The organism is Nonomuraea sp. NPDC049758 (assembly GCF_040674635.1).
Taxonomy (GTDB): domain Bacteria; phylum Actinomycetota; class Actinomycetes; order Streptosporangiales; family Streptosporangiaceae; genus Nonomuraea.
In genome coordinates this window covers 3,248-59,350 of the sequence record NZ_JBFAMZ010000022.1, presented here as the reverse complement: position 1 = coordinate 59,350, position 56,103 = coordinate 3,248, and the positions used below count along the sequence as shown (strand labels likewise).

Here is a 56,103-nt window from a genome sequence, read left to right as displayed (position 1 = left end):
CCGCCAGGCCGCACGGCTGGTCGTTCGCCGGGTCGAGGGCGGTGATCGCCACCACGCCGGTCGCGAACCTGCCGAGGACCTGACGGAACCGGCGGCCGTCGATGTGGCCGTTCCCGTTGTGCTGTGAAGGGCCGGGCGGCATGGCGGCTCCGTTACGAGTCCTGCTGCGCTGGTAGGGCGTCGGAAGGCCGCGACAGCCGTCCGGCGCGATGAGCCGGGCAGCGTGTGTGCTCATGGGTCCGCCTCCTCGTCACCGACTGCGCCCATCATACATACCAAGCGCTTGCTTGGACACTAGGCTCGTTCCGGAGACCCTGTCAACCCGCCCGGAGTCCGCCGCGGCTGCCGCTCGCCGTCCGGTGGCCGGGTCGCCGGTTGACATGGCGAAAAGGGACGGCATAGCGTGATCTCTGTGCCCAAGCGCTTGCTTGATTTCCGGGATGTGACCGCCATAGCGGGGATCGGCTACACCCCCTTCACCAAGAACTCGGGCGTCAGCACCCTCACCCTGGCCTGCCGTGCCGTCCTTGCCGCCCTCGACGACGCCGGCCTGCCCCCGGACGCCGTGGACGGCCTGGCCACCCACCGCGTCGGCGACTCGGCCCCGCCGTCCCTGGTGGCCCCCGCCCTCGGCCTGCCCGACCTCGCCTGGCACCTCGACCAGTTCGGTGGCGGCAGCGTCTCGCACGCCGTCGTCGGCCAGGCCGCCCTGGCCGTGGCCACCGGGATGGCCGAGACCGTCGTCTGCTACCGCGCGATCAACGCCCGTTCCGAGTTCCGCATGGGCGGCACCGGGCGCGGCGTGCCGGTCAGCCCCGAGGTCCAGTACCAGGCCCCCTACGGCTACTTCGCCCCGCCGCAGCAGTACGCCATGTACGCCCGCGCCCACATGCTCCGGTACGGCACCAGGCCCGAGCACTTCGGCCGCGTCGCCGTCACCCAGCGCGCCAACGCGGTCAAGAACCCGCGGGCCCTCATGCGCACCCCGATCACGCTGGAGGACTACCTGGCCAGCAGGTGGATCGCCGAGCCGTTCCGCCTCCTGGACTGCTGCCTGGAGACCGACGGCGCCTGCGCCCTCGTCCTCACCACCGCGGAACGCGCCCGCGACCTGCGCCGCCGCCCCGTCCTGATCTCGGCGGCGGCCTGGGGCGGCGGCACGTCCCACCTGTCGGGCACGGGCCCGGCCGATCCCACGGTGACCGCGGCCGCGGCCCTGGCCCCGCGCCTGTACGCGCAGGCCGGCCTCGGCCCCGGCGACGTGGACGTGGCCGAGATCTACGACTGCTTCACGTACTCGGTGATCGTGCAGCTGGAGGACTACGGCTTCTGCGCCAAGGGCGAGGGCGGCCCGTACGTGGAGTCGGGCGCCACGGCCCCGGACGGCGAGCTGCCCGTGAACACCCACGGCGGTTTCCTGTCGGAGGGGTACGTGCACGGCGTCAACCACGTCGCCGAGGCGGTCGCCCAGCTCCGGGGCGAGGCCGGCGACCGCCAGGTGCCCGGCGCCGAGGTGGCGCTCTCGACGGCCCAGCCCGGCTACCTCCTGCCTGCCACCTCCGCGCTGATCCTCAGGAGGTCGTGACCCATGACCCACGGTCCCCGTCCCGAGCCCGACCGCGACTCCGCCGAGTGGTGGGAGCGCCTGGCGCGGGAGGGGTTCGCGGTGCAGCGCTGCGACGGCTGCGGCACCGCGCGCTTCCCGGCGCGGGCCTTCTGCCCGTCCTGCCGGGGCGAGGCGTGGCGGTGGCTCCCGGTGCCGGCCGAGGGCGTGGTCGAGAGCTGGATCGTCAACCGCCGGGCCTTCCTGCCGGGCTCGGGGGAGCCGTACGTCGTGGTGATGGTCCGGCTGGACGCCGTCCCCGGCTGCCTGGTGCACGGGAACTGGCGTGGCGCCGCGCCCGAGCCGCTGCCCGGCCAGCGCGTACGAGGGGTGCGCACGCGCGTCGACGACCGGCTGACCCTGCTCGACTGGGAGCCCCTGGACGGGGACGCGGATGCCCATTCGCCCGAGCGCACATCCTCCCGCTGATCGGTCCAGATCCGGACATTCGATTCGTACCGGATATTCCCACCAGTCCCACCATTGCGAAGGTGCCTGCAGGTTGGCCCGTGAGGGTTGATGATGAAGCTGAGGCGTCAACCATGGAGGCGACCCGGACGTGGCGGCGTACGTGTGCGGAAGCGACTCGGCGACAGACGTGACACCGAGGTCACGACCGCTGACTCCTGCCGCCGGCCCGGGCCTGGCTCGGACGGCGCGCAGCCCTCCGGGCACGGGGGCGGTACGGCGGCGCGAAGAGGGTCCCTCGGAGGAAGGCGCGTCCTGGCGGGCGTGGGGGACCCGCCAGGACGCGCTTCCTGCCCCGTGCGCGGCGACGCCAGGACTCCGGCGAGGGATGGAGTCCTAGGCCGCGAGTTCGCGCACGGAGTCGGTGGGGGTGTGCGAAGGCACGTGCCGCCGGTGACGAACGGTGCTGCGTCGAGCCGCACCGACAGGGTCATCGATGGGGTGCGTGACGGGGGCGCCACCCTCCTCGTTCCAGACAAAGGATCCGTCTATGCACCACACGGTCAGTTCGGTCGACACCGAGAGCACGGACATCGCCTTTTCCTTGCTCTGGTGCTTGTGGGAGAACCCGTCGCGCCGCAACGCGTAACGCAGTAAACGAGTTGCTTCGCGGGGGTCCTGCCAGGGCAGGAACGGCGTGTCCGAGTGAACCGGCAACACTTGGCCTCCACCCCCTCACCGGCCTTTAGATGGATTTGTACCAACGAATGGATGATGGGCCGGTCGAGGGGCTTCGGTCAAGGGGTTGTGGCCTGCTAGAACCAGATCGTCTAAATTGTTGGAACAAAAGGGGTGAAAGTGGCAAGGTCGGTGCTGTATCAGCAGGTGGCGGCGGAATTGCGTCGAGCCATCTACTCGGGTGTCCTCGGCCCCGGGGCGCAGCTGCCGACCGAGGCACAGCTCATGGAAGACCACGGGGTGAGCAGGAACACCGTCAGGCTGGCTCTCGGGGAGCTCGTCAACGAGGGGCTGGTCACGCGCACGCCGAGGCGCGGCACGGTGGTCCGCGACCGCAGGCCGCTGCTCATCTACCCGCAGCGCGAGCTGGAGCCGCAGCCCACCGGAGAACTGAAGGAGGCCTTCGCCTACGCCGTTGCGCAGGAAGGCCGGGCCCCGAGCCAGTACATTGAAGTGCTGACGGTTTCTCCCGTCGAGGAGATCGCCAGCAGGCTGGAACTGGCCGACGGAGAGCTGGCGGTCGTGCGTCGCCGCCTGCGGTTCGTCGACGGCCAGCCGTACAACACCAACGACTCCTACTTCCCCCGTGATCTGGTCGCCGACTCCGAGATCGCCAGGCCCGGAGACATCGCGCGCGGGGCGAACAGGGTTCTGGAAGAACTCGGGCACGCGCAGATACGCGTCGTCGACGACATCTGGGCCCGTATGCCCAACCAGGAGGAGGCCGAGCGCCTCCAACTCGAACTCGGCACGCCAGTCATGGTCTACGTCCGAGTCGGATACGACGGGGCCGACATGCCAGTGCGTGTCGCTGTGTCGGTGCTGCCCGCCGACAAACATCTGATCAGATACGAGCTCGATCGTCGCCGCTGACGGGCTCGGTTGAAGGGGTGATCCCGCCGGCCGGGCGCAGCGAGAAAGCCGCCTCGCTGGCCTAGGGGAGTCGTGCATACTCCCCTAAATCGCCATTTATCCATATATATCGGGTTGAGGACCCATATCGCCCCTGCGCGACATTGCGTCATCACGCTCTGTGTCGGCATGGGCACCCAACGCATCGAAGGGCTGTATTATGCACACAAACACCCTCCTTCACCCGCTCGCACTCCGGCGCGCGGAGCCCGCGGACCTTCCCGGCGTGCTCAGGCTTCTCGCGGACACCGCCGAGTGGCTGCACACCCAGGGAGTGCGGCAGTGGCCGCGGCAGGGATTCGGCCCCGAGCGGATCGAGCCGCTCATCGAGGAGCGGGTCCTGTACCTGCTCGACGACGAGCTGCGCTATCTCGACCCCGACGTCCAGGCCCCGCCCGTGGCGACCATCGCCCTCGACGGCAACGCCGACCCGGAGTTCTGGACCCCGGCCGACGACCCGGGGGCCGCGCTCTACGTCCACAAGCTGGCCGTGGCCAGGCCGTGGTCCGGCAGCGGCCTCGGTGACGCGCTCCTCGACTGGGCCTGCTCCGCGGCACGTTCCGCCGGGCTGCCCTGGCTCCGGCTCGACTGCGCCAAGGCCAACCCGCGGCTGCAGGAGTACTACCGCATGCGCGGGTTCCGGCACATCCGTACCGTGGACCTGCCGCACCGCTCGTCCGGGGCCCTGTTCCAACGGCCGTCGCGCGACCTGTCCACGACGGCCTTCCGTGACCTGACGGTCGCGGAGCTGATCAGCGCCTAGCGAACCCCTCTGGCCGGACCCGGTCCGGAAGGGGGCCGGGTCCGGCCGGTGGTCGCGCGCCACCTCACCTCAGGCGGCAGGTCACCTCGTCGGCATGTACCGCAGCGGCCCCAATGGGCACGTGCGTTTCCGGCGCAAGTGGACAGAGCGCCATATAACCTCTTTGCCATGACCGGATCCCTCCTTGAGGTGATCGCGCTCAATGTGCGCGACGCCGTGGCCGCCGAGCAGGGCGGCGCCGACCGCCTGGAGGTCGTCGCCGACATGGCGGCCGACGGGCTCACCCCTGCACCGGAGACGGTCGCCGCGATCGCCGCGGAGTGCCCCCTTCCCCAGATGGTGATGCTGCGCTGCGAGGCCAACTTCACCGCCGACCCCGACGTCCTGGATCGGCTGCGCCGCGACGCCAAGGCGCTCGCGCAGGCCGGCGCGGCCGGGTTCGTGTTCGGCTTCCTCGACGACGCGGGCGTGGTCGACCTGGCGGCCACCGAGGCGCTCATCCACGCCGTCTCGCCGCTCCCGTGGACCTTCCACCGCGCGGTCGACCACGCCGCCGACGTGCAGGCGTCCTGGCGGGCCGTGCGGCTGCTGCCCAACCTGGCCACCGTGCTCACCTCCGGCTCGCCCCAGGGCGTCGGCGCGGGGCTGTCCACGCTCAGGTCCAGGGCCGAGGCCGGCGACGGGTCGATCATCCTGGCCGGCGGTGGGCTCAAGCCCGCTCACGTGCCCGACCTGCTGGACTACGGCATCCGCGCCTTCCACGTGGGCTCGGCCGTACGGGCGAGCTGGACGGACCCCGTCGAGTGGCGGCTGGTCCGGCAGTGGCGCTCCCTGGTCGAGCGCGACTGAGCCCCCAGGCCCCCGTGGCGCGGCTCAGGGGAAGAGGGCCGCGTCGGCGCGGCGGAGGGCGGCAGCCAGCGTCCTGACGGTGGCCGGCTCGTCCATGACGCCGCCCCCGGCCGCCCGCCGCTCCTCCCAGGCCCGTACGCGCTCCCGGTAGGAGTCGTAGTGGGCCAGGTGGAAGGCGTAGACGGTGGCGAACCTGCTGACGAGCTGCGCCGGATGCATGTCCCAGCCCTGGTGGAAGCCGTGGGCCAGGGAGTGGCCGACCAGCCGGGCGTGCCTGCCCCACAGGGCGTGGACGTCGTCCGCCCGGTCGGAGGCGGGCCCGGCGGCCAGCGAGCCGTCGGACAGCTCGACGCCCGTGCCCGCGAACGCCGTCTGCATCACGTGCCTGGCGTGGTCGCAGGCCGGATGGTCGAGCCGCTGCTCGTGCGGCGGCAGGCCGATGGCGGCGGTGTAGTCGAACACGCCGAAGTGCGCCGCGGCCAGCCGCCCGCCGAGCGTCCCGGGCAGCTCGGCCCGCAGGAAGGGCAGCGTCTGGGGAGCCTCCACCTGCATCTCGAAGCGCAGCCCGGACAGGCCGAGCCGCGCCTCCAGCCGTTCCAGCACGCCCGCGAACTGCCCGAGGTACGCCTCCATCAGCACCTTGGGGAACGTCACCGTGAACCCCGCCGGAAGCTCGCCCGCCCGCTCCAGCACCCCGGCCAGGAAGCCGCCGAGCGTGCGCACCGACCTCGCCGGGTCGCCGTCGGCGAACGACTTCACCCGCAGCCCCCACCGCCGCGGCAGGGTCCCGGCGGCGTGCAGGTGGGCCACGGCCCGCGCGGCCTGTTCGGCGTGCCCGTCCTCCTCCTCGTGCGGGCGCACGCCGTAGCCGTCCTCGAAGTCGATCCGCAGGTCCTCGACCGGCTCGCGGGCCAGCTTGCCGAGCACCCGGTCGCGCACGTCGGGCGCGAACGCCTCCAGATGCGCCTCGGCCAGCGACAGCGCCCGCCCTCCCCACTCGGCGACGGTCGAGGCGGAGAAGCGGTCGGCCGGCACGTAGACGGTGTGGACCGGCTGCCAGCCCGGCTCGGCCATGGGGTAGCGGGCCTGCTGCGCCGCGTGGACCTCGGCGAAGCCGGGCACGGGCTCGTCGTGCACGTACGGGCTCATTCCAGGTGGGCGCAGGCGCGGAGCATGGTGTCGACGCCGACCAGCTTGACGCGTTCGCCCCGGCCGAGCGAGCTGGCCAGCTCCCCCTCGGCCCGTTCGATGGCCAGCCAGTCGTCGTAGGTCACCGGCCGCACGCCCCGCTCGGCCAGCAGCGACTCGACCGTCGGCCGCGACACCGGCGCGCCGCCCTCCAGGTCGGCCAGCAGCGTGCGGACCGTCTCGGCGGCGTCGGACTTGTTGGTGCCGATGACGCCGGTCGGCCCGCGTTTGAGCCAGCCCGCCACGTACTCGCGCGGACGCACCCGGCCAGCCTCGTTGGGCACGGTCATGGTCCGCTCGGAGAACGGCACGCCGGGCAGCGGGACGCTCTGGTAGCCGACCGAGCGCAGCACCATGCCGACGGGCAGCGTCTCGTACTCGCCGGTGCCGACGACGCGGCCCTCCTCCGACAGGCGGGTGCGTTCGAGCCGGAGCCCCTCGACCCGGTCGGCGCCCAGGATCTCCACCGGCCGCAGCCAGAAGCGCACGTCGAGGCGGCGCGGCCGGCCCACGGGCTCGCGGCCGGCCCACGACTGCAGGACCTTGATGTTGCCCTGGACCTGGCGCGGGAAGTCGGCGCCGAGTACGGCCGCCTCGTCGGGGCGCACGCAGACGTCGGCGTTGGCCAGCTCGCCGAGCTCGCGCAGCTCCTTCAGGGTGAACTTGGCGTGCTCGGGCCCGCGCCTGCCGACCATGTGGATCGCCTTGACCTGGCTCTGGCTCAGCCGGTCGAGGACGTCGTGGGGCACGTCGGTGTGCCGCAGCTCCTCGGCGGTCTTGGCCAGCACGCGGACGACGTCGACGGCCACGTTGCCGACCCCGATCACCGCGACCTCGGAGCTGTCCAGCGTGAAGCGGCCGGGATCGACGTCGGGGTGGCCGCAGTACCAGTTGACGAAGTCGGTGGCCGCCACGCTGCCCGGCAGGTCCTCGCCGGGGATGCCGAGCCGCCGGTCGACCATCGCGCCCGTGCAGTAGACGACCGCGTCGTAGACGCGAAGCAGGTCCGCGACGGAGACGTGGCCGCCCAGCGTGACGCCGCCGAGGAAGCGCACCTGGGGCAGTTCGAGGACCCTGCGCAGGTAGTTCGCGATCGACTTGATCGAGGTGTGGTCGGGCGCCACGCCGTACCTGACCAGCCCGTACGGCGTGGGCAGCCGTTCCAGGACGTCGACCAGCACAGGCTCGGCCGACTGCTTGACCAGCGCCTCGGCCGTGTAGATCCCGGCCGGGCCCGACCCGATGACCGCCACGTGCAACGCCACGCTGCCTCCTCATGCCGGTGAAGGTGCGACGCGGAGGACGCGTCCCTAGAGGTGCAACCGGCCCGTGTGCTCGATGTATCCCCGGTCGCCCGCAGGTGAACCCGTCTCCCGTGAATACCCGTCCAACCGGATTCTCGCTCACGGGGCCCCTCATGGCAGCCCCTGAAACGCCGCTATCCGGGGACGGCCCGCGAGCGCAGGGCGAGCTTGTCGACCTTGCCGTTGACGTTGACGGGCAGCGCGTCCACCACCTCGACGCGCTTGGGCACCTTGTAGTTGGACATGTTGGCCTTCGCCCAGGCCAGCAGCGCGCCGGCGGTGACGCGGGCGTCCGGCCGGGGCACCACGTAGGCCACGCCGGCCTCGCCGGAGACCGGGTCGGGCACGCCGACCACGGCGGCCTGGGCCAGTGAGCCCTCGCGCAGCAGGAGCGACTCGACCTCGGCGGGGGAGACGTTGAACCCGTTGACGATGTAGAGCTCCTTCTTCCTGTCCACGATGGCGAGGTTGCCCGCCTCGTCCAGCACGCCGACGTCGCCGGTGTGCAGCCAGCCGTCGGCGTCGATCACCTCGGCCGTCCTGCCGGGCTCGTCCCAGTAGCCGCGCATGACGCCGTAGCCGCGTTGCAGGATCTCGCCGCGCCGGCCGGGCGCGACCTCCTTGCCGTCGTCGTCCACGATCTTGACCTCGATGCCCGGGACGGCCCTGCCGGTGGTGTTCGCGATCACGTCGATGGGGTCGCCGGCCCGGGTCATGGACACGACCGTGCCCTCCATCAGCCCGTACGCGTTGATCATCCGTTCCAGGCCGACCCGCTCGGCCAGCCGGGTGATCAGCGTGGCGGGCACGGAGGCGGCTCCGCAGATGGCCACCCGCAGGGAGGAGACGTCCCAGTCGGCGCGGTCCAGCTCGTCCAGGATCCGGGCGAACAGGGTGGGCGGCCCGGCCAGGATCGTCACCTTCTCGGAGGAGATCAGCGACATCAGGGCGTCCGGCGAGAACACCGGGATCGGCAACATCGTGGCCCGCCGCAGCACGCACGCGACGAGCCCGGCGTTCAGCCCGAACCCGTGGTTGAACGGCGCGATCACCGGATAGCGGTCGTGCTCGTCCAGCGTGACGATCTCCGCCCAGTCCCAGTAGCCGCGCAGGACCTGGGCGTGGTCGAGCATCACGCCCTTCGGCGTGCCCGTGGTGCCGGACGTGGACATGATCTCGCACAAGTCGCCGGGCCCGACCGCCAGCGCCCGTTCCTCGACCGCCCGTGCGCTCACCCCGCCCGCCTCCAGGTCGCCGGCCGCGCGCACGGCCACCCGGGCGTCCATGGGCGGCAGCAGGCCGGCGAGCGGCGGATCGCCGACGATGACGACCTTCACCCCGGTCCGGCCGATCAGCCCGGCCGCCTCGATGCCCTTGTACCGCGACGACAACGGCACGAGGACGGCCCCCGCGTCCCAGACGCCGAACGCGTGCCGCACCCACGACGCCGAGTTCGGGCCCCAGATCGCCACCCGGTTGCCGGGTTCCACGCCGAGGGCGATCAGCCCGCGGGCCACCTCGGCGGCTCCCGTCCTGAGCTCCGCCATCGTGACGCGCGCGCCGCCCTCGACGACCGCGACGGCGTCCGGATGGCGTGCGGCCTGGTCGCGCAGCATGCGGGGGAGCGTCCCCCAGTCGGGCATCGATGCCATCGGCTACTCCGTCGCGCTAGCTGACGAGGGCCCTGTCCCGGCCGAGATGGTGGCCGCGCCGGTCGTCCACCGTGCCGGGCACGGGGGTCTCCAGGACGTCCTGGGCGATGCGGACGTCGATCGAGATCGGGGTCAGGGCGCGCACGGCCTGCTCGATCCTCGACCGCCACATCGGGTTCCTGACCAGGCTCTCCCGGCCGAACGAGACGGTCAGGGCGGCGGCGTCCAGGGTGCCCTGGCGTTCGACCGACAGCTCCCAGCCGGTCACGCCGTCGATCTTCGACAGCGCCTTCTCGACCCGCGGCAACGCCAGCCACACGCCCCTGACCAGCACGTGGTCGCCGACGGTGTGCGCGGGCGCGGGCACCCCGGAGCCGCCGGTCCTGGCCACCAGGCCGGTCCTGAGCACGGCGTCGCCCAGCGTGGAGTGCCCGGACGGCGTGAGGACCAGCTCGGCGAGCGCGTCCTGCGGGCCGGCCAGGTCGTCCTTGGTCAGCGAGGCGAGGCCCAGCACGTCGTCCGCGAGCGGGGTGAGCGGCGCGTCCTCGGCGGCCCTGAACGCGAGCGCGGCCCCGCCGAACGGGCTGGTCAGCACTTCGGTGACCGCGCAGCCGAACTCGCCGGCCAGATGTCCCATCGTCCGCCTGGAGGCGATCTCGCCGGTCAGGACGATGTGCTCGAGCCCGAGGTCGAGCGGGTCGAGGAGGAACTCCAGGTGCAGGCGGGCCAGCAGGTCCATCGCGCCCGTCGGGGTGCTGACCAGCGTGGTCGCGCCGAGCGCGGTCAGCGCGTGGTGCAGGCGCAGGCGGCCGCGCGGCCCAGCGGCGGCGGCGGCCCGCGCGACCTGCGCGGCGGCGGCGGTCCACAGCGCGCCCGCGGGCTCGGCGAGCGCCACGACGACCCGGTCGCGTCCGCCGACGCCGGCCGCGCGCAGCGCCGCCGCGGTGAGCCCGGTCGCGGCGGCGGCGTCCTCGGGGCCGAGCGGGAACACGCTGGACAGGTCGGGCGCGACGAGCAGCAGCCCTTCGGCGGTGCGTGCGGCCGAGGCGAGGTCGTCGCGGGTCAGCCAGCGGGCGGCGGTCAACGGGCCACCTCGTTCATGAACAGCGTCATCGACTCGCACACCTTCTCGTGGGCCAGCCCGCCGACCTGCGCCTGGATGATCAGGTCCGTGGCCCCGGCCTCGGCGATCCTGGCCAGGGCCTTGCGCGAGCCCTCGACGTCGTCCACCACGACCATGAGGTGCTCGCGCAGGGTGGCCATCGCCTCCTCCGGCGGCATCCCGGCGGCGAGCTGGCCCAGCACGCGGTGGGTGGCGTGCCGGGCGTCGTAGTAGTCGGGCGGGGTGACCAGGTTGACCTGGCGGCGGATGTACCACAGGACGGCGTCGGCGGCGGTGGCGGTGGCCTCGTCCCGGGTGGGCGCGGCGAACCAGGGGATCATCAGCGCCACGCGCCGGGAGGCGGGGTCGAAACCGCTCTCGGCCAGGCACTCCCGATATCTCGCGATGTCGGCGGCGACGTCGTCGATGCCCTTGAGCATCGTCATGCCCAGCAGGTTGTAGCCGTGCCGGGCGGCGGCCAGGTAGCCCTCCAACGAGGTGGAGGCCACCCACACGGGCGGGTGCGGCTCCTGGACCGGACGGGGGTAGACGGCCACGTCGGGGATCTCGAAGAACTCGTTCGACCTGCTGATCGGCTCGCCGTCGGCGCGCCAGATGGCGAGGGTGGCCTCCAGCGAGTCCTCCCAGATCTGCCGCGACTTCTCGAACGGCCGCTGGAAGGCCTGGTACTCCAGGGGAGAGGCGCCGCGTCCGGTGCCGAACTCGACCCGGCCGCCGCTCAGCACGTCGAGGGTGGCGACCCGCTCGGCGGTGCGGATGGGCGACTGGAACGGCAGCAGCACCACGCCGAGCCCGAGGTGGATGCGCTCGGTGCGCTGGGAGATGGCCGCGAGGACCAGGTCGGGGGCGGAGGAGTGGGAGAAGCCCCTGGTGAAGTGGTGCTCGACGAACCAGGCCGTGTCGAACCCCAGCCGATCGCCGAGGACGACCTGCTCGATCACGTTCTGGAACGCCTGTCGTTCGACCCCGCGGGTGCGGCCGCGGACCTCCAGTTCGTACCCCAGGCTGATCCGTAGGGACGTCATCGCGCCTCCGGCGAAAGTAGTGAACCAAGCGCTCGCTTGGTAGAGCGTATCAGGGCCGAACACTTGCGGGAAGGGCGCGCCGCCGATCAGAGTGGTTGCTCGTGAGGCGAAAGCACGCGCTGCGGCGGTCGAAGGACGGCACGTTCCACGACCATGGCGACGACGATCCCTCGCTCCCCGACGCGCGCGGCTACGAGGCTTTCGGCCGGGTCATGGCCGCCCTCGCGACCGAGGCCGACGTCATCGAGTCGTGCCGCGACCTGACGTGGTGGCGCGGCGCCGACCGGAGCTGGCACATCGAGTGGCGCGACGGGCCGTACGCCTCGGAGGTGGCCGCGCTGCTCGCCGGCCAGGTCGGCGACGCCGGCGGCGCGCCGCTCACGGCCGCCGGCCCCGCGGGCGCGGGCTCGGCGGTGCTGGAGGTGCTGGGGGTGCGCTTCGAGCTGCGCGCGATCGACCCCATGGGCCGGGCGCGGGTGCGCGCGCGGCCGGGGTTGTGGCGTCTGGCCGAGGCGCTCGACACCACGCGCCGCACCAACACCCGCCATCCGTGGGAGGAGCTGCTCGGCGGCTGAGCCGCCTCACGCCTCGCCGAAGACGTGCGCGGCCAGGCGGGCGCGGTGCGTCCGCGGCGGGCCCAGGAGCTGGGCGTCGGACGTGGCCCGCTTGAGATACCGGTGCGCCGGATGCTCCCAGGTCACCCCGATCCCGCCGTGCACCTGGATGTTCTCGCCCGCCGCCGTCAGGTAGGCCTCCGCGCAGTACGACCCCGCGACGGCCGCGAAGACCTCCGTCTCTGTTCCCGACGCCGCCTCCGCCGCCGCCCGTGCCGCCGAGCGGGCGGACTCCACCAGCAGCAGGACGTCGGCCAGCTTGTGCTTGATCGCCTGGAAGGAGCCGATCGGCCGGCCGAACTGCCGCCGCGAGCGCGCGTACTCGGTGGCCATCTCCAGGCAGCGCGCCGCGCCGCCGGTCTGCTCGGCCGCCAGGGCCGCGATCCCGAGGTCGCGCACGCGGGCCCACGACGTGCCCGGGCCCAGCCTTCGTACGGGTGCGCGGTCGAAGGTCAGGGAGACCAGGGGGCGGGTCTCGTCCATGGTCGGGTACGCCGTCCGCCGCGTCGGCTCGGCCTCGACCAGGTGCCCGCCGGCGTAGACGAGCACGATCTCGCCGTCCAGCGCGTACGGCGCCGAGCCCGAGAGCCGGTCGTCCGCCAGTGCCAGGTCTCCGTCGTCCGGCAGCACGACGGTCGCCGTCGCCCCCGAGGCCAGCTCCGGCAGCAGCCGGGCCCGCGCGTCCTCGTCCCCGTCGGCCATGAGCGCCCCGACGGCCAGCACGGCCGACTGCAGGAACGGGTGGGGTGACAGTGCGCGTCCCAGCTCCTCGGCCACGGCCGCCGCCTCGGCCGGGCCGCAGCCCGCGCCGCCGTACCGCTCGGGCACGAGCAGCCCCGCCGCGCCCACGTCCCGCGCGAACGCCTGCCACGTCGCGTCCGGCCGGTCGGCGAGGTAGGCGCGGACGACGGCGCCGAGCTCATCGGAGAGGGTCACCCGAGCATGGTAAACCAAGCGATTGCTTGCCTTAGATACGGATGACCGAAATTTGCCTTTTTTGGATGGATACATAATCTGGATGCGGTCATCCCTAGACATTTCCGGGGGAGGGATTGACCAGGGAATGAAGATGAACCACACCGCGATCGAGTACGCCGACTTCGCCGAATGCGACCGGCGTCTGCGCCGCATGGAACGCCATGTGCTGGCGGCCTTCCTGGCAGGACTGGCCGTCGGCCTCATCGGCATGTTCACCGCCGGCAAGGGCCCGGAATGGTTCGGCCAGCTCTACGACCCGTACGCCTACCTGGCCCTCGCGATGGTCGTGGGCGCCACCGCGTCGGGGTTCGGCTGGGCGTTGCTGACGACGTTCCTCGCGGCCGTGTCCACCGTGGTCGCGGCCATGGGCGCGGGCGCGCTGCGCGGTGTGGACGGCTTCGACGTCATCGGCGGCGGCGTCGCCGGGCTGAACTGGACGGTCGGCCTGCTCGTCGGCCTCGGCCTGCTCGCCTACGTCACCCGCAGGCGGGACCGCTGGGGCGACCTGGCCGCGGGCGCGATCGGCGCGCTGCTGATCGCCGACGTCGTCGACCGGGCGACCCCCGGCTTCATCGACAGCGAGCAGTCGTTCTGGCCCGGACCCGCCACGGTGGTCGCGCTGCTGGCCGTGGCCCTGGTCGTGGTGCTGCGCAGGAACCGGCGGGCCCGCGTGCGCGCCCTGGCGGTCTCGGCCGTCTTCGCCGGACTGTTCACCGTCGCCTTGGGCGTCTTCGTGGGCGGCTGGCTGCCCCTCTCGGCCTGAGCGGGCGTACCGGCCCCTCTCGGCCTGCGTGCCGGCCGAGAACCCGGCGATCCGGGCCGATCAGGACCCGCGCCCGATTAACGCCGCGCGGCGCGGCCCCCCGAGTCGATAGCCTGTAATCCTTCAGATCCAGGCCCGAGCAAGGAGTAGCCGTGTTGCTGCGCATGTCGTCGTTGTTTCTTCGCACCCTGCGGGACGACCCGGCAGACGCGGAAGTGCCGAGCCACAAGCTCCTCGTCCGCGCCGGCTACGTCCGCCGCGTGGCCCCCGGCATCTACTCGTGGCTGCCCCTCGGCAAGCTGGTGCTGGAGAACGTCGCCAGGATCGTCCGCGAGGAGATGAACCGGATGGGCGGCCAGGAGGTGCTCTTCCCCGCCCTGCTGCCCCGCGAGTACTACGAGGCCACCGGCCGCTGGACCGAATACGGCGACACCCTGTTCCGGCTCCAGGACCGCAAGGGCGCCGACTACCTCCTCGGCCCCACCCACGAGGAGCTCTTCACCGACATGGTCAAGGGCGAATACTCCTCGTACAAGGACTACCCGGTCACGCTCTACCAGATCCAGACCAAATACCGCGACGAAGCCAGGCCCAGGGCCGGCATCCTGCGCGGCCGCGAGTTCCTCATGAAGGACTCCTACTCCTTCGACCTCGACGACGACGGCCTCAAGCGCTCCTACGAGCAGCACCGCGAGACCTACATCCGCACGTTCGAGCGGCTCGGCATCGAGTACAAGATCGTGTTCGCCACCTCGGGCGCGATGGGCGGCTCGGCCTCCGAGGAGTTCCTGGCGCCGACCCCCACCGGCGAGGACACGTTCGTGGCCTGCCACTCCTGCGGCTACGCGGCCAACGCCGAGGCCGTCACCACCACCGCGCCGCCCGCCCGCGACCTCGACGGCGCCGCGCCGATGCGGGTCCTCGACACGCCCGACACCCCGACCATCGAGTCCCTGGTGTCCTACGTCAACGAGCGCCACGGCCTGTCCGTCACCGCCGCCGACACGCTGAAGAACGTCGTCGTCAAGGTCATCACCCCCGGCTCCGACAAGGTCGAGACGCTGATCATCGGCGTGCCCGGCGACCGCGAGGTTGACTTCAAGCGCCTGGAGGCCGCGCTCGCGCCCGGCGAGCCCGCCATCTTCGAGGCCGCCGACTTCGCCGCCCACCCCGGGCTCGTCCGCGGCTACATCGGCCCGCAGATCCTGCGCGAGCTCGGCATCCGCTACCTCGTCGACCCCCGCGTCGTCACCGGCAGCTCCTGGGTCACCGGCGCCAACGAGCCCGGCAAGCACGCCGCCGACGTGGTCGCCGGGCGCGACTTCGTCCCCGACGGCACGATCGAGGCCGCCGAGGTGCGCGCCGGCGACCCCTGCCCCCGCTGCGGCTCCCCGCTGTCCATCGACCGCGGCATCGAGATCGGCCACATCTTCCAGCTCGGCCGCAAGTACGCCGACGCCGCCGGCCTCGACGCCCTCGGCCCCGACGGCAAGCCCGTCCGCATCACCATGGGCTCCTACGGCATCGGCGTCTCGCGGGCCGTGGCCGTCATCGTCGAGCAGGCCCACGACCAGCTCGGCCTGGTGTGGCCGCGCGAGGTCGCGCCCGCCGACGTGCACATCGTCGGCACCGGCAAGGAGAACCAGGTCGAGGCCGCCCTGGAGCTGGCTCGCGAGCTGGAGGCGCAGGGGCTGCGGGTGCTCGTCGACGACCGCGCCCAGGTCTCGCCGGGCGTCAAGTTCAAGGACGCCGAGCTGCTGGGCGTGCCCACGATCGTGGTGATCGGGCGCGGGCTGTCGCAGGGCGTCATCGAACTGCGCGACCGGGTGACCGGCGTCAAGGAGGAGATCCCTCTCGCCGAGGCCGCCACCCGCATCCTCGCCGCCTGCCGCTGACCCACCCCCCGCGGGCTGGTCCGTTGTCCCGGCTCCCGTGATGGGGGCCGGGGCCGCTGTCCGGTCCCGTCACGATGGGGGCGGGCCGTCGTGCTGGGCCGGGCGTGGCGTCGTCAGCTGCCGGAGCGGGACGGTGCCGGAGTCGCGGGCGGGGTGCTGCCCGGCATGCCGGGGAAGGCCGCGGGCGGTGCCGGCTGGAAGGCGTAGGCGCGGGTCGCCGACTCCTGCATGGCCAGGGCGGCGTATTTGCGCAGCGCGGGGTCGCCGGCGGCGGCCAGCTCCAGGTAGGCGGCCGTGATGCCGTTCTCCAGCTGCACCGCCAGCCGGGCGGCCTGCGCGGCGCCCGTGGGCACGTACGGCAGCGCGTAGGAGGGCTCCGACTCGTTCGGGCGTCCCCCGCGGCCGATGATCAGATTGCGGAGCTGGTCGCGGTGCGCCCGGTGGGCCTCGTACGCGGCGCCGGTCAGGTCCCGCAGGGAGCCGGTCGTACGCGCCCCCAGGAGCCCGTAGGCGAACACGGCGGCGTGCTCGGCGGCCAGTGCCTTGCGCAGCTTTTCGACGTCGTCCCCGGCCATCACGACGCTGCCACCACGATCCTGTTCATCACGATCCCGTTCACGACGACTTGGGCAGCGACACGGCATGGACCGCCTCGCACGCCCCGATGCTGGCGAGGAGCTGGGCCACGCCGGGGGACAGGCCGGCGAGCTGACGGGGCCGCTGGGCCGCGGCCCGGCGCTCCACGTCCCGCAGCCGTGACAGCGTGGGCTTGGGCGACTTCGACGGCGTGGCACTGGGCGACGCGCCCGGCGAGGCGGGCGCGGAGACAGCCGGCGACGAGACGGGCGGCGAGGCGGGCGGCGGGCCGCCCGCGGGCAGGTATTTGCGCAGCTCCGCCAGATGCGCCTGGTGCCGGGCGCGGAAGGGCTCCAGGGCGTCGGCGCCGCCCGCGATCAGCGCCGAGTAGAGGGCGACCGTGCGCTCCTTGTCGGCGACCACCTGCCGCAGCAGGACGGTCTCGGGCGAGTCGGGCGCCGGGGTCGCGGGCCCGGCGGGACCCGAGGCGCTGCAGGCCGTCAGGGCGGCCGCTCCGCCCGCCAGCACGGCTCGCCTGGAGAGGTGACGCGGGCGCACGGGCTTGGACCTCCGGTGACTACGGACCCGGTGACGAGGGACCCCAGTGACCGGGGCGCCGACGGCGACGGCTCCAGGTGACTGCGGACGCAGATAGCATCGTACGGGCTGGTGCCCGGGAACGCCGTCAGGCGACGCTCCGCCACTCGACCACGACGAGTGGCGCTCTCTTCGTGCCTCCGTACAGATAGGGTGTCAACTGTCGTCGCTGGCTGCGCAGCCAGACGGCGGAGAGCCAGTGGCGAGGTCCGCCCGGCTGAGACATGACAATAGGGGAGGTCGATATGGGCAGCGCATCATCCCGCGACCACCTGATGAAGCTCCTGGAGCCTGTGGTCGGCGCGGAGGGCCTCGATCTGGAGGACGTCACCGTCACCCAGGCGGGCAAGAGGCGGTTGCTGCGCGTGATCGTCGATCGCGACGGCGGCGTGAGCCTCGACGACATCGCCGACGTGAGCCAGGCCGTCTCCACGGCGCTCGACGAGGACGACGTGATGGGGCAGGCCGCCTACACCCTTGAGGTCTCCTCTCCGGGCGTCGACCGCCCGCTCACCGAGCCGCGCCACTGGCGCCGTGCCGCCAAGCGGCTGGTGAAGGCCGAGATGAGAGACGGCACCGTGATGGAGGGCCGCGTTCTGGCGGCGGACGAGAGCGGCGTCGACCTCGACGTCGACGGCTCCGCCCGCCGGCTCGATTACCAGGACCTGACCCGAGGCCGGGTGCAGGTGGAGTTCCGCCGGATCGACGACACCGACGACGTCGACGGCGACGAAGGCTAAGGGGGAAGCCTCGTGGACATCGACATGAGCGTCCTGCGCAGCCTGGAGCGGGAGAAGGACATCTCCTTCGACCTGGTCGTCAAGGCGATCGAGGACGCGCTGCTGATCGCCTACTTCCGCACCGAGGGCGCGGCGCCCAAGGCGCGCGCCCAGCTCGACCGCGGCAGCGGCCACGTCACGATCTGGGCGGCCGAGCTCGACGACGAGGGCGACGTCGTCAGGGAGTTCGACGACACTCCGGGCAACTTCAGTCGGATCGCCGCGACCACCGCCAAGCAGGTCATCCTGCAGCAGCTCCGCGACGCCGAGGACGAGATCAACTTCGGCGAGTTCGCCAGCCGCGAGGGCGAGCTGGTCTCGGGCGTGATCCAGCAGGGCAAGGACCCGCGCGTGGTGCTGGTCGACCTCGGCAAGATCGAGGCCGTGCTGCCGCACGCCGAGCAGGTCCCGGGCGAGGACTACGTGCACGGCGAGCGCATCCGCGCCTACGTGGTGCAGGTGAAGAAGGGCCACAAGGGGCCGTCGGTGACGCTGTCGCGCACCCACCCCGGCCTGGTCAAGAAGCTCTTCGCGCTGGAGGTGCCCGAGATCGCCGACGGCACCGTGGAGATCACCGCGGTGGCCCGCGAGGCCGGCCACCGCACGAAGATCGCGGTCCGGTCACGCAAGCCGGGCGTCAACGCCAAGGGCGCCTGCATCGGCCCGATGGGCTCGCGCGTCCGCAGCGTGATGGCCGAGCTGCACGGCGAGAAGATCGACATCATCGACTGGTCCGAGGATCCGGGCGAGTTCGTCGGGAATGCGCTGTCGCCGTCCCGTGTTTCCCATGTCGAGGTTCTCGATCTCGAAGGACGGGTCGCACGGGTGACGGTCCCCGACTACCAGCTTTCGCTGGCCATCGGCAAGGAAGGGCAGAACGCCCGGCTTGCCGCACGGCTCACCGGATGGCGTATTGACATCCGGCCTGACACACAAGCCGAGGATGCCGCCGGTTCCGTAGATGCGTCAACACGGTAAGCTGGAATATGGTGGCCACGCGGCCCCACAGCGCACCTGTGTGGGCTGCAGGGTTCGCACGGCTAAGTCCGAGCTGCTCCGCCTGGTGCGGATCGAGGACCATCTGGTCCCTGATCTGCGAGGACGGCTTTCTGGCCGCGGTGCATCGCTGCATCCGTCCTTGAGCTGTCTGGAGCTCGCCGAGCGTCGCCGAGCGTTCCCGCGCGCGTTCCGCGTGACGGGGCCGCTTGACGTCTCGCGTGTGCGGGCACACCTGGAGGAGGAATCACGAAATGTCATGTAGGACGCCGAGTTGATGGGCGGAGTCAGATTGCTATGAGCGCCTGATGAGCACGCGGCGATGAAGACGTCAAGTTAACGACGGTCCGGACGGCACAGCCAGCCTCCCGGGCCGAGTAAGGGAGTGCAGTGGCGAAGGTCCGGGTATACGAGCTCGCTAAGGAGTTCGGCGTAGAGAGCAAGGTCGTCATGGCCAAGCTCCAAGAGATGGGGGAGTTCGTCCGTTCGGCGTCCTCGACCATCGAAGCGCCGGTGGTCCGCAGGCTCACAGAAGCTCTGGGCGCATCGAAGGGTGGGCCCTCCAGGGGCGGCGGTTCGTCGTCCAACAGGCCGCAGCCGCCCAAGGCTGCGCCCCGTCCGGCAGAACACCAGGCCGGCAACGGCGCCGCGGAGGCGCCGACCCCTACTCCTCCGCGTCCGGGTCCGGCTCCGCGGCCAGGCCCGCGTCCCGGCCCCGCGGGTCCCGCGGGCGGCGCGCAGCCGCGTCCGCCGGTGCCGATGCCCCACCAGCCGCAGCAGCAGCCCGAGGCTGCGCGCGGCGAGACCTCCGGGGCTCCGCAGGCCCGCTTCGAGAGCGCGGCCGGTTCCGGCGCGCCCACCCGTCCGACTCCGGGGCCGCGTCCGGGTCCCGCCGCCCGTCCGGGTCCCAAGCCCGGTCCGGCGCCTCGTCCCGGGCAGCCTTCCGGCGGCGGCGGTCAGCAGCAGGCTCCGCGTCCGGGTGCGCCCGCAGGCGGCGGCCCGCGTCCTGGTCCCGGTCCCAAGCCGGGTCCGCGTGGCCCGCGTCCGGGTAACAACCCGTTCTCGTCCAACGCCAGCGGCATGGGCCAGTCGCGTCCGCCGCGTCCCGGCGGCAACCGCGACGGCGGTGGCCCCGGCCAGCGCGAGCGTCGTGACGGTCCGCCGCGTGACGGCGCGATGCCGCGTCCGCCGCGTCCCGGTGGCGGCGGCGAGGCCGGTCCGCGTCCCGCGGGTCCGCGTCCCGGTCCGCCCGGTGCGGCCGGTCCGCGTCCGGGTCCCGGCGCCGGTGGTCCGCGTCCCGGTGGGCCGCGTCCCAACCCGATGATGATGCCGCAGGGTCGTCCTGCCGGTCCGGGCGGTGGCCCGCGTCCCGGTGGCGGCGGCGGTGGCGGTCGTCCCGGCGGCGGTGGCGGCGGTGGCCGTCCCGGCGGTGGCGGCGGTCGTCCCGGTGGCGGCGGCGGCTTCGCCGGTCGTCCCGGTGGCGGCGGCGCCGGTCCCCGTACCGGCACCGGTGGTCCCGGTGGCGGCGGCGGCGGCTTCGGCGGTCGTCCGGGTGGCGGCGGCCGTGGTCGCGGCGGTGGCACGGCGGGCGCGTTCGGGCGTCCCGGCGGCCGTCCCGCGCGTGGTCGTAAGAGCAAGCGTCAGAGGCGCCAGGAGTTCGACAACATGTCGGCGCCGGCGATCGGCGGTGTGCAGGTCGCTCGCGGCAACGGCGCGACGATCCGCCTGCCGCGCGGCGCGTCGCTGTCCGACTTCGCCGACCGCATCGGCGCGAACCCCGCCTCGCTCGTGCAGATCATGCTGCACCTCGGCGAGATGGTGACCGCGACCCAGTCGGTCAACGAGGACGCGCTGCAGCTGCTCGGCCAGGAGCTGGACTACAACATCCAGGTCGTCAGCCCGGAGGAGGAGGACCGCGAGATCCTCGAGGCCTTCGACATCGAGTTCGGCGAGGACGAGGGCGACGAGGGCGACCTTGCCGCGCGTCCGCCGGTCGTGACCGTCATGGGTCACGTCGACCACGGTAAGACCAAGCTGCTCGACGCCATCCGCAAGACCAACGTGGTGGCGCGCGAGGCCGGTGGCATCACCCAGCACATCGGTGCCTACCAGGTCCCCGCGACGCACGAGGGCGAAGACCGGAAGGTCACCTTCATCGACACCCCGGGTCACGAGGCGTTCACCGCCATGCGTGCCCGAGGCGCCAAGTCCACCGACATCGCGGTGCTGGTGGTCGCGGCCGACGACGGTGTGAAGCCGCAGACGATCGAGGCGCTCAACCACGCCCAGGCGGCCGACGTGCCGGTCGTGGTCGCGGTGAACAAGGTCGACAAGGAGGGTGCCGACCCCAACAAGGTCCGCGCCCAGCTCACCGAGTACGGCCTGGTCGCCGAGGAGTACGGCGGCTCGACCCTGTTCGTCGACATCTCGGCGAAGAACGGCACGGGCATCGACAACCTCCTCGAGGCGATCCTGCTCACCGCCGACGCCGAGCTCGACCTGCGGGCCAACCCGACGATGGACGCCCAGGGCATCGCGATCGAGGCGCACCTCGACAAGGGCCGCGGCCCCGTCGCGACCGTCCTGGTCCAGCGCGGCACGCTGCGCGTGGGCGACTCGATCGTGTGTGGCGAGGCCTTCGGCCGCGTCCGCGCGATGCTCGACGACAACGGCGACCCGGTCGAGGAGGCCACGCCGTCCCGTCCGGTCCTGGTCATGGGTCTGACGGCCGTGCCGAGCGCCGGTGACAACTTCATCGTCGTCACCGACGACCGGATGGCCCGCCAGATCGCCCAGCAGCGCGCGGCGCGCAAGCGCAGCGCCGACATGGCGAAGTCGAGCCGTCGCCGCACCCTCGAAGAGCTGTTCAGCGACCTTGAGAAGGGTCGCGTCGACGAGCTCAAGCTCATCATCAAGGGTGACGTGTCCGGTTCGGTGGAGGCCCTGGAAGACGCCCTGCTCAAGATCGACGTCGGCGACGAGGTCAGGCTCCGTGTCCTGCACCGCGCGGTCGGCGCCATCACCGAGTACGACGTCAACCTGGCCGTCGCCGACGACAACGCGGTCATCATCGGCTTCAACGTCCGCCCCGAGCCTCGGGCGCGCGACCTGGCCGAGCGCGAGGGCGTCGACATCCGCTACTACTCGGTCATCTACCAGGCGATCGAGGAGATCGAGGCGGCGCTCAAGGGCATGCTCAAGCCCGAGTTCGAAGAGGTCCAGATGGGCACCGCAGAAGTCCGCGAGGTCTTCAAGGTGCCGAAGATCGGCAACGTCGCCGGTTCGCTGGTCCGCTCCGGCACGATCGTCCGCAACAGCAAGGCCAGGGTGATCCGCGATGGCGTCGTCATCGCCGACAACCTGACCGTCTCGTCCCTGCGTCGCTTCAAGGATGACGCCACCGAGGTCCGCGAGGGCTTCGAGTGCGGTATCGGTGTCGGTTACAACGACATCCGGATCGACGACACGATCGAGACGTTCGAGATGCGGGAGAAGCCGCGGGTCTGACCCGCGGCCGGGCGCCCGGCGGAACCTCCGCCGGGCGCCTCTCGCACGCCCGGGCCCCCTTCCCACCGCAGCGGGCCGGTCGTGCTTCCACCCCACCAGGCCAAGCGGTGGTTTCACACGATGTATGTGGGTGCTCTGACCCTGGACATCCTGCTCGGCGACGTGCGTTCGCTGAAGCAGAAGCGCTCTGTCGTCCGGCCTCTGATCGCCGAGCTGCAGCGACGTTACCCGTCCATTGCGGTGGCCGAGACCGGTCATCTTGACCTGCATCGCAGGTGCGAGGTGGGCGTCGCGGTGATCTCCGCCTCCGCGGGTAACTGCAAAGAGGTGATGGACGCCTGCGAGCGGATGGTGGCCTTCCGCCCCGAGATCGAGTTGCTGTCAGCCAGACAGCGCCTCTACAACGACGAAGATTGAACGACAGCACGGCCAGGTCGTGCGTGAGGGGGAGCGAACATGGTGGATGCCGCACGAGCGAGCAAGCTCGCCGACCGCATCCAGCAGATCGTCGCCGAGATGCTGGAGCGCCGGATCAAGGACCCGCGCCTGGGCTTCGTCACCGTGACCGACACACGGATCACGGCTGACCTGCGTGACGCGACGGTGTTCTACACGGTGTTCGGCTCCGACGCGGAGCGGTCCGACACCGCGGCCGCCCTGGAGAGTGCCAAGGGCATCATCCGCGCCGAGGTGGGCCGCCAGACCGGCGTGCGCTTCACCCCGACGCTGACGTTCCGGCACGACCCACTGCCCGACAGCGCCCGTCAGCTCGACGACCTGATCAACGCCGCCAGGGCGCGGGACGCCGAGGTGGCGCGCCGGGCCGAGGGCGCGGTCTACGCCGGAGACGCCGACCCCTACAAGAAGCCCGATGAGGGTGAGGACGACCAGGCGTGACGTCGCACGTGCGCGCCCGAGCCGAGCAGCCCTCCCAGGAGGCCACGGACATCCCCGAGGCCGCCTGGGAGCGCGCGGTCCAGCTCATCGGCCAGGTCGACGAGGTCGCCCTGGCCTGTCACGTGTCGCCCGACGGCGACGCGCTCGGCTCGATGCTGGCCGTCGGTTACGTGCTGCGCTCGATCGGCAAGCGGGTCGTGGCCTCCTTCGGTGACCAGTACTTCGCGGTCCCGCGGATCCTGCGGTTCCTGCCGGGGCAGGAGATGTTGTGCCCGCCGGCCGACTATCCCGAGGCCCCGGCGTTGATGATCACCTTCGACTCCTCCACGTTCGAGCGGCTGGGCCTGCTCAGCCCCAACGCGGCCAGGGCGGAGGAGGTCATCGTGATCGACCATCACCCGTCCAACGCCGGGTTCGGCACGCACAGCCTCATCGACCCGCGGGCGGCGGCCACGGCCATGCTGGCCGAGCAGCTCATCTACCGGCTCGGCGGCAGCCTCGACCGGGACATCGCCACCTGCCTGTACACCGGCCTGGTGACCGACACGGGCTCCTTCCGCTACGCCTCGACCACGCCGGCCGTGCACCGGATGGCGTCCCGGCTGGTGGCCACGGGCCTGCACACCGACGAGATCGCCCGCGAGCTGTGGGACCGCTCGCCGTTCGGCTACCTCAAGGTGCTGGCCAGGGCGCTCGACCGGGTGCAGCTGGAGGGCTCGATGGTCTGGACGTACGTGCCGCGGGTCGACCGGGCCGCGTACGGGCTGCCGTACTCGGAGATCGAGGGCATGATCGACATCGTCCGCCGTACCGACGAGGCCGAGATCGCGGTCGTGCTCAAGGAGGACGACCACGGCGACTGGCAGGTGTCGACCAGGTCCAAGGGCGGGGTCGACGTGGCGGCCGTGTGCGCCGCGCTGGGCGGCGGCGGGCATCACAACGCGGCCGGGTTCACCTCCTACGACAGCGTGGAGGAGACCATGGCCAAGTTCAGACGAGAGCTGGGGAAGGCTGGATGGCCGAGAGCGGTCTGATCATCGTCGACAAGCCGGGCGAGTGGACCTCGCACGACGTGGTGGCCAAGATGCGGCGCATCGCGGGCACCCGCCGCGTCGGGCACGCCGGCACGCTCGACCCGATGGCCACGGGCGTGCTGGTGATCGGGGTGGAGAAGGCGACCCGGCTGCTCGGGCACCTGGCGCTGACCGAGAAGGTCTACGAGGCCACGATCCGGCTGGGCGTGTCCACCAACACCGACGACGCCGAGGGCGAGACCGTGGCCACGGCGTCGGCGGCGGAGGTGGGCGCGGCCGAGGTGCACAAGGGCGTCGAGGCGCTCACCGGGGCCATCATGCAGGTGCCGCCGCAGGTCAGCGCCATCAAGGTCAACGGGCAGCGGGCGTACAAGATGGCCCGCGCGGGCGAGGAGGTCGCGCTCGCGGCCCGGCCCGTCACCGTGTACGGCTTCGACGTGCTCGACATCAGGGCCGCCGGCGACGTCGTGGACGTCGACGCGGTCGTCACCTGCTCCAGCGGCACCTACATCCGGGCCCTGGCCCGCGACCTGGGGGCCGCGCTCGGCGTCGGCGGCCACCTGACGAGCCTGCGCCGGACCCGGGTCGGCCCCTACGACCTGTCGCTGGCCCGCAGCATCGACCAGCTCGCCGAGGAGTGCGTGGTGCTGCCCATCGGCGAGGCGGTGTCGGCGGCGTTCCCGCGCCGGGACGTGACCGCCGAGGAGGCGCGCGTGATCGGCCACGGCGGCCGGCTGCCCGCGGCCGGGCTCGGGGCCGGGCCGATCGGCGTGTTCGGACCGGCGGGCGAGCTGCTGGCGCTGGTGGAGGAGCAGGGCCGGATCGCCAAGCCCCTGGCCGTGTTCGCGGGCTGAGCCGCGGCCCTCCGCCCGTCAGGCGGGTTCGCGGGCTGAGCCGCGGCCCTCGCTCGTCAGGCGGGTTTGCGGGCGACCAGGATGTCGCGGACGATCGCCTGGTCGACCCAGTGCTCGAAGTCGGGGTAGTCCATGACCTCCAGGCCCGCGCCGGTGAGGATCGCGGCCAGCTCGGCGCTCTTGCCGCCGTAGGTGTTCCAGGAGATGCCCATCGCGCCGCCGGGGCGCAGCAGCTCGGCCCAGACCGGCACGGCCTGCCGCAGCAGCTCCAGCGGGCTGCGGGACAGGCCGCCGCCGCCCTTGCTGCCGTGCTGGACGCCGTAGGGGGCGTCGGTCACGACGACGTCGAACGTGCGGGGCTTGAAGAACTCGCGGCTCTTGAGCGTGTCGGCGTTGACCACGGCGAGCTGCTGCACGTCGCCCGCCTTGACGGCCTCCTTCGACAGCCCGAACGTGACGTTGAGCCGCCGCCCCACCAGCGCCCGCGCCCGCCGCACCGGCACGGTCTCGGCGGTGTGCTTGAGCCGCTTGTTGCGCAGCCAGGTCTTGATGAACGTCGTGTACGCCTCGAAGTCCTTGCCGTCGACGTCGAGGCCGTAGGCGTCGTAACCGTACATGAGGGCCTGGTTGAGGGTGGTGCCGCGGCCGCACATCGGGTCGAACACCGACAACCTGCCGGACATGGGCCGGTCGGAGGCGAGCACGGTGACGTTGAGCAGCAGCTTGGTGAAGTGCTCGTTGGTCTTGCCGGCGTATTTCTGGATGGTCAGCAGGTCGCTGCTCAGCCGGTCGAGGGGGCGCATGGCCAGCGGGCGCAGCAGGTCGCCCTCGACGCCGAAGACCGCGTAGACGGAGGACAGGTTGGACAGCAGCGCGACGTCGGACTCGGAGAGCGGCTCGGCGGTCTCGAACGTGATGTACGGGACGCCGCCGATGGTGGTCTCCGCGCTGTCCAGCACGGTGTTCTCGATGGCGTGGTCGCTGAAGACGGCCAGCTCGCCCCTGGTCAGACGTGGGGAGCTCTCGCCGTAGACCCGGTTGAAGGCGGGCAGGATCAGGAGCGCGTATCGAGGCATGATGGCTCATCCTACTTGCGGGAATACCGCGCTCCGCCCCTCGATTGGAGCTGAGCGGGAGGTGCATGGCAGGCTTGTGTCGGATTGATCTGCCACGAACGAATGGGGCCTAGCGTGCGGGGTTCGAGAAGGTCTGTGGTGACCATCGGCGTGTACGACGGGGTCCATCGCGGGCATCGCAAGGTGATCGAGCGGACGGTCGAGCTGGCCCGTGAGCGGGGGGCGCGCAGCGTGGCGGTCACGTTCGAGCCGCATCCCGACGAGGTGGTGCGGCCGGGCACCCGGCGGGCGCGGCTGACCACGCTCAAACGGCGCGCCGAGCTGCTGGCCGAGCTGGGCATCGACGACGTCGAGGTGGTGGAGTTCACCCTCGACCTGTCCAGGACGAGCCCCGACGACTTCGCCCAGGGCGTGCTGAGCGAGCGTCTCGGGGCGGCGGTGGTCGTGGTGGGTGCGGACTTCACGTTCGGGCACCACGCCGCCGGCGACGTCGAGACGCTGCGCACGCTGGGCGACAAGTACGACTTCGAGGTCGAGGTGGTGCCCCTGCTCGACGGCGTCTCCTCGTCCTCCGCGCGCGAGCTGATCGTCGCCGGTGACGTCGAGGGGGCCGCGGCCGAGCTGGGCCGTCCCCATCGGGTGGAGGGCGTGGTGGTGCGCGGCTACCAGCGCGGGCGGCAGCTCGGCTTCCCGACGGCCAACGTCGAGACGCCGCAGCAGACGGCCATCCCCGCCGACGGGGTCTACGCGGGCTGGCTGGAGTGCGTCCCGGTGGCCAACCTGCCCGCGCCGTACGAGGGCGAGCGGTGGCCGGCGGCGATCTCGGTGGGCACGAACCCGACGTTCGAGGGCGTGCCGCGTATCGTGGAGGCGTACGCGCTCGACCGCGACGACCTGGAGCTCTACGGGGTGCACGTGGCGGTGGAGTTCGCCGCCCGGCTGAGGGGCAACACCCGTTTCGAGTCGATCGAGGCGCTGATCGACCAGATCCACGCCGACGTCGACGCCGCCCGCCGCATCACGTCGTGACACCGGCCGCGGCGGGTCCGGAACGTTCGCGGGCGCGAAACGCTTGACTCCGATGGTAACCTTGCATGTCGGCTCTGTAACGGTGGCGCTGCTGCGCTGCCCATGACGGCCTTCGCGCGGCGACTGTAGGCACGCACGGTCGTTCGCACTCTCATCTCATTCGCGCGTGTCCGTAGATCGAAGGAGAGCCGTGTCCCTCGACACCGCTGCCAAGAAGACCATCATCAGTGAGTACGCGACGGCCGAAGGCGACACCGGTTCGCCCGAGGTGCAGATCGCGCTGCTCAGCAAGCGCATCAGCGAGCTCACCGAGCACCTGAAGACGCACAAGCACGACCACCACAGCCGTCGTGGCCTGCTTCTGCTCGTCGGTCGCCGGCGTCGTCTGCTGAAGTACCTGCAGAAGGTCGACATCCAGCGTTACCGTTCGCTCATCGAGCGACTCGGTCTGCGCCGATAGCATGAAAGGGAGCGGCGCCCGGCGCCGCTCCCTTCTCATATGGCTCCGCCCATGTGGGTAGGAGCACACACGACCGGCGCGTCGTGGCGGCGAGCCGCCGCGCCGTCGGCGTACAACTGAATATCCGAGACACACAGCCCCCGCGTCCGATTCAGCACCATGCGACCCGCGACGCCTGCGGGCCGGTCCTCGGTAGTGGCTTCCGGTAAGAACGACCGGGCGCTTCGATCGAAGACCGGCGCTGCACCTTCTATGGGGGACACGCTGATGGATCGCCGCCACCGTGCCACCGGGCACGACGGATGGGCGGCCGTCTGACGAGCGGGTCCGTTCATAGGCACGAGGGTGCCGGTGAGAAAAGAGGGCGCGGGTGACCGACCACAAGGAGGTCCCCCGTGGAGGGTGTCCACACCGCTGAAGCCGTCATTGACAACGGCTCTTTCGGCACGCGCACGGTCCGGTTCGAGACCGGCCGTCTCGCGCGCCAGGCGGCGGGTTCCGCCGTCGCCTATCTCGACAACGACACGATGGTGCTCTCGGCCACCACCGCGTCCAAGGCTCCCAAGGAGAACTTCGACTTCTTCCCGCTCACGGTCGACGTCGAGGAGCGCATGTACGCCGCGGGCCGCATCCCCGGCTCGTTCTTCCGCCGTGAGGGTCGTCCGTCCGAGGACGCGATCCTGACCTGCCGCCTGATCGACCGGCCGCTGCGCCCGTCGTTCGTCAAGGGCCTGCGCAACGAGATCCAGGTCGTCGCCACGGTCATGGCGCTCAACCCCGACCACCTCTACGACGTGGTCGCCATCAACGCCGCCTCGCTGTCCACGCAGCTCGCCGGGCTGCCGTTCTCCGGCCCGATCGGCGGCGTGCGGGTCGCGCTGATCGAGGGCCAGTGGGTGGCCTTCCCGACGCACCCCGAGCTGGAGCGGGCCACGTTCGACATGGTCGTGGCGGGCCGCCTGCTCGACGACGGCGACGTCGCGATCATGATGGTCGAGGCCGAGTCCACCAAGGACACGCTCAAGCTGGTCGCCGACGGCGCGGTCGCGCCGACCGAGGAGACCGTCGCGCAGGGCCTTGAGGCCGCCAAGCCGTTCATCAAGGTGCTGTGCGAGGCGCAGTCCCGCATCGCGCAGGTCGCCGCCAAGGAGACCGCCGAGTACCCGGTCTTCCTCGACTACCAGGACGACGTCTACAACGCGGTCGAGGCCGCGATCAAGACCGAGCTGGCCGCCGCGCTGACCATCGCCGGCAAGCAGGAGCGCGAGACCGAGCTCGACAAGGTCAAGGCGCTGGCCGCCGAGCGGCTGCTGCCCGAGTTCGAGGGCCGCGAGAAGGAGATCTCCGCCGCGTTCCGCTCGGTGATGAAGAAGCTCATGCGCGAGCGGGTCGTCAAGGAGGGCGTCCGCATCGACGGCCGCGGCACCAAGGACATCCGCGCCCTGTCGGCCGAGGTCCACGTGGTGCCCCGGGTGCACGGCTCGGCCCTGTTCGAGCGCGGTGAGACCCAGATCCTGGGCATCACCACGCTGAACATGCTGCGCATGGAGCAGAACATCGACACGCTCAACCCCGAGCGGACCAAGCGCTACATGCACAACTACAACTTCCCGCCGTACTCCACCGGTGAGACGGGCCGCGTGGGCTCGCCCAAGCGCCGCGAGATCGGTCACGGCGCGCTGGCCGAGCGGGCGCTCATCCCGGTGCTGCCCTCGCGCGAGGAGTTCCCGTACGCCATCCGCCAGGTCTCCGAGGCCCTCGGCTCCAACGGCTCCACCTCGATGGGCTCGGTCTGCGCGTCCACGATGGCGCTGCTGGACGCCGGTGTGCCGCTCAGGGAGATGGTCGCCGGCATCGCGATGGGCCTGATCAGCGAGGGCGGCAGCTACGTCACGCTGACCGACATCCTCGGCGCCGAGGACGCCATGGGCGACATGGACTTCAAGGTCGCCGGCACCAAGGACGTCATCACCGCCCTGCAGCTCGACACCAAGCTCGACGGCATCCCCGCCTCCGTGCTGGCCGCCGCGCTGAAGCAGGCCAAGGGCGCCCGCCTGGCGATCCTCGACGTGATGCAGGAGGCGATCGACTCCCCGGCGGAGATGAACCCGACCGCGCCGCGCATCATCACGATCAAGGTCCCGGTCGACAAGATCGGCGAGGTCATCGGCCCGAAGGGCAAGATGATCAACCAGATCCAGGACGACACGGGCGCCGAGATCACCATCGAGGACGACGGCACGATCTACATCGGCGCCACCGACGGGCCCTCCGCCGAGGCGGCCCGTTCGGCGATCAACGGCATCGCGAACCCGCACATGCCCGAGGTCGGCGAGCGTTACCTGGGCACGGTCGTCAAGATCGCGGCCTTCGGCGCGTTCGTCTCGCTCATGCCCGGCAAGGACGGCCTGCTGCACGTCTCCCAGATCCGCAAGCTGCACGGCGGCAAGCGCATCGAGAACGTCGAGGACGTCATGGGCGTCGGCGAGAAGATCCAGGTCGAGATCGCCGAGATCGACGGCCGGGGCAAGCTCTCCCTCGTGCCCGTCGAGGTCATCGAGAAGGAGGCCGCCGAGAAGGAGGCCAAGGGTGCGGCCGGCGCCGAGGACGGCGAGGCTCCCGCGCCCGAGGCCGACTCCGCCGCCGCCGAGGACAAGCCGGAGCGGCCCCGCCGCACCCGGACCCGCGTGCGCACCAGCCGCCCCAACGAGGGCGACGACCGCAACTCGTGACCGGGCAACCACAGTTCTCGGCACCCCCGAAGCAGGAGGCCTCGTGATGACCACCACGCTGCACCCCGGCAAGGACGGAGCCGGGGTCGTCAGGCGCACCGTCCTGCCGGGCGGGCTCCGTGTGGTGACCGAGACCATGCCGACCGTGCGTAGCGTCGCGGTCGGCATGTGGGTCGGCATCGGCTCGCGTGACGAGGCCCCCGAGCACATGGGGGCCACCCACTTCCTCGAACACCTGCTGTTCAAGGGCACGCCCACGCGGGACGCGATGGAGATCTCGGCCTCCATCGAGGGCATCGGCGGCGAGATCAACGCCTTCACCGCCAAGGAGTACACCTGCTACTACGCGCGGGTCCTCGACGAGGACCTGCCCGTGGCGGTCGACGTGCTCGCCGACGTGGTGACCAGCTCGCTGATCACCGAGGAGGACGTCGAGTCCGAGCGCGGGGTGATCCTGGAAGAGATCGCCATGCACGACGACGACCCGTCCGACGTGGTGCACGAGCAGTTCGCCGCCGCGCTCTACGGCGACTCGCCGATCGGCCGGCCCATCCTGGGCACGGTCGACTCGATCAACGCCCTGGGCCAGGAGCGCATCGCTGAGTACTACCACCGGTACTACCGGCCGCGTACGACGGTGGTGTCGGTGGCGGGGAACGTGCGGCACGAGGAGGTCGTCGAGCTGGTCGCCCGCGCGTACGAGCGGGCGGGCGCGCTGGAGGGCCCCTACGAGTTCGCCCCGCCGCGCACCAGCGGTCCGGGCGCCGAGACCCGGTCCGGGGTCAGGGTGCTGGACCGGCCGACCGAGCAGGCCAACCTGGTGCTCGGCACGACCGGCATGTCCCGCACCGACGACCGCAGGTTCGCGCTCGGCGTGCTCAACGCCGCGCTGGGCGGCGGCATGTCCTCCCGGCTCTTCCAGGAGATCAGGGAGAAGCGCGGGCTGGCCTACTCGGCATACAGCTACACCTCGGCCTACGCCGACACCGGGCAGTTCGGGATCTACGTGGGCTGCCTGCCCTCGAAGATCGACGACGTGCTCAAGATCTGCCGCGACGAGGTGTCCCGGGTGGTGGCCGAAGGCATCACCGCCGACGAGATCATGCGCGGCAAGGGGCAGATGCGCGGCGGGCTCGTGCTCGGGCTGGAGGACACCGGGTCGCGCATGTCGCGGATCGGGAAGAACGAGCTGGTCTACGACGAGCTGATGTCGGTCGACGAGGTGCTGGCGCGGATCGAGGCGGTCACCCCCGACGAGATCGGGGAGGTCGCCCGTGACGTCCTGAACCGGCCGCTCACGCTGGCCGTCATCGGGCCGTACGGGGACAAGGACTTCTCGGAGGCCATCGCCTGACGGGTCCGGCCCCGGCCGGGGTTCTTTTCAAGGGGGAGAGCGGGATTCCGCTCTCCCCCTTCTCGGTTCGGGGGGTGCTTGGGAGGGGGTGGCGGGCGTAATAGGGTTGGGGGCGTGATCAGGGTTGGTGTGCTGGGCGCGCGTGGTCGCGTGGGCCTCGAGGTGTGCAAGGCGGTAGAGGCGGCGGACGACCTGGAGCTGGTGGCCGCGCTCGACAAGGACGATCCCGTCGAGGGGCTCGAAGGCGCCGAGGTGGTGGTCGACTTCACCCATCCCGACGTGGTCATGGGCAACCTGGAATGGGCCATCGCCCATGGCGTGCACCCGGTGGTGGGCACCACGGGGTTCGACGCCGGCCGGCTGGAGACCGTGCGCGGGTGGCTGGCGCGTTCGCCGGGCGTCAACTGCCTGATCGCCCCCAACTTCGGCATCGCGGCGGTGCTCATGATGCACTTCGCGCAGCAGGCGGCCCGCCACTTCGAGTCCGTCGAGATCATCGAACTGCACCACCCGAACAAGGCCGACGCCCCTTCGGGCACCGCCCGGCGTACCGCCGAGCTGGTGGCCGAGGCGCGCGGCAAGGCGGGGCTCGGCGGGATGCCCGACGCCACCAGCACCGCCCTCGACGGCGCCCGCGGCGCCGACGTCGGCGGGGTGCACGTGCACGCGGTGCGCCTGTCCGGGCTGATCGCCCACCAGGAGGTGCTGCTCGGCGGCGACGGCGAGATCCTCACCATCCGGCACGACACGATGAGCAGGTCGGCGTTCACGCCGGGCGTGCTGCTGGGCGTGCGGCGGGTGCGCGAGCTGCCCGGCCTCACCGTGGGCCTGGAGCCCCTGCTCGACCTGTGACCGCTGCACGACGTGCCCATGACCGCGCATGTGACTGGGGTCATGGGCACGTCGTGAGGAGAGGGTCCCGGCTCCGCACAGCCGGGCCTACGATCATCAACACTAATACCAGCGGCGCGGTCCATCCGAAACATGAGACCGTGTCGTCATGGTGCGATGGGCCGACCCCGGCGAGCTGGCCGGGCTGATCTCCGTGGAACTGGCCGCCGACAAGCTGTTCGAGCAGGCCGGCATAGTCCTCCCGCCGGGCACGACCATGGTCGAGGACGTCACGGACGCGACCTCGGTGCTGGTCGAGGGCGACCCGCCGGCCGGGTTCGCGCTGATCGGCCGGGTCGACGGCAACCTGCATCTCGACCAGCTCGCGGTGCACCCCGACCACATGCGGCAGGGCATCGGCGGGCGGCTGGTGGAGGCGGTGGCCGACCACGCGCGGGCGGTCGGGGCGCCGGCGGTCACGCTGACGACGTTCCGCGACGTGCCCTGGAACGCCCCCTGGTACGAGCGGCACGGCTTCGCGGTGCTGCCCGAGGCCGAGTGGGGGCCGGAGCTGCGGGCGCTGGTGGAACACGAGCGCGAGCTGGGCATCGAGGTGGCGCCGCGGGTCGTGATGCGCCGATAGCCTGGGCGGGTGAGCCGGTTTCGTGATGAGTTGTGGCAGGTCGTCGGCGGTGTGTACGACCAGATCCTGGCCCACCCGTTCCTGTCGGGGCTGACCGACGGATCCCTGCCGCGGGAGGCGTTCCGGCACTACGTGGTGCAGGAGGCGCACTTCCTGCCCGACTACGCCAGGGCGCTGGCGGCCTGCGCGGCGCGTTCGCCGGAGCCGTCCGGTGTGCAGCGCTTCGCCCGCGACGCCGCCATGACCGTCGAGGTGGAGCACAGCCTGGTGGTGGAGCTGCTGGCCACGTTCGGACTGGACGAGGCCGACGCGCGCAAGACGCCCGCCGGGCCCACGACGGTCGGGTACACGTCGTACCTGGTGCGCACGTGCTCGCTGGGGACGTTCCCGGAGGCGCTGGGCGCGATCGTGCCCTGTTACTGGATCTACGCCAGGGTCGGCGAGACCCTGCTCGGCCGTTCCTCGCCCGACCCGCTGTACGCCTGGTGGATCGACACCTACGGCGGCGAGGGCTACCAGGAGACCGTGGCCGGGGTGCTCGACCTGCTGGACGGGCTGGCGCCGGCTGGCGACGAGCGGCTGCGGCTGCTCGACCGCGCGCTCACCACCGCCCGCTACGAGTGGATGTTCTGGGACGCGGCCTGGCGCCGGGAAGGCTGGCCATGCGGCTGAGGGACCTCCTCCAGGCCGGCCAGCTCGCCCTGAAGGTGCTGACCGGGCACGACCTGCTCGACCGGCGCGTACGCGGCGTCGCCACGACCGACCTGCCCGACCCGGCGATGTTCGTCAAGGCGGGCGAGCTGGTGCTCACCGAGCTGACCTGGCACACCGGCCCGGCCTCCTCGCGCGACTTCGTCGCCAAGCTCGGGGACGTGGCGGCGCTGGTCGCCGGCACCGCGCTCAAGGTGCCGCCGGCCGACCTGATCGACGCCTGCGCCGAGGCCGGGCTGCCCCTGCTCACCCTGCCGGTGGACGTGCCGTTCAGCCAGGTCACCGAGCATGTCCTGCGGGCCCTGATCGCCGAGCTGGGCACGCCGCCGCGGCCCGCGTACGCCGCCCGCAGGCGGCTGGCCAGCACCCTGGTCGACGGCGGCAGCCTCACCAAGCTCGTCACGGCGGTGGCGGGCGAGCTGGACGTGCCCTGCTGGGTGCTCTCGCCCACGGGCCGGGTGGTCGTCGGCTCCCAGCCGCTGGACGCCGCGGCCCGGCTGCGGCTGGCGCACACGTTCCTGACCGCGCGGTTCCTGCCCGGGATGGTGACGCAGGAGGACGGCACGGCGCTGTCGGTGTTCCCGGTCAGCAAGGGGGCGCCGCACCGCATCGCCAACTGGTTCCTGGCGTACGCGGGGGAGCAGGTGCAGGGCGAGAACGAGGACCTGGTCGTCGAGCTGGCCGCGCTGGTGGCGCTGGAGCGCTCGCGGCTGGAGGCGGCGCAGCGCATCGAGCGGCGGGTGCTCGACCAGCTCCTGACGCTGCTGGAGTCGGGCGACGCGGCGCTGCCCGGCGTGGTGTCGCGGCTGCACACGCTGCACGTGGAGACCGAGCACGGCCTGCTGGCCGTCGCCCTGTCGGCACGGCTCGACGGCGGCGGCGGCGAGGTCGCCGTGCCCGTGCTGGACGAGCTGCTGCGGCCGCTGGCGCCCGGCATCGTCACGGCCACCGGCCCCGCCGAGGCGGTCGCGCTCGTCCCGCTGGCGGGCAACACGGCCGACGAGCTGACGGCCCACGTGCTCAGGGGCGCGCGCACCCTGGAGGCGGGGCTCGGTCAGGGCCGCATCACGCTCGGGGTGAGCAGCGTGACGACCGGCCCGGCGGCGCTGAGCAGCCTGATCGAGGAGGCCAGGCACGCACTCACGCTGGCCGGGCTGAGCGGCGACCGGGTCAGCGTGATCACCGGCGACGACGTCAGCTCCCACCGCACGCTGCTGGCCGCCATCCCGGGGGAGCTGCGCCGGGCGTTCCGGTCGCGGCTGCTGGGGCGGCTGGAGTCGTACGACGCGGCCAACCAGACGGACCTGCTGGAGACGTTGCAGGCGTACCTGGAGGAGTCGGGCTCGTGGGCGGCCACGGCCGAGCGCCTGCACGTGCACGTCAACACGCTGCGCTACCGGCTGCGCCGGATCGAGGAGCTGACCGGCAGGTCGCTCAACTCCTGGGACGAGCGGGTCGACTTCATGCTGGCCCTCAGGATGCGCTGAGCCGCGCCCGCACCTCCTCCACACCCGGGTTGACCAGGGCGGAGCCGTCCGGGAAGACGACCGTGGGGATGAGCCAGGAGCCGCCGTTGAGCTCGGCGATGAGGTCGACGGCGCCGGGGGTCTCGTCCACGTCGATCTCGGTGTACGGGATGCCGGCGCGGGAGAGCTGCGCCTTGAGCCGGTGGCAGTGACCGCACCAGGGAGCGCTGTACACGGTGATCATGTATTTCCGATTCGTTAGGTGGGTTTGACTGGTGGCGCAGACGCCGAATACTCTCATGTGCCAACTGGAGTTTACCGGTAGACACTGCAGCTAGGCGGGTTGACCGGTCGCGTGAAAGTAGGGTCCCCCGGTGACCGATCTGCCTGTCTCCCGGCGTTCTGTCCTGCGGTCCGCCGCCTTCGCGGGGGCACTCGCCGTGCTGCCCGGCCTGCTGTCGGCGTGCGGGCCGGCCGAGCAGGAGGCGGGGACATCCGCCAAGAAGAGCCTCGACGTCCTGCGCGTCGCGCTGCCCTCCTCCATCGGGTCGCTGGACGCGGCCAAGGAGGCGGGCATCATGAACTACGTCGTGGCCCTCCTCGTGCAGGAGTCCCTGGTCGGCGTCGGCCCGGACGGCAGCCTCCAGCCGTCCTTGGCCGAGTCCTGGGCCAGGAAGGACGCCACCACCTACGTCTACAAGCTGCGCCCCGGCGTGACCTTCTCCGACGGCAGCCCGCTCACCGCCGCCGACGTGGTCACCAGCCTGAACCTGCACGCCAAGAAGGGCTCGACCACCGCCTTCGCCTACGCCTACGCCAACGTGGACACGATCGAGGCCACCGGCGACGCCGAGGTGACGATCAAGCTCAAGAGCCCCGACGCGGCGTTCGCGTGGGTGCCCACGCCCGGCACGCTGCTGGTGACCAGCGCGAAGTTCATCGAGGCCACCGGCGAGCGCATCGGCACGCCGGAGGGCAAGCTGCTGGGGACGGGGCCGTACAAGGTGGCCGAGTTCGCCCCCGACTCGCACGTCACGCTGGAGCGCAACGACGCCTACCGGGGCGGCAAGCCGGCCTTCCGGCAGATCAGGATCGACTTCATCCCGGAGGAGTCCACGCGGCTGCTGGCCATGCGCGGCGACAACGTGGACGTCGCGCTCAACGTGCCCGCCGAGCAGATCGACCAGTGGAAGGCGGTGCCCGGCGCGCAGGTGCTGACCGCCGCCGACCGCTCGCTGGTCACGCTGGCCTTCAACACGGCCAAGAAGCCCTGGGACGACGTGCACGTGCGCCGGGCAGTCGCCCACGCCGTGGACCGGGAGGGCATCGTCAGGAGCGTGCTGCGCGGCCACGGCAAGGTCGCCACCGCCATCCCGGACCCGGCCCAGTGGGGCGGCGTGCTGGACGAGGCCGAGGTCACCGCCCTGTACGCGTCCATCCCCCAGTACGGCTTCGACCTGGTCCAGGCCAAGGCCGAGCTGGCGAAGTCGGCCACGCCGCAGGGGTTCGCCGACACGCTCACGTACCCGAGCAGCGGCCCGCAGCTCGGGCGGGCGGCGCTCACCCTGGCCGAGAACCTCAAGACCATCGGCATCACGCTGGAGGTCAAGGAGGTGCCGCTCGAACAGTGGATCGCCGACCTCGGCAAGCACGGCTCCGGCGTCTACCTCGGCTGGTACTTCGCCACCACCGGCGACCCCGCCGAGTACGTCCAGCAGCTCCTGCACGGCGGCGCCACCGGCGAGAACGGCACCAACATCGCCGAGTACGACAACGCCGAGGTGACCGGCCTGCTGGACAAGGCCAAGGCGGGCACCGACGACGCCGCCCGGGGCAAGCTGCTCGGCCAGGCGCTGGTCAGGGCGGCGGCGGACGTGCCGTACCAGCCGCTGTGGTGGGGCGAGGCGGCCACCGCGTTCGGCAGGGCGGTCGCCGCCGAGGGCTTCGGCCCCTACTTCTTCGTCGGCCCGTGGGCGACGAAGGTGGCCGCACGCTGATGACCGACCCTATTCAAGTGCATCAGGCGCTGGCCGGGATGCGATATCCGGAATCGGTGTCGCTGCACCCCGGCGGCGACCGCGTCGCCTGCGTGATCGACGGCGTCGCGTACGTCGTCGGGCTCGACGGCGCCATGGAGGCCGCGGGCGACTGCCACGGACCGGTCCGCTGGCTGCCCGACGGGCGGCTGCTGCGCACGCCGTCGCCGTCCGAGCTGGCCGTCGACGGCTGGCGGGCCCGCGTGGACGGCGAGATCGAGGACCTGATCCCCGGCGACGACGGCACCGTCCTGGTCCGGCTGGCCGACCCCGGCAGCGAGCGCGACGGCAGCCACCTGGGTCTGCGCGTGCACGACCCGTCCGACCCCTTCGTCCTGACGCCGGGCGGCCGGCTGCGCCGCCTGGCCTGGTTCGAGGTCGGCGACGACCGCCCGCGCCGGCTCGCGCTGCCCGGCCTGACCGTGTGGGACGCCGACTGGCGCGGACGCCGCGCCCTGGCCGTGACCTCGGCAGACGAGACGCCCGCCGGGTACTACCGGCCCCGGCTCGACCTGGTCGAGGACGGCGAGGTGCGCACGTTGCACCGCACGTCCTGGCAGCTCGCCCGGCCCCGGCTGGCCCCGGGCGGACGGGCCGCCGTGGTGGTCGAGGGGCTGTCGATCGTCTCGGGCCGCGTCCTGCGGGCCGACCTGGTCACGGGGGAGGTCGCCTACCTGGGCGACCTGGACGACGTCACCGACCTCGGCTGGCTGGACGACGACACCCTGTGGTTCACCGGCTGGTCGGGCACCGGCGTGCACGGCGGGGTGCTCAGCGCCGCCGACGGCCGCGTCCTGAGCCGCTGGACGGCCCGGGGAACGCTGGGCGGCCGCGACGGCCAGCCCTCGCTGTCCGTGGACCGCACCGGCACGGTGGCCGCGGCCTGCTGGGAGAGCCCCGAGCAGCCGCCCGAGGTCGCCGTGGCCGTCCTGCGGGAGGGCGACTGGCGAGCGGTCACCGCGCTCAACGCCGGGCTGGCCGGCCTGGCGGCGCACCAGAAGGAGATCACCTGGACCGGCCGCGACGGCCTGCCGGTCAGCGGCCTGCTGCTCACCACCCCCGGCGCCGGAGAGGGACCCAGGCCGCTGGTCGTCATGGTGCACGGCGGGCCCACCTGGTTGTGGTCCAGCTCGTTCGCGCCCGCCGAGTCCAACCAGCTCGCCGTGCCGCTGGCGCACGCGGGCGCCGCCGTCCTGCTGCCGAACCCCAGAGGCAGCAGCGGCCGCGGCCAGGACTACGCCCGCGCGGTCATCGGCCAGGTCGGCGCGGCGGACCTGGACGACGTGCTGGCCGGCGTGGACCACCTGGTCGCCGCGGGCATCGCCGACCCCGGCCGGACCGCGGTCATGGGCCTGAGCTACGGCGGATACCTGACCGCCTGGGCCGTCACCCGCACGAGCCGCTTCCGCGCCGCCGTCGTCATGTCCGGCGTGAGCGACTGGCTGAGCTTCTCCACCGCCAGCAACCTCGCGGGCGGCTTCGACCCGCTCTACCACGCCGGGGCCGACCCGGCCACCGGCGAGGGACGCGAACGCCTGGCCGCCCGCTCACCCGTGCACCACGCCGCCAAGGCCGCCACCCCGACCCTGATCCTGCACGGCGAGCGCGACCGCACCACCCCTCCCGGCCAGGCCGAACAGCTCTATCGTGCCTGGTCGGCGGCGGGCGTGAGCACTCAGCTGGTCCTCTACCCTCGGGAGGGTCACGAGCTGGTCGAGCCCGCCCACCGCAGGGACGCGGCGGAGCGCGTGATCGGCTGGCTGACCGGGGGCGGGGTGTTGTGATGGGCTGGGCCGGGTTCCTGCTGCGCAGGTCCGCGGGCACCGCGGCCGTCGTGCTGCTGCTGTCGGCCGGCGTGTTCGGCCTGCTCTACCTGGCCCCGGGCGACATCCAGCAGACGCTGCTCGGCACCCGTCCGGCCACCGCCGACACGATCGCCGCCCTGCGGGGCCGCTACCACCTCGACGACCCCGTCGCCGTCCAGTACCTGCGTTGGCTCGGCGGCGTGCTCGGCGGCGACCTCGGCACCTCCATCAGGACCGGCCAGCCGGTCGCCGGGATGCTCGGCGAACGCCTGCCGCGCACGCTCGTCCTGACCGGCTACGGCACGCTCCTGGCCGCGCTGGCGGGCCTGCCGCTCGGCGTGCTGGGCGCGCTGCGCAAGGGCCGGGCGAGCGACCGCCTGGTGGTGACCGCCGGGGTGGTGGGGCTGAGCGCGCCGCCGTTCGCGGTCGGCCTGCTGCTGCTCGTGGTGTTCGCGCTCGGGCTCGGCTGGTTCCCCGTCTACGGCACGGGGGAGGGGTTCGCGAGCGAGTTGTGGCACCTGACGCTGCCCGCCGTCGCGCTGGCGGCCGGGGCGGCCGGGATGCTGCTGCGTTTCAGCAGGGCCGCGCTCGTCCGCGAGCTGGACCAGGACTACGTGGTCTTCGCCCGCGCCCGCGGCCTGAGCGCGCCCGTCGTGCTCGGCTACGCCATGCGCAACTCGCTGGTGCCCGTGCTGACCGCGGCCGGGCTCGTCGTCACCGGCATGCTCGCCGGGACCGTGCTGGTGGAGGTCACGTTCGCGCTGCCGGGGCTCGGGTCGCTGCTGGTCGACTCGGTCACCTTCAAGGACGTGCCGGTGGTGCAGGCGCTCGCGCTGCTGCTCACCCTCCTGATCGCCGCCGTCAACCTGCTGGTGGACGTCGCCTACTCGGTGGCAGACCCGCGCGTGCGGCTCGGCGGGGGCGCGTCGTGACCGGGCCGGTTCGTACGCGCGGGCGTGCCGTGATCCGCCGGTTCCCGATCGCCGTGCCGCTGGCGCTGGCCGTGCTCGTGGTCGTCGTGGCCGCCGCCGCGTTCGCGCCCTGGCTGGTCCCCGGCGCCACCGCCCAGGACCTGATGACCGGCATCTCCATGCCCGGCCCCGGCCACCCGCTCGGCACCGACGACCTGGGCCGCGACGTGCTGAGCCTGCTCGTCGCGGGGGCCCGCACCGCCGTGCCGGGGGCGTTCGCCGTGGCCGCCGGCTCCATGCTGATCGGCAACCTGCTCGGCCTGGCCGCCGGCTACTTCGGCGGCTGGACGGACACCCTGGTCATGCGCTGGGCCGACCTGATGTTCTCGCTGCCCGCGCTGCTGGTCGCGATCGTCGTGGCGGGCGTGCTCGGCGGCGGTTACGGCCTGGCCGTCGCCGTGCTGGTGGTGCTGTTCGCGCCCACCGACACGCGGGTCGTGCGCGGCGCCGTCCTGGAGCAGCGGCACCGGCCCTACGTCGAGGCGGCGCTGCTCAAGAACCTGTCGTCCTGGCGGATCATGACCCGGCACATCTGGCCGAACATCGTCCCGGTCAGCCTGGCCTCGGCCTTCCTGAACTTCGCCTTCGCCCTGGTCTCGCTGTCGTCGTTGTCCTTCCTCGGCCTGGGCGTCCCGGCCGGATCGCCCGACTGGGGGCGCACGCTGGCCGACAACCGCACCCAGCTGCTGGCCAACCCGTGGGCGGTCATCGCGCCCGGCCTGGCCGTGATCGTCACCGCCGCCGCGCTCAACCTGGTGGGCGACTGGCTGCACGAACGCTTCGAGCGGAGGGCCCGGTGACCATGCTGCGGGTGGCCGACCTGACCGTACGGCAGCCGGACACCGGCCGTACGCTGCTGTCGCAGGTGTCCTTCGAGGTCGCCGCCGGCGAGTCGGTGGCGATCGTGGGCGAGTCCGGCTCGGGCAAGTCGCTGACCGTCCGCGCGCTGCTCGGGTTGCTGCCCGCCGGGCTGGAGTCCACCGGCCTGGTCGAGATCGACGGGCGGCGGGTCGACGACGACCCCAGGGCCAGGCGGCGGCAGCGCGGCGGCACGGTCTCGCTGCTCATGCAGGACCCGTTCACGCTGCTCAACCCCCTGCGCAGGGCCGGCAAGCAGATCGCCGACGGCCTGCCGGACGGCGCCGACCCCAAGACCGAGGTGCCGCGGCTGCTGGCCGAGGTGGGCCTGAGGGCCGAGGTGGCGGGCCGCTACCCGTTCCAGCTCTCCGGCGGCATGCGGCAGCGGGTGGGCCTGGCCTGCGCGCTGGCCGCCGCGCCGCGGATCCTGCTGGCCGACGAGCCGACCACCGCCCTCGACGCCACCACGCAGCGCGAGGTGCTCGCCCTCATCCGCCGCATCCAGCGCGAACGGGACATGACGTTCCTGCTCATCACCCACGACCTGCGGCTGGCGTTCTCGATGTGCGACCGGGTCGTGGTCATGTACGCGGGCCGGGTCATGGAGGTCGGGCGCGCCGCCGAGCTGCGCAAGGAGCAGCGGCATCCGTACACGCGGGCGCTGCTGGCCGCCGAGCCGCCCGCCGACCGGCGGCTGCCGGTCATCCCGTCCGTGCCGGGCTCGGTGCCGGCCCACGACGCGGTGGCCGGGCGCTGCGGGTTCGCCGACCGGTGCGCGCACGCGGGGGAGGAGTGCCGCGCGGGCGTCCCCGCCCTGGTGCCGGTGCCGGGCGCGGAGGTTCGCCTGTCGGCCTGCGTACGGTCCGCCGCGCTGCCCGAGGCGCCGCCGCCCCCGCCGGGCGTGCCGTCGCCGCCGCGCACCGCCGCCGCGCCCCTGCTGGCGGTGACGGGCCTGCGGAAGACGTACGCGGGCGCGTCGCGGCCGGCCCTGGCCGGTGTGGACCTGACGGTGGCGCCGGGCGAGGTCGTGGCCGTCGTCGGCGAGTCGGGGTCCGGCAAGACCACGCTGGCCCGCTGCGTCACCGGCCTGGAACGCCCCGACGCGGGCGTCGTCACCCTCGACGGGCTCGACTGCTCCGACCCCACCCGCATGTCCCGCCAGGCGGTGCGCCAGGCCCGCCGGACGGCACAGATGATCTTCCAGGACCCGTACTCGACGCTCAACCCGGCGCGTACCGTCGGTGCGACGCTCAAGGAGGCGCTCGCCGCCGACGGACGCCCCACGGATGTCGGCGCGCTGCTGCGCCTGGTGGGCCTCGACCCCGCCCTCGCCCGCAAGCGCCCGGCCGGCCTGTCGGGCGGCGAGCGGCAGCGCGTGGCCATCGCGCGGGCCGTGGCCGGCGAGCCCCGCCTGCTGGTCTGCGACGAGCCAGTCTCCGCCCTCGACGTCTCCGTGCAGGCGCAGGTGCTCACCCTGCTCGCCGGGCTCAAGGAACGCCTGGGCATGGGCCTGCTGTTCATCACCCACGACCTGGCCGTCGTCCGCCAGCTCGCCGACCGCCTGTACGTGCTGCGGGCCGGCGAATGCGTCGAGACCGGCGACGTGGACCGGGTGCTGGACGCCCCCGCCCACCCCTACACCCGCGAGCTGCTGGCCAGCGTGCCCGACGGAAGCAGCCGCTGGCCCGGCTAGTCGTAGGAGATCAGCGTGAGCATCCGGCAGCCGCGCTCGCCGGTGGAGTAGACGTGGTCGACCTCGGCCCCGAACCGCACCGCGTCGCCCTCGCCCAGCCGCACCGACCACGTGTCGCTCTCGACCGTCACCTCGCCGGACACCACGTAGGCGTGCTCCACGGACCCGTGGCCGTGGGCGCTCCTGGCGCTGCGCGTCAGCGGCGGCAGCTCGCCCTCGGCCAGCTCGAACCGCCGCCGGTCGGCCGCGGCGAACAGGCCGCGCACGGTCGTGTCGCCCACCGCCACCGGCAGGCCCTCGCTCCTGCGCAGCACCTCGGGCTCGGCGAGCCGGGTACGGGTCAGCTCGGCGAAGGTGAGCTCCAGCGCACCCGCCAGCCGGGTCAGCACCTCGATCGTCGGGTTGGCCACGCCGCGCTCGATCTGTGAGATCAGCGCCTTGCTCACCCCGGTCAGCTCGGCCAGCTCGCGGACGCTGAACCCCCGGGCCAGCCGCGTGCGCCGCAGGTTGCCCGCCAGCGCGCCGCGCACCCCGGCGGCCTGCCCGTTGGTGACCGCGAGTTCCTGCCGCACGTGGTGAGTCCTTCCTGTCCCGGCGTCCACCCCCATCATGCCCTGCGCGTCAGGCCGCGTCGTCCGGCGAGCTCGTCCAGGAAGCCGGACACCGCGGAGACGAAGGCGCCCGGGTCGTCCACCCACGGGAAGTGCCCGGCGCCGGGCAGCGTCACCAGCGTGGCGTCGCGGAACAGGGCGGCGAAGGGGCGCGCGTAAAGGCGGCAGGGGTGGACGTCCAGGTCGCCGGTCAGCAGCAGCGCCGGCGCGTCCAGCGCGCCCAGCCCGGCCCTGACCTCCTCGGGCGTCACCGGGGACGGCGCGTAGAAGCCGTCCGCCGCGGCCTCGCCGCACTCCTCCTCGGCCGTGGCGGAATGGGCCGCGGCGCGTTCGGTCCAGGGGCCGTAGAAGAACCGGTGGCGCTCCACGCCCTCGTCCGCCAGGAACTCCGCCAGGGCGGCGGCGTACCACGGCTCGTGCGCGCGCAGCTCCAGACCGGCCTGCCAGTCCTCCTCCGTCGGCGTGCATCCCACGGCGACCGGCGAGGGTGCGACCAGGCACAACGACCTCAGGCGGGCCGGATGCAGCCCGGCGTACCGGACGGCCACGTTCGCGCCCGCCGAGTGCGCCAGCAGGTCCATGCGGTCCAGTCCCAGGTGCTCCCGCAGCGCCTCGACGTCCTCGGCCAGCCGGTCCCACCGGTACGTCCCGGGGTCGGCCGGGATCGCCGAGTCGCCGGTGCCCCGGCCGTCCAGCTGGATCAGCCGCCGGGGCAGGCCGCCGAGGTCGCCCAGGTAGCGGGAGGCGCGGCCCGGGCCGCCGGGCACGCACACCAGCGGCTCGCCCGTCCCGGATACGTGGTAGGCCAGCTCGGTCCCGTCGTGAGCGAGAAAGGAGGGCATGGGGGGATTATGCCGGGTGCCCGTGGTCGTCGGGCGGCGGATCCTCGAACCGCGGCCGCTGAGGCGGGCCGCCGCTCACCGACCGGACGATCGTCGCCGCGACGTGGTGCACCTTGAGGTTACGGTCCTGGGAGACGTTGCGCAGGATCTCGAACGCCTGGTGCGCGGTGCAGCGGCGCTGCGCCATGACGATCCCGATCGCCTGGTCGATGACCGGACGCGTGCCGAGCGCCTCCTTCAGCTGCGCCGACACCTCCCGCGTACGGGCCGCGCCGATGGCCACGTCGAACAGCACGCCGATCGACGCGGCACTCACCTGCGCCGCGACGTGCGTCCGCGCGGAGAAGCCGCCCGCGCCCGCCGAGTAGAGGTTGAGCGTGCCCAGCAGCCGCCCCTGGGAGGTCAGCGGCTCGGCGTGCAGGCTGAGGATCCCGTGCGGCTGCGGGCAGAAGGACCCCCAGCGGGCGTCGCCGGGCGCCAGACCGGCCGCCGTGACCGCGCGCCCGGCCTCGATCGCCTCGAAGCTCGGCCCCTGCCCGGCCGCCGACTGCATGCCGTCGAGCATCCCGGCGCGGGCGTGCGCGCACGCCGCCGAACGGATGCCGCGTTCGGTGCACAACGTCACGCTGACCAGCGGAGAGTCGGGCATCGCACGGGCGGCGATGACGACACTCCGCGCCAGTGCCCGTTCGAGCTCGTCGATTCCGGCCGGAACAGCGGTCCTGTTCAACAAATCCCTCGCGCTCGGCTGCGGCTCACGCCTGCGACCAGACAGCCTGCCCCTCCAGCGGGGTTCTAAGCGGGCCCCGCCGGAGGTTTTCCCGGGACTTCTCAGGCGAGGTAGGCGTCGACCTCGGCCAGGTAGGCGTCCTTCAGGTGCCGCGGCAGCCAGGTGATCTCGAACGCGTTGCGCTCCAGCCGGGCCAGCTCCTCGCGGGTGAGCTGCAGCTCCTCCTGCAGCGCCTCCAGGTTCTCGCCCACGTACCCGTTGAAGTACGCCGGGTCGTCGGAGTTGATCGTCACCCGCACGCCGAGCTCCATGAGCTTGCGGATGCCCTCGGCCTTCATGGAGTCGGTGACGTACCCGTTGGAGATCGGGCAGCAGGTCAGGCCGATGCCGCGGGCCAGCACCAGGTCCACCAGCCGCTGGTCCTCCAGGATGTTGACGCCGTGGTCGACCCGGTCGACGCCGATCTCCTCGATCGCCTGCCGGATGTGCTCGATCGAGTTGTCCTGGTCGACGTCGCAGTGCATGGTCAGCAGGTAGCCCTCCTGGCGGGCCCGCTCGTACACGGCGGCGAACTTGGCCGGCGGGTTGCCCTTCTCGTCGGAGTCGAGCCCGATGCCGACGATCCACTCCTTGTACGGCAGCGACTCCAGCAGTGTCGCCATCGCGTACTCGGCCTGGAAGTCGCGCAGGAAGCACATGATCAGCTGGGCCCGCACGCCGAGCTGGCGGTCGGCGTCGATCAGCGCCCGCCGCAGCCCGCGGATCACCACGTCGAACGGCACCCCGCGCGAGGTGTGCGCCTGCGGGTCGAAGAAGATCTCGGCGTAGCGCACGTTCTGCTCGGCGGCCTTGCGCAGGTAGGCCATCGCCAGGTCGTAGAAGTCGGGCTCGGTGCGCAGCACCTGCATGCCCTCGTAGTAGACCGTGAGGAAGGAGGGGAGGTCGTCGAAGGAGTAGGCGGCCCGCATCTCCTCGACCGACGTGTAGGGCAGCGCGATGCCGTTGCGCCGGGCCAGGTCGAACTTGAGCTCCGGCTCCAGCGTGCCCTCGATGTGCAGGTGCAGCTCGCACTTGGGGAGACCGGCGATGAAGTCCTTCATGATCAAACCTCCGTGAGGATGGGGTCGACGACCTCGAGCCGTACGCAGTCGACCAGCCCGAGGTCGGTGACGGCGTAGTCGGGGATCGCGGTGATCGACAGGAAGAACAGGTACATCAGCGGCGCCGGCAGCGTGCAGCCCAGCTCGCGGGCCAGGTCGTCGAGCCGCTCCTCCAGCACCGCCATCTCGGCGGCCGGCAGGTCGGAGACGATGCCGCCGACCGGCAGCGGCAGCAGCGCCCGCACTTCGCCGTCCACCACCACGGCCTGGCCGCCGCCCTGCTCGGCGACGGTGTTGACGGCCAGCGCCATGTCCTCGCGGGAGGCGCCCACGCAGATGATGTTGTTGTCGTCGGGCGCCGCGCTGGTGGCGATCGCGCCGGCCCGCAGGCCCATGCCGCTGACCATGGCGACCGGCTTGTTGCCGGTCTTGCCGTAGCGCTCGACGACCGTGACGAGCAGCGCGTCCTGCTCCACGGACGGCTCCACGACGCCGTCGGTCACCGGCAGGGTCACGTCGCGCCTCCTGCGGACGAAGACCTGGTCGGTGAACCCGAGGGTCAGCACGGTCGCCTGCTCGCCCTCGGCGCGCAGCACCAGGTCGCCGGCGGTGACCGGGGCGATCGGGAACGGCCGGACCGGGCCGCGCTCGGGGGCGGGCGTCGGCGTGACCATCCGGCCGTCGCGGGCGGCGGGCACGCCGTTGGCGATCACCTCGCGGACCCGGAAGTCCTCCAGCGAGTCGACGATCAGGACGTCCGCGAACCGGCCGGGGGACAGGCTGCCCACCAGGTGGTCGATGCGGTACATCTCCGCGCAGTTCACCGTGGCCATCTGGATCGCCGTCACCGGGTCGACCCCTGCCGCGACCGCCATCCGGACGAGCTTGTCCATGTGGCCGCCCGCCAGCACGTCGGCGGCGTGCACGTCGTCGGTGCAGAACGCCAGCCTGCGGGCGCCGGCCAGGGCCACGGCCTTGATGTTCTCGTCGAGGAAATGGGCGACCGAGGACTCGCGGATGATGCCGTACATGCCGCGGCGCAGCTTCTCCAGCATCTCCTCGTGCGAGTACGACTCGTGGTCGAGCCGCACCCCGGCCGCCGCCAGCCCGCTGATCCGGCGCGGGTCGGACAGCGGCGCGCAGCCGAACACCGGCAGCCGCCGCTCCCGAGCCAGGTCGAGGGCCTCCATGACGGCAGGATCGGAGTGTTCCACCATCTCCTGGACGGTCTCCCAAATCCCCACACATTCCGGCCATTCGTGGGCGATCCTGTGCTCAGCCGGACCGAACGGATGCCCGACGGTCGACTCCGGCACGGTGTAGGGCGCCTTGGCGGGTGCACCCCACCAGATTCGCATGCCGGTCGCCGCCGACTCGTCCAGGAAACGCCGGACGCCCGGCAGACCCTCGGCCACGAGGATCTGGTCCAGCCCCGACACCACGCTCGTCGTGCCGAACGGAACCACCAGGTCGGCGAAACTGGTGACCGACAACTTGCTGCACTCGATGTGCAGGTGCCCGTCGATCAGGCCGGGCACCAGGTAACCGCCGCGGGCGTCGATCACCTCGGTGTCCGGGCCGCGCTCAAGCACCGGCTCGACGGCGGCGATCCGGCCGCCGACGATGCCGATCTCGGCCGGGTAGAGCTCGCCGGTCAGCACGTTGACGAGCGTGCCGTTCGTGATGATCGTGTCCGCGGGCCGCCGCCCGTACGCCACGTCCAGCAGGTCGCGGTCCATCATGCCTCCACAGTCCGTACGGCGGGCCGCGGCACGAGCAGCGCGTACGCCGCACCGGCCACCAGGAAGCCCGCGAAGATGCTGAAGTCGCTGCCGCCCGTCGCCTCCGACAGCGGCCCGACGAAGACGGCCGAGTTGATCCACAGGGCCGCCGCCACCATGCCCAGGACCTGCGCGATGATCGCCGGCCAGCGGACCTGGCCGGGCGCCTGCTCGTCGAACAGCGCCTCGGCGTCGTAGCGTCCCCTCCTGCGCAGCCAGTCGGTGATGTAGACCCCGGCCCAGGGCGCCAGCCAGATGATCAGCAGCGCGAGGAAGTTGTTGAGCATGGTGTTGAAGCTGTTCGAGGTGACCGCCACGAACGTGATGAGCACGCAGAGCACGAGGTCGCCGACGACCGCCACCCAGCGCTTGACCTTGATCCCGGCCGCCTGCAGGTTCAGCCCCGAGGAGTACAGGTCGGTGGTGTTGACCGCGAACAGCGACACGATCGCCAGCAGCAGGTACGGCACCACGAACCACTGCGGCAGCGCGCCCGGCAGCCCCGAGATCGGGTCGGTGTTGTCCTTCACCACGGTCGCCACGGCCGCCCCGAGCGTCATCAGCAGCACGTACGGGACGAACCCGCCCAGGGCCGCGTACCCGAAGACCGCCTTCCTGGAGGAGTTCGCCGGCAGGTAGCGGGAGTAGTCGCCGCCCAGCGGCCCCCACGACAGCCCGCCCGCCGACATGATCATCGCGATCGCCATCGTGAACGTGGCGAAGTCCGCCGACCCGCCGCCGCCCCCGAGCTCCACCTTGGGCGCGATCAGGATCGCCATCAGGCCGAACAGCACGACGAACACCCAGGTGAAGTACTTCTGCGCCTTCATCACCGCGGCGTGCCCGATCAGCGGCAGCACGAGCTGGATCGCCGCCGCCACCAGGATCACCACGACCTTGAGCCCGAGCCCCTGGTCGCTCACCCCCGCCTGCTCCAGCAGCGACAGCGCCGCGAACGTGATGAGCACCATGCCGCCGGCCTCGAAGCCCACCATGTTGAGCCAGCCGAAGAAGCTGAGCACGCGGGCGCCCTTGGGGCCGTAGGCGGCCCTGGAGACCGCCATGGTGGAGGTGCCGGTGGCCGGCCCCTGCAGGCTGGTCAGGCCGACCAGCGGGAACGACAGCAGGTTGCCGATGACGATCGCGATGACCGCCTGCGTGAAGCTGAGCTGGAACGCCGCCACGATCGTGATGCCGTAGACGAGGGTGAAGATGCCCATCGTCGTCCCGGACCAGAGGAAAAGCAGGTCACGCGGGCGGCCGTACCTTTCGCCGGCCGAGACCAGTTCGATCCCGCGTTGTTCCATGGCCCCTCCTGAGGGTCGCTGGGTGTGTGCGCACACAGTGAACCGTAGGGGGGTGATGTGGTGAGTTATCGGGACATACGAGCGTGCTGCGAGCCAGTTGTGCCCCGGCTACAAAGTGATCGCCAAGCCGACCGCTGTGGCTGGCTACAGGGTGATCGCCAGGCCGACTGCGAACAGCAGGCCGTACGCCATCTGTAGCTTGCCCGTCTGCTGCAGGACCGCGATCAGCGCCGGCCCGACCGCCTTGCCCAGCACCGTCCTGATCGGCGTGACCGCGAGCGGCGCGGCCAGCGCCGCGAGCGCCGCCCACGGCGTGACCGCGATCATCGCCAGCGCCACCACGAACGGCACCACCTGGCACAACACGTACAACGCCCGGGTGCGCCCGGCGCCGAGCACCACCGCCAGCGTGCGCTTGCCCGACGTGCCGTCCGTCTGGACGTCGCGCAGGTTGTTGACCACCAGCATCGAGCAGGACAAGAGCCCCACCGGGATCGAGGCCAGGAACGCCGTCCAGCTCAGCTGCTCGGTCTGCACGTACGCGGTGCCCATCACCGGGACCACGCCGAAGAACACGAAGACCGCCAGCTCACCCAGGCCGCGATAGCCGTAGGGCCGCTTGCCGCCGGTGTAGAACCAGGCCGCCGCGATGCACGCGACCCCCACCAGCAGGATCCACCACGCCCGCGTCACGACCACCAGCACCAGCCCGAGCACCGCCGCGACCGCGAAGCAGCCCAGCGCAGCCGTCAGGACCTGCCGGGGCGTGGCCGCCCGCGAGCCGACGAGCCGCATCGGCCCGACGCGCTGGTCGTCGGTGCCGCGGATGCCGTCGCTGTAGTCGTTGGCGTAGTTGACGCCGATCTGCAGGGACAGCGCCACGAGCAGCGCCAGGACCGCGCGCCACCAGACGAATCCGCCGTCGCCGATCGCCACGCCCGTACCGACCATGACGGGGACTACGGCGTTGGGAAGCGTGCGCGGGCGCGCGCCCGCGATCCACTGACCGGGGGTTGCCATGCTGTCGAACCTCTAGCTGATATCCGTGGTGAGCCTGACCATGCGGATCGGACGGCCCATGTCGAGGACGCGTTCGGCCATGTCCTCGCCCCAGCCGGCCGACTCCAGGAAACCGAGCACAGCGTAGTTGTCGGCGAACACCCAGGTGACGATCTGGCGGAAGCCGTCCTCACGCAGGTAGTCGACGGTGGCGTTGAGCAGGCGGCTGCCGTGGCCGCGGCGCACGAAGTCGGGATCGACCAGCAGCGTCAGCATCTCGGCGACCCTGCTGGGATCCAGGTCGGGGTCCTCGGCGGGGGCGTGCGAGGCCAGCCCCACCACCCGCTCGCCGCCGCGCGGGGTCGTCAGCGCCGCGCTGCCGCCCGCACCCAGCGCGGGGAAACCCTCGGTGTCGAGGATGGTCTCCACCGCGACCAGCACCCGGCACGAGGGGCCGGGCGGGGCGACGATCGCCTCGTCCCACTGACGCAGCCACATCTTCTCGGCCGCCGGCCCCGTCATCTGCTCGAGTGGGCCTTCCGGGAGGAACTCCCGATATCCGTAGCGCCAGGCGCGGATCTGAGTATTCGCAACCTGGAGAACATCCTCGCGCCGGGCCGCCCGGACGCCTACGTCTGCCATCTCGGCCCGCTCCTTCGCCTGCCGTTCGTGCCACAAGGCACGAGTTACACCGTATCGGTGTTTGAGCCTTGGAGATGACGCGAACCCCGCTTCCAGGCCCGGTATGCGCGTGTCTTGGTGTTGTCACCGCATACCCGGATCGAACACCATGAGCGCGAACGATTCCCGGACACATCGCTGAACACCCGCCGACATATCCCCACCACCCATACAACGACCGCTCCAACATCCACCGCCGCCAGCCGCCAGCCTCCGCCCGCCAGCCGTCCGCCCAGCCGCGCCCGCCGTCTGCCCAGCCGCCCCCGCCGTCCGCCCGTCCGCGCCGCCCCCGCCGTCCGCCCGCCGTCCGCCTGTCCGCGCCGGCCTGTCCCGCCGGCCTGTCCCGCCGGCCTGTCCCGCCGGCCTGTCCCGCCGGCCCGTCCGCGCGTGTCGAGCCGCACGTGTCGATCTCCGCCCACCGACTGAGGCGGGGGCGGCCCATGCGGCGGTGATCGCGGCCGGGCGCGCCCGCGTCGCCCGAACCGGCGTCTGATCACCGGGCCGGGCGTCCGATCACCGGGCCTGTGCGTCCAGCGCCCGCCCGAGCCTCCGCACCCCCTCCGCCAGGATCGTCAGGTTGGCGGCGGCCATGTGCGTCACCCTGATCCGCGGGCCCGGCGGCTCCGACGGGTAGTACATCCGCCCCGGGCTCACCAGCGTCCCGTACCGCCGGGCCGTCTCTACCAGGGCGTTCTCGTCCACCTCCGCGGGCAGCCGCAGCCACAGGTGCAGCCCGCCGATCGGCAGCAGATGCACCTCCACCCCCGGGACGTGGGCCGCCAGCGCCGCGGCGAGTGCGTCCCGCCTGGTCGCGATCTCGGCGTGCACGGTGTTCAGATGCCTGCCCCACGCCGCCGAGCCCACGAACTCCAGCGCCGTCTCCTGCAACGGCCGCGCCACGAAGAACGACTCGACGAGCTGGCTGGCCCGCAGCCGGTGCGCGGCCGGACCACGAGCCACGACCGCCGCCACCCGCAGGCTGGGGGACAGGATCTTGGTCAGCGAGCCCACGTTGACGACCGTGCCGTGCGCGTCCATGGAGGCCAGCGACGGGGGAGCGGCGGGGGACAGGTAGCGGGCGTAGTCGTCCTCGATCACGAACGCCCCCGCCGCCCTGGCCACCTCCAGCACCTGCGCGCGCCGCTCCAGGGGCAACGTCGCGCCGGTGGGGTTGTGCAGGGTGGGCTGGCAGAAGAACACCCGCGCGCCGGTGACGGCGAACGCCTCGGCGAGCAGGTCCGGCCGTACGCCGTCGCGGTCCATCGGCACGGCCGTCGCCCGCAGCCCGGCCGCCTTGGCCGCCGCCAGCGCTCCGGGATAGGTGGGCGTCTCGACCAGCACCGGCGTCCCGGGGGCCGCCAGCGCCCTGAACGCGTGCGTCAGCGCCGCCTGGCCGCCGCTGACGATCAGCGCGTCCGCCGCCGTCACGTCGCCCCCGGCCTGGCGGGCGAACCAGCCGCGCAGCTCGTGCAGGCCGTTCAACGGCGGCGTCGCCCAGACGTCCGGACGGCGCACCGCCCGCGCGGCGGCCGCCGCAAGCTGCTTGTCCGGCCTCAACCCCGGGTTCAGGTAACCGCCGGTCAACGGCACCACCTCCTCGGGCGGCTCCGCGAGCAGCGCCGCCACCGGCCCGTCGTCCACCACCCGGTCGCCGAGGGCGACCGTCTGCCAGGACAGGTCCAGGGGGTCCTGACCGCGCACGACCTGCCGCGGCGCCACGAACGTGCCGCTTCCCGGACGCGACACCACCCGCCCTTCGGCGGCGAGCTGGCCGATGGCGCGCGAGACCGTCACGGGGCTGACGTTGTGCCGCCGCATGATCTCCCGGCTGGACGGAAGCCGCGCACCAGGCCCCAGACGGGCGGCCTCTTCCCGCAGTATCGCCGCAATCTGGGCGATACTGCTATCGTTGGTCATGAAGGATAAGGATAGCGCTACCGCCCAAAACGCAGTAGCACCGCCTCCCACCCCCCGCCCCACAACAACCGCCACCGGCTCTGCTGCCACCGGCTCTTCAACCACCGGCTCTCCTGCCACCCTCAACAAGCCGGCCGCCGCTCAGAACCCGGCCTCTTCCAGCCCGTCCGACAGGACCAGCACCCCACCCTCCACCTCCCCAGCTCCTGTCCTGGCGGCCGCCGCCCCTCCCGCCTTCTCTCCCGCCCCCTTGAAGGGGCCCGCCGCCTCCAACGGCACCGAGATCTCCAACGGCACCGCCACTTCGAACGGCGCTGGGGCCTCGAACGGCACCGCCACTTCGAACGGCGCTGGGGCCTCGAACGGCACCGCCACTTCGAACGGCGCTGGGGCCTCGAACGGCGCCGCCACTTCGAACGGCGCTGCGACCTCCAACGGCGCTGGGACCTCCGACGGCGCCCCCACCCTTCGCGACGCCCTGGTGGGCACCGGCGGAGCCACCGCCCGCGCCCGGCAGGGGACGATGCTGGCCTTCCTGGGCGTCCTGGCTTTTTCCGGCAGCTTCCCCGGCACCGTCTACGCGATGCGCGGCTTCGACCCCTGGCTGGTCGCCATCGGCCGCGCCGCCGTCGCCGGCCTCATCGCCCTGGTCTGCCTCAAGGCCGCCCGCCTGCCCCTTCTCCCGCCACGCCGCCTTTGGCCCTCCTACACCGTGATCTCCCTGGGCGTGGTCTTCGGCTTCCCGGTGTTCAGCAGCCTTGCCCTCGACCTGGGCGCCAGCACCTCCCACGCCGCCGTGGTCATCGCCTTGCTCCCCGCCGCGACCGCCGCCTGCGCCGTCGTACGGGCCGGCGAACGCCCTCGCCCCCTGTTCTGGGCCGCCTGCGCGGCCGGCGCCGCCGCGATCATCGCCTTCACCCTCACCCGAGGCCAGGCCGGCGCCGCCTGGCCGGACCTGCTCCTGGTCGGCGCCCTCCTGTCAGCCGCGCTCGGCTACACCGAAGGCGGCCGCCTGACCAGGACGACCACCGGCTGGCAGGTGATCAGCCACGCCCTCGTCCTCTCCCTCCCGCTGACCGCCGTGATCACCGCGGTCCTGGCCCTCACCACCCCCATCACGCCGACGGCCCCCGCCCTGGCCGGCTTCGCCTACGTGGCGCTGATCTCGATGTTCCTCGGCTTCATCCCCTGGTACGCCGGCCTGGCCAGAGGCGGCATCGCCAGAGCCGGCCAGACCCAGCTGGCGCAGCCGCTGCTGACCCTCATCTGGGCCTGGGTCCTGATGGGCGAACGTTTCGGCCCGGCCACCGTGGCCGCCGCACTCGCCGTCCTGGCCTGTGTCGCCGTCACGCAGCGCACCCGCTCGTAGGGAAGGCCTGGCAGGACGACGTGCGCACCGGGCCGCGGCGAAGCTTGCATGGCGTTACGCCGCCACGCAGGATGGCAGGGGAGGTGTCACAACCATGGCGGACCTCACGATCCCGGAAGGCGGCTTCTGGCCCGCGCCGGAGATCCCGCAGCCCAACATCTATCCGATGGAATGGCGCGTGGAGACCGAGAAACTCGCAGCCATCTACGAGAAGTCCAAGCGCAAACTCTGGAACCCGGCCGACCTCCCATGGGACGGCCTCAACCCGGACGACTTCACCCGCGAACAGCGCCTGGGCATCATGTACTGGTTCGCCGTCCTCGCCAATTTCGACGCCTCGGGCCCGGCCGTGTTCGCCCGGGCAACCATCCAGGCTTTCGAGAAACACGAGGAAGACCCGGTCCGGAAGTGCTTCTTCTCCATCACCCGCGACGAGATGAACCATGAGGAGTGCTGCCAGCGGACCATAGCCCGGCTGTGGCCCGGCGGCCCTCTGAACTGGACCCCCGAAGACGATCTCGAAAAGGCCGCCCACAACAACATCGGCTGGCTCTACCACAACGGCGGCCGCTACTGGACCGGCTACACCAGCGCCGTCGGAAGATACTCGCTGCCGGTCCTGTTCACGAGTTTCATGATGGGCGAGATGGCCGCGTCCACGCTGTTCAGAGGCATGGCCACGGGCACCCGGCATCCGGTCTTCGGCGAGATGTTCCAGCGCATCGGCCTCGACGAGTCTCGTCATCTGCAAATCTGCATGACCATTCTGGAGAACGAATGGCCGGGCCTCACCGACGAGACCCGCAGCCTCATCACCCGCCAGCTGCGGGCCGGTTTCGTGTTCCTCTCCATGATTCTCTGGGAGCCTCCGGAAGGGTTCTGGGAACTTCCGCCCTACTTCCTCGACAACCACCGCGTCCTGATGGACCACGCCAGGGAAGCGGGATTGGGTGTGCTCTCCTACGAGGAACAGAAGGAGAACTGGCGCGTGGCCATGGCGAAGGTCCGCGCGATCGTCGAACGATGGGGCATCGCCTTCCCCGCCATTCCCGAACTGGACCTGGAAGGCGTCGAAGTGAACGTCATCGACCCGGAGGAGATCATCCCCGTCTTCTAGGATGCGCGTATGTGGCCCCGCATCGACGGACGCAGAGTCCTCGCCCTAGGCACGCCCGGCAAGGTGCGCACCCTGCTGACCGACCTCACCCTCTCAGGCGCGAAGACCGCCACCGCCGGTCTCCTGCCCCTCGACTACGAGGCGGAGGGCGAAGAGGTCGAACACGTCGGCGAGCACCTGATCCTCGTGAACGACGCCGGCGAGAAGGCCGCCACCATCGAGATCACCTCAGTGGCGCTGGTGCCGTTCGCCGAAGTGCCGTGGGAGTTTGCCGAGGCGGAAGGCGAAGGATTCACCTCGATCCAGCACTGGCGGGACGTCCACCAGCGCTACTGGTCATCCTTGGGCCACGAGGTGAACGACACCTCCACAATCGTCTGCCTCCACTACCGCCTACTCCCCGCCTAGCCCCCCGGGCCCAAAACACCAAGCCCCCAAAACACAAACCAGCCCCCGAACAACCCCCAGCCGCACTGCCCCCCACCCCACGCTTGAGGGAGCGCGGCATCAACCCCCTATACCCAAACCCCGACCACACCCCCCAGCCGAGCATCCACTCCCGGCCAAGCAGCCACCAGCGGGCGAGCGCCCGCGCCTTGGCCAAGCATCCACTCCCGGCCAAGCATCCGCCCCTGGGGCCGAGCATCCACTCCCGGCCAAGCATCTCTCCCCGCCCAGCATCCGCCTCCCACCAGGCACGCATTCGCAGGCCGCCCGGGCTCAAGCCCTGCCGCAAGGCGATCCAACCCGCGCCGCCGTCACTCCCGCACCGACGCCCTCAGCGACTTGCCCCACCCAACTCCCGAGTCCTTCCGCCTCCGTCGTCCCCTGTGCCGTCGTCCCCTGTGCCGTCGTCCCCTGTGCCGTCGTCCCCTGTGCCGTCGTCCCCTGTGCCGTCGTCCCCTGTGCCGTCGTCCCCTGTGCCGTCG

General features: G+C 72.0%; 55 protein-coding genes (1 of these 55 running past the window's edge). 32 read left to right on the top strand and 23 right to left on the bottom strand.

What is annotated here, in order from left to right; translation table 11 throughout:
* Nucleotides 1-142, bottom strand: partial view of a flavin reductase family protein gene (locus AB0J46_RS41335; protein WP_364340515.1) — the 5' end (the start) only. It extends 380 nt beyond the left edge of the window; only the first 142 of its 522 coding nucleotides appear in the window; the start codon lies at nucleotides 140-142; its stop codon lies off the left edge, out of view.
* Between the two features lie 282 nt (nucleotides 143-424).
* On the opposite strand from AB0J46_RS41335, the gene AB0J46_RS41330 reads away from it, so the two are divergent.
* Both AB0J46_RS41330 and AB0J46_RS41325 read left to right on the top strand, forming a co-directional pair.
* The gene (locus AB0J46_RS41330; RefSeq protein WP_364340513.1) at nucleotides 425-1,585 is read left to right on the top strand and encodes an acetyl-CoA acetyltransferase; all 1,161 of its coding nucleotides are present in this window, start codon (nucleotides 425-427) and stop codon (nucleotides 1,583-1,585) included.
* A 3-nt stretch (nucleotides 1,586-1,588) separates the two neighbouring features.
* Nucleotides 1,589-2,032: an OB-fold domain-containing protein gene (locus AB0J46_RS41325; protein WP_364340326.1), complete on the top strand. Its 444-nt coding sequence runs from the start codon at nucleotides 1,589-1,591 to the stop codon at nucleotides 2,030-2,032.
* A 375-nt stretch (nucleotides 2,033-2,407) separates the two neighbouring features.
* On the opposite strand, the gene AB0J46_RS41320 is transcribed toward AB0J46_RS41325, so the two are convergent.
* The gene (locus AB0J46_RS41320; protein ID WP_358298463.1) at nucleotides 2,408-2,731 is read right to left on the bottom strand and encodes a hypothetical protein; all 324 of its coding nucleotides are present in this window, start codon (nucleotides 2,729-2,731) and stop codon (nucleotides 2,408-2,410) included.
* A gap of 138 nt (nucleotides 2,732-2,869) precedes the next feature.
* Here AB0J46_RS41320 and AB0J46_RS41315 point away from each other — a divergent pair, with 138 nt between their 5' ends.
* The 3 genes from AB0J46_RS41315 to AB0J46_RS41305 all read left to right on the top strand — a co-directional run bounded on the left by AB0J46_RS41315 (nucleotide 2,870) and on the right by AB0J46_RS41305 (nucleotide 5,273).
* The gene (locus AB0J46_RS41315) at nucleotides 2,870-3,622 is read left to right on the top strand and encodes a GntR family transcriptional regulator (RefSeq protein ID WP_352319883.1); all 753 of its coding nucleotides are present in this window, start codon (nucleotides 2,870-2,872) and stop codon (nucleotides 3,620-3,622) included.
* Between the two features lie 265 nt (nucleotides 3,623-3,887).
* Complete coding sequence (locus AB0J46_RS41310; protein ID WP_352363152.1) at nucleotides 3,888-4,424, top strand: GNAT family N-acetyltransferase; 537 nt, start codon at nucleotides 3,888-3,890, stop codon at nucleotides 4,422-4,424.
* Nucleotides 4,425-4,592: 168 nt separating this feature from the next.
* A complete protein-coding gene (locus AB0J46_RS41305) occupies nucleotides 4,593-5,273 on the top strand; it encodes a copper homeostasis protein CutC (protein WP_358298459.1) in 681 nt (226 codons plus the stop codon).
* Between the two features lie 24 nt (nucleotides 5,274-5,297).
* Here the strand turns inward: AB0J46_RS41305 and AB0J46_RS41300 are convergent, their stop codons facing one another.
* From AB0J46_RS41300 to AB0J46_RS41280, 5 genes are all read right to left on the bottom strand, one after another.
* Complete coding sequence (locus tag AB0J46_RS41300; protein WP_364340323.1) at nucleotides 5,298-6,410, bottom strand: aldolase; 1,113 nt, start codon at nucleotides 6,408-6,410, stop codon at nucleotides 5,298-5,300.
* An 8-nt stretch (nucleotides 6,411-6,418) separates the two neighbouring features.
* Nucleotides 6,419-7,726 carry an FAD-dependent oxidoreductase gene (locus AB0J46_RS41295; RefSeq protein ID WP_364340321.1) on the bottom strand — a complete coding sequence of 436 codons (1,308 nt, stop codon included), beginning with the start codon at nucleotides 7,724-7,726 and terminating at the stop codon, nucleotides 6,419-6,421.
* Nucleotides 7,727-7,899: 173 nt separating this feature from the next.
* Nucleotides 7,900-9,417 carry an AMP-binding protein gene (locus tag AB0J46_RS41290; protein ID WP_364340319.1) on the bottom strand — a complete coding sequence of 506 codons (1,518 nt, stop codon included), beginning with the start codon at nucleotides 9,415-9,417 and terminating at the stop codon, nucleotides 7,900-7,902.
* A 16-nt stretch (nucleotides 9,418-9,433) separates the two neighbouring features.
* Entirely contained in the window at nucleotides 9,434-10,501 is a 1,068-nt protein-coding gene (locus AB0J46_RS41285) for a hypothetical protein (RefSeq protein WP_364340317.1), read from the bottom strand.
* The gene (locus AB0J46_RS41280; protein WP_364340315.1) at nucleotides 10,498-11,565 is read right to left on the bottom strand and encodes an LLM class flavin-dependent oxidoreductase; all 1,068 of its coding nucleotides are present in this window, start codon (nucleotides 11,563-11,565) and stop codon (nucleotides 10,498-10,500) included. Before AB0J46_RS41280 ends, AB0J46_RS41285 begins: the two co-directional genes overlap by 4 nt.
* A gap of 101 nt (nucleotides 11,566-11,666) precedes the next feature.
* Here AB0J46_RS41280 and AB0J46_RS41275 point away from each other — a divergent pair, with 101 nt between their 5' ends.
* Nucleotides 11,667-12,140 (top strand): hypothetical protein, encoded by a 474-nt coding sequence (locus tag AB0J46_RS41275; RefSeq protein ID WP_352365354.1) that lies wholly within the window; start codon nucleotides 11,667-11,669, stop codon nucleotides 12,138-12,140.
* Nucleotides 12,141-12,146: 6 nt separating this feature from the next.
* Here the strand turns inward: AB0J46_RS41275 and AB0J46_RS41270 are convergent, their stop codons facing one another.
* Nucleotides 12,147-13,115 (bottom strand): acyl-CoA dehydrogenase family protein, encoded by a 969-nt coding sequence (locus AB0J46_RS41270; RefSeq protein WP_364340313.1) that lies wholly within the window; start codon nucleotides 13,113-13,115, stop codon nucleotides 12,147-12,149.
* A gap of 133 nt (nucleotides 13,116-13,248) precedes the next feature.
* Here AB0J46_RS41270 and AB0J46_RS41265 point away from each other — a divergent pair, with 133 nt between their 5' ends.
* Together AB0J46_RS41265 and AB0J46_RS41260 are read left to right on the top strand one after the other, a co-directional pair.
* Nucleotides 13,249-13,920 (top strand): hypothetical protein, encoded by a 672-nt coding sequence (locus tag AB0J46_RS41265; protein ID WP_364340311.1) that lies wholly within the window; start codon nucleotides 13,249-13,251, stop codon nucleotides 13,918-13,920.
* Nucleotides 13,921-14,072: 152 nt separating this feature from the next.
* Complete coding sequence (locus AB0J46_RS41260) at nucleotides 14,073-15,815, top strand: proline--tRNA ligase (RefSeq protein WP_364340309.1); 1,743 nt, start codon at nucleotides 14,073-14,075, stop codon at nucleotides 15,813-15,815.
* Nucleotides 15,816-15,928: 113 nt separating this feature from the next.
* Here the strand turns inward: AB0J46_RS41260 and AB0J46_RS41255 are convergent, their stop codons facing one another.
* A complete protein-coding gene (locus tag AB0J46_RS41255; protein WP_364340511.1) occupies nucleotides 15,929-16,390 on the bottom strand; it encodes a ferritin-like domain-containing protein in 462 nt (153 codons plus the stop codon).
* A gap of 40 nt (nucleotides 16,391-16,430) precedes the next feature.
* Nucleotides 16,431-16,949, bottom strand: coding sequence for a hypothetical protein (locus tag AB0J46_RS41250; RefSeq protein WP_364340307.1), 519 nt, complete (start codon nucleotides 16,947-16,949; stop codon nucleotides 16,431-16,433).
* Nucleotides 16,950-17,233: 284 nt separating this feature from the next.
* Between AB0J46_RS41250 and rimP the strand changes: the two genes are divergently transcribed.
* From rimP to truB, 8 genes are all read left to right on the top strand, one after another.
* Nucleotides 17,234-17,728 (top strand): ribosome maturation factor RimP, encoded by a 495-nt coding sequence (rimP, locus tag AB0J46_RS41245; protein WP_364340305.1) that lies wholly within the window; start codon nucleotides 17,234-17,236, stop codon nucleotides 17,726-17,728.
* A gap of 12 nt (nucleotides 17,729-17,740) precedes the next feature.
* On the top strand, nucleotides 17,741-18,745 hold the full coding sequence (gene nusA / locus AB0J46_RS41240; RefSeq protein WP_364340303.1) for a transcription termination factor NusA: 1,005 nt from the start codon (nucleotides 17,741-17,743) through the stop codon (nucleotides 18,743-18,745).
* Nucleotides 18,729-19,028, top strand: a complete 300-nt coding sequence (locus tag AB0J46_RS41235) for a YlxR family protein (protein WP_364340301.1) — start codon at nucleotides 18,729-18,731, stop codon at nucleotides 19,026-19,028. The genes nusA and AB0J46_RS41235 overlap by 17 nt, the downstream gene beginning before the upstream one ends.
* A 125-nt stretch (nucleotides 19,029-19,153) precedes the next feature.
* Complete coding sequence (gene infB, locus AB0J46_RS41230) at nucleotides 19,154-22,270, top strand: translation initiation factor IF-2 (protein ID WP_364340299.1); 3,117 nt, start codon at nucleotides 19,154-19,156, stop codon at nucleotides 22,268-22,270.
* Between the two features lie 120 nt (nucleotides 22,271-22,390).
* On the top strand, nucleotides 22,391-22,687 hold the full coding sequence (locus AB0J46_RS41225; RefSeq protein ID WP_352320823.1) for a DUF503 domain-containing protein: 297 nt from the start codon (nucleotides 22,391-22,393) through the stop codon (nucleotides 22,685-22,687).
* Between the two features lie 39 nt (nucleotides 22,688-22,726).
* Nucleotides 22,727-23,167 (top strand): 30S ribosome-binding factor RbfA, encoded by a 441-nt coding sequence (rbfA, locus tag AB0J46_RS41220; protein WP_364340296.1) that lies wholly within the window; start codon nucleotides 22,727-22,729, stop codon nucleotides 23,165-23,167.
* Nucleotides 23,164-24,201, top strand: a complete 1,038-nt coding sequence (locus tag AB0J46_RS41215; RefSeq protein ID WP_364340294.1) for a bifunctional oligoribonuclease/PAP phosphatase NrnA — start codon at nucleotides 23,164-23,166, stop codon at nucleotides 24,199-24,201. The genes rbfA and AB0J46_RS41215 overlap by 4 nt, the downstream gene beginning before the upstream one ends.
* Complete coding sequence (gene truB, locus AB0J46_RS41210; protein ID WP_364340291.1) at nucleotides 24,183-25,055, top strand: tRNA pseudouridine(55) synthase TruB; 873 nt, start codon at nucleotides 24,183-24,185, stop codon at nucleotides 25,053-25,055. The genes AB0J46_RS41215 and truB overlap by 19 nt, the downstream gene beginning before the upstream one ends.
* A gap of 56 nt (nucleotides 25,056-25,111) precedes the next feature.
* On the opposite strand, the gene AB0J46_RS41205 is transcribed toward truB, so the two are convergent.
* Nucleotides 25,112-26,131, bottom strand: a complete 1,020-nt coding sequence (locus tag AB0J46_RS41205) for an SAM-dependent methyltransferase (RefSeq protein ID WP_364340289.1) — start codon at nucleotides 26,129-26,131, stop codon at nucleotides 25,112-25,114.
* A 102-nt stretch (nucleotides 26,132-26,233) separates the two neighbouring features.
* Here AB0J46_RS41205 and AB0J46_RS41200 point away from each other — a divergent pair, with 102 nt between their 5' ends.
* From AB0J46_RS41200 to AB0J46_RS41165, 8 genes are all read left to right on the top strand, one after another.
* Nucleotides 26,234-27,160 (top strand): bifunctional riboflavin kinase/FAD synthetase, encoded by a 927-nt coding sequence (locus AB0J46_RS41200; RefSeq protein ID WP_364340287.1) that lies wholly within the window; start codon nucleotides 26,234-26,236, stop codon nucleotides 27,158-27,160.
* A gap of 190 nt (nucleotides 27,161-27,350) precedes the next feature.
* On the top strand, nucleotides 27,351-27,620 hold the full coding sequence (rpsO, locus tag AB0J46_RS41195; protein ID WP_090945762.1) for a 30S ribosomal protein S15: 270 nt from the start codon (nucleotides 27,351-27,353) through the stop codon (nucleotides 27,618-27,620).
* 395 nt (nucleotides 27,621-28,015) lie between these two features.
* Nucleotides 28,016-30,352: a polyribonucleotide nucleotidyltransferase gene (locus AB0J46_RS41190; protein ID WP_364340285.1), complete on the top strand. Its 2,337-nt coding sequence runs from the start codon at nucleotides 28,016-28,018 to the stop codon at nucleotides 30,350-30,352.
* A 46-nt stretch (nucleotides 30,353-30,398) separates the two neighbouring features.
* Complete coding sequence (locus AB0J46_RS41185) at nucleotides 30,399-31,706, top strand: pitrilysin family protein (protein WP_358298418.1); 1,308 nt, start codon at nucleotides 30,399-30,401, stop codon at nucleotides 31,704-31,706.
* A gap of 114 nt (nucleotides 31,707-31,820) precedes the next feature.
* Complete coding sequence (gene dapB, locus AB0J46_RS41180; RefSeq protein ID WP_364340283.1) at nucleotides 31,821-32,558, top strand: 4-hydroxy-tetrahydrodipicolinate reductase; 738 nt, start codon at nucleotides 31,821-31,823, stop codon at nucleotides 32,556-32,558.
* Nucleotides 32,559-32,706: 148 nt separating this feature from the next.
* Complete coding sequence (locus tag AB0J46_RS41175; RefSeq protein ID WP_364340281.1) at nucleotides 32,707-33,180, top strand: GNAT family N-acetyltransferase; 474 nt, start codon at nucleotides 32,707-32,709, stop codon at nucleotides 33,178-33,180.
* Nucleotides 33,181-33,189: 9 nt separating this feature from the next.
* Nucleotides 33,190-33,852 (top strand): TenA family protein, encoded by a 663-nt coding sequence (locus AB0J46_RS41170; RefSeq protein WP_364340279.1) that lies wholly within the window; start codon nucleotides 33,190-33,192, stop codon nucleotides 33,850-33,852.
* Entirely contained in the window at nucleotides 33,843-35,378 is a 1,536-nt protein-coding gene (locus AB0J46_RS41165; RefSeq protein ID WP_364340277.1) for a helix-turn-helix domain-containing protein, read from the top strand. The genes AB0J46_RS41170 and AB0J46_RS41165 overlap by 10 nt, the downstream gene beginning before the upstream one ends.
* Here AB0J46_RS41165 and AB0J46_RS41160 read toward each other — a convergent pair.
* Nucleotides 35,365-35,601 carry a glutaredoxin domain-containing protein gene (locus AB0J46_RS41160; protein ID WP_352365313.1) on the bottom strand — a complete coding sequence of 79 codons (237 nt, stop codon included), beginning with the start codon at nucleotides 35,599-35,601 and terminating at the stop codon, nucleotides 35,365-35,367. The genes AB0J46_RS41165 and AB0J46_RS41160 overlap by 14 nt on opposite strands.
* A gap of 130 nt (nucleotides 35,602-35,731) precedes the next feature.
* On the opposite strand from AB0J46_RS41160, the gene AB0J46_RS41155 reads away from it, so the two are divergent.
* Genes AB0J46_RS41155 through AB0J46_RS41135 form a run of 5 tightly spaced genes read left to right on the top strand, consistent with a single transcriptional unit; the run spans nucleotide 35,732 to nucleotide 42,720 of the window.
* Nucleotides 35,732-37,354 carry an ABC transporter substrate-binding protein gene (locus AB0J46_RS41155; RefSeq protein WP_364340275.1) on the top strand — a complete coding sequence of 541 codons (1,623 nt, stop codon included), beginning with the start codon at nucleotides 35,732-35,734 and terminating at the stop codon, nucleotides 37,352-37,354.
* The gene (locus AB0J46_RS41150; RefSeq protein ID WP_364340273.1) at nucleotides 37,354-39,177 is read left to right on the top strand and encodes a S9 family peptidase; all 1,824 of its coding nucleotides are present in this window, start codon (nucleotides 37,354-37,356) and stop codon (nucleotides 39,175-39,177) included. The genes AB0J46_RS41155 and AB0J46_RS41150 overlap by 1 nt, the downstream gene beginning before the upstream one ends.
* Nucleotides 39,177-40,130 carry an ABC transporter permease gene (locus AB0J46_RS41145; RefSeq protein ID WP_358298405.1) on the top strand — a complete coding sequence of 318 codons (954 nt, stop codon included), beginning with the start codon at nucleotides 39,177-39,179 and terminating at the stop codon, nucleotides 40,128-40,130. Before AB0J46_RS41150 ends, AB0J46_RS41145 begins: the two co-directional genes overlap by 1 nt.
* A 29-nt stretch (nucleotides 40,131-40,159) precedes the next feature.
* Nucleotides 40,160-40,969 carry an ABC transporter permease gene (locus AB0J46_RS41140; RefSeq protein WP_364340271.1) on the top strand — a complete coding sequence of 270 codons (810 nt, stop codon included), beginning with the start codon at nucleotides 40,160-40,162 and terminating at the stop codon, nucleotides 40,967-40,969.
* 2 nt (nucleotides 40,970-40,971) lie between these two features.
* Complete coding sequence (locus AB0J46_RS41135) at nucleotides 40,972-42,720, top strand: ABC transporter ATP-binding protein (protein WP_364340509.1); 1,749 nt, start codon at nucleotides 40,972-40,974, stop codon at nucleotides 42,718-42,720.
* Here AB0J46_RS41135 and AB0J46_RS41130 read toward each other — a convergent pair.
* The 11 genes from AB0J46_RS41130 to AB0J46_RS41080 form a co-directional block, all read right to left on the bottom strand.
* A complete protein-coding gene (locus tag AB0J46_RS41130; RefSeq protein ID WP_357988051.1) occupies nucleotides 42,717-43,292 on the bottom strand; it encodes an XRE family transcriptional regulator in 576 nt (191 codons plus the stop codon). The genes AB0J46_RS41135 and AB0J46_RS41130 overlap by 4 nt on opposite strands.
* 35 nt (nucleotides 43,293-43,327) lie before the next feature.
* Complete coding sequence (locus AB0J46_RS41125) at nucleotides 43,328-44,173, bottom strand: alpha/beta hydrolase (protein ID WP_364340269.1); 846 nt, start codon at nucleotides 44,171-44,173, stop codon at nucleotides 43,328-43,330.
* A 7-nt stretch (nucleotides 44,174-44,180) separates the two neighbouring features.
* Nucleotides 44,181-44,903 carry a GAF and ANTAR domain-containing protein gene (locus AB0J46_RS41120; protein ID WP_364340267.1) on the bottom strand — a complete coding sequence of 241 codons (723 nt, stop codon included), beginning with the start codon at nucleotides 44,901-44,903 and terminating at the stop codon, nucleotides 44,181-44,183.
* A 101-nt stretch (nucleotides 44,904-45,004) separates the two neighbouring features.
* Entirely contained in the window at nucleotides 45,005-46,003 is a 999-nt protein-coding gene (locus AB0J46_RS41115; protein ID WP_364340265.1) for an adenosine deaminase, read from the bottom strand.
* A 2-nt stretch (nucleotides 46,004-46,005) separates the two neighbouring features.
* Nucleotides 46,006-47,745 carry an adenine deaminase C-terminal domain-containing protein gene (locus tag AB0J46_RS41110; RefSeq protein ID WP_364340263.1) on the bottom strand — a complete coding sequence of 580 codons (1,740 nt, stop codon included), beginning with the start codon at nucleotides 47,743-47,745 and terminating at the stop codon, nucleotides 46,006-46,008.
* A complete protein-coding gene (locus tag AB0J46_RS41105) occupies nucleotides 47,742-49,091 on the bottom strand; it encodes a cytosine permease (RefSeq protein WP_364340261.1) in 1,350 nt (449 codons plus the stop codon). The genes AB0J46_RS41110 and AB0J46_RS41105 overlap by 4 nt, the downstream gene beginning before the upstream one ends.
* Nucleotides 49,092-49,235: 144 nt before the next feature.
* Entirely contained in the window at nucleotides 49,236-50,111 is an 876-nt protein-coding gene (locus AB0J46_RS41100; RefSeq protein WP_364340259.1) for a 1,4-dihydroxy-2-naphthoate polyprenyltransferase, read from the bottom strand.
* A gap of 12 nt (nucleotides 50,112-50,123) precedes the next feature.
* Complete coding sequence (locus AB0J46_RS41095; protein ID WP_358298391.1) at nucleotides 50,124-50,612, bottom strand: GNAT family N-acetyltransferase; 489 nt, start codon at nucleotides 50,610-50,612, stop codon at nucleotides 50,124-50,126.
* A 164-nt stretch (nucleotides 50,613-50,776) separates the two neighbouring features.
* A complete protein-coding gene (locus tag AB0J46_RS41090; RefSeq protein WP_364340257.1) occupies nucleotides 50,777-50,917 on the bottom strand; it encodes a CGNR zinc finger domain-containing protein in 141 nt (46 codons plus the stop codon).
* 367 nt (nucleotides 50,918-51,284) lie between these two features.
* Nucleotides 51,285-52,688, bottom strand: coding sequence for a PLP-dependent aminotransferase family protein (locus AB0J46_RS41085; protein WP_364340255.1), 1,404 nt, complete (start codon nucleotides 52,686-52,688; stop codon nucleotides 51,285-51,287).
* A 141-nt stretch (nucleotides 52,689-52,829) separates the two neighbouring features.
* Entirely contained in the window at nucleotides 52,830-53,123 is a 294-nt protein-coding gene (locus AB0J46_RS41080) for a hypothetical protein (protein ID WP_364340253.1), read from the bottom strand.
* A gap of 46 nt (nucleotides 53,124-53,169) precedes the next feature.
* Here AB0J46_RS41080 and AB0J46_RS41075 point away from each other — a divergent pair, with 46 nt between their 5' ends.
* The 3 genes from AB0J46_RS41075 (at nucleotide 53,170) to AB0J46_RS41065 (ending at nucleotide 55,582) form a co-directional block, all read left to right on the top strand.
* The gene (locus tag AB0J46_RS41075; protein WP_364340251.1) at nucleotides 53,170-54,057 is read left to right on the top strand and encodes a DMT family transporter; all 888 of its coding nucleotides are present in this window, start codon (nucleotides 53,170-53,172) and stop codon (nucleotides 54,055-54,057) included.
* 94 nt (nucleotides 54,058-54,151) lie between these two features.
* On the top strand, nucleotides 54,152-55,174 hold the full coding sequence (locus AB0J46_RS41070; RefSeq protein WP_352365283.1) for a hypothetical protein: 1,023 nt from the start codon (nucleotides 54,152-54,154) through the stop codon (nucleotides 55,172-55,174).
* 9 nt (nucleotides 55,175-55,183) lie between these two features.
* Nucleotides 55,184-55,582: an ASCH domain-containing protein gene (locus AB0J46_RS41065; RefSeq protein WP_364340249.1), complete on the top strand. Its 399-nt coding sequence runs from the start codon at nucleotides 55,184-55,186 to the stop codon at nucleotides 55,580-55,582.
* Nucleotides 55,583-56,103: the final 521 nt, after the last annotated feature.

What these genes read in the sequence shown, in the direction of transcription:
- AB0J46_RS41165 (WP_364340277.1), top strand. Translation starts at nt 33,843, where the DNA reads ATGCGGCTGAGGGACCTCCTCCAGGCCGGCCAGCTCGCCCTGAAGGTG.
- AB0J46_RS41265 (WP_364340311.1), top strand. Translation starts at nt 13,249, where the DNA reads ATGAACCACACCGCGATCGAGTACGCCGACTTCGCCGAATGCGACCGG.
- AB0J46_RS41185 (WP_358298418.1), top strand. Translation starts at nt 30,399, where the DNA reads ATGACCACCACGCTGCACCCCGGCAAGGACGGAGCCGGGGTCGTCAGG.
- AB0J46_RS41070 (WP_352365283.1), top strand. Translation starts at nt 54,152, where the DNA reads ATGGCGGACCTCACGATCCCGGAAGGCGGCTTCTGGCCCGCGCCGGAG.
- AB0J46_RS41200 (WP_364340287.1), top strand. Translation starts at nt 26,234, where the DNA reads ATGGGGCCTAGCGTGCGGGGTTCGAGAAGGTCTGTGGTGACCATCGGC.
- AB0J46_RS41325 (WP_364340326.1), top strand. Translation starts at nt 1,589, where the DNA reads ATGACCCACGGTCCCCGTCCCGAGCCCGACCGCGACTCCGCCGAGTGG.
- AB0J46_RS41305 (WP_358298459.1), top strand. Translation starts at nt 4,593, where the DNA reads ATGACCGGATCCCTCCTTGAGGTGATCGCGCTCAATGTGCGCGACGCC.
- AB0J46_RS41280 (WP_364340315.1), bottom strand. Translation starts at nt 11,565, where the DNA reads ATGACGTCCCTACGGATCAGCCTGGGGTACGAACTGGAGGTCCGCGGC.
- AB0J46_RS41205 (WP_364340289.1), bottom strand. Translation starts at nt 26,131, where the DNA reads ATGCCTCGATACGCGCTCCTGATCCTGCCCGCCTTCAACCGGGTCTAC.
- AB0J46_RS41065 (WP_364340249.1), top strand. Translation starts at nt 55,184, where the DNA reads ATGTGGCCCCGCATCGACGGACGCAGAGTCCTCGCCCTAGGCACGCCC.
- AB0J46_RS41235 (WP_364340301.1), top strand. Translation starts at nt 18,729, where the DNA reads ATGCGTCAACACGGTAAGCTGGAATATGGTGGCCACGCGGCCCCACAG.
- AB0J46_RS41105 (WP_364340261.1), bottom strand. Translation starts at nt 49,091, where the DNA reads ATGGAACAACGCGGGATCGAACTGGTCTCGGCCGGCGAAAGGTACGGC.
- AB0J46_RS41175 (WP_364340281.1), top strand. Translation starts at nt 32,707, where the DNA reads ATGGTGCGATGGGCCGACCCCGGCGAGCTGGCCGGGCTGATCTCCGTG.
- rimP (WP_364340305.1), top strand. Translation starts at nt 17,234, where the DNA reads ATGGGCAGCGCATCATCCCGCGACCACCTGATGAAGCTCCTGGAGCCT.
- AB0J46_RS41160 (WP_352365313.1), bottom strand. Translation starts at nt 35,601, where the DNA reads ATGATCACCGTGTACAGCGCTCCCTGGTGCGGTCACTGCCACCGGCTC.
- AB0J46_RS41100 (WP_364340259.1), bottom strand. Translation starts at nt 50,111, where the DNA reads ATGGCAACCCCCGGTCAGTGGATCGCGGGCGCGCGCCCGCGCACGCTT.
- AB0J46_RS41135 (WP_364340509.1), top strand. Translation starts at nt 40,972, where the DNA reads ATGCTGCGGGTGGCCGACCTGACCGTACGGCAGCCGGACACCGGCCGT.
- AB0J46_RS41095 (WP_358298391.1), bottom strand. Translation starts at nt 50,612, where the DNA reads ATGACGGGGCCGGCGGCCGAGAAGATGTGGCTGCGTCAGTGGGACGAG.
- AB0J46_RS41115 (WP_364340265.1), bottom strand. Translation starts at nt 46,003, where the DNA reads ATGAAGGACTTCATCGCCGGTCTCCCCAAGTGCGAGCTGCACCTGCAC.
- AB0J46_RS41110 (WP_364340263.1), bottom strand. Translation starts at nt 47,745, where the DNA reads ATGATGGACCGCGACCTGCTGGACGTGGCGTACGGGCGGCGGCCCGCG.
- AB0J46_RS41225 (WP_352320823.1), top strand. Translation starts at nt 22,391, where the DNA reads ATGTATGTGGGTGCTCTGACCCTGGACATCCTGCTCGGCGACGTGCGT.
- rbfA (WP_364340296.1), top strand. Translation starts at nt 22,727, where the DNA reads ATGGTGGATGCCGCACGAGCGAGCAAGCTCGCCGACCGCATCCAGCAG.
- AB0J46_RS41150 (WP_364340273.1), top strand. Translation starts at nt 37,354, where the DNA reads ATGACCGACCCTATTCAAGTGCATCAGGCGCTGGCCGGGATGCGATAT.
- truB (WP_364340291.1), top strand. Translation starts at nt 24,183, where the DNA reads ATGGCCGAGAGCGGTCTGATCATCGTCGACAAGCCGGGCGAGTGGACC.
- AB0J46_RS41145 (WP_358298405.1), top strand. Translation starts at nt 39,177, where the DNA reads ATGGGCTGGGCCGGGTTCCTGCTGCGCAGGTCCGCGGGCACCGCGGCC.
- AB0J46_RS41255 (WP_364340511.1), bottom strand. Translation starts at nt 16,390, where the DNA reads ATGGCCGGGGACGACGTCGAAAAGCTGCGCAAGGCACTGGCCGCCGAG.
- AB0J46_RS41290 (WP_364340319.1), bottom strand. Translation starts at nt 9,417, where the DNA reads ATGGCATCGATGCCCGACTGGGGGACGCTCCCCCGCATGCTGCGCGAC.
- AB0J46_RS41085 (WP_364340255.1), bottom strand. Translation starts at nt 52,688, where the DNA reads ATGACCAACGATAGCAGTATCGCCCAGATTGCGGCGATACTGCGGGAA.
- AB0J46_RS41125 (WP_364340269.1), bottom strand. Translation starts at nt 44,173, where the DNA reads ATGCCCTCCTTTCTCGCTCACGACGGGACCGAGCTGGCCTACCACGTA.